Source organism: Fictibacillus enclensis (assembly GCF_001457035.1).
Lineage (GTDB): Bacteria > Bacillota > Bacilli > Bacillales > Fictibacillaceae > Fictibacillus_C > Fictibacillus_C enclensis.
Genome location: NZ_KQ758619.1, coordinates 345,875 through 403,545, shown reverse-complemented (window position 1 = coordinate 403,545; position 57,671 = coordinate 345,875). Strand labels below are relative to the sequence as shown.

The window sequence follows — 57,671 nt, the reverse complement described above, 5'->3', positions numbered from 1 at the left end:
TTCTCCCTATTTAAATGAAAAAGCGAGTGATGTCATTCTGAGAAGCAGCGGGGCTCCCGCTACCCAACGTGCCTATCAGAACTATGTGGATGGATATATCTTTGCAGCAAACCCCAGTGCAGACAGCATCTCGTTGGCCGTTGGGAAGGCTGGTGTACCTCTGGACAAAATCGCGGTTTTATCCATTGGAACCGGTGAATCGCCGACACGCTTAAAAAGAGACACCAGAGGCTGGGGAATGGTGAGCGCAGATAACATCCGTCCCGAAAACCTGGAGGATTTGCCTCCAAACTGGGGCGTCCTCTTAGACCATGCAACGGATGAACCGTTATTGCCCTTTCTTCAAGTGACCGGCAGCAGCGCCTCGTATAATGCAACCATGATCAGTGGCAATCTGCTGGGCAAACGCTTTTTTCGATTAAACCCGCGCATCCCCAGCCTCTCCCTAACCGACCCTGCCTCCGCTCCCATTGTCATCGAGATTGCGAACGAAACCAATTTGCAGCAGGTTGTTCGTTTTGTGGAGAACTATTGGGGTGTATGCAAGTAGACTGACGTTGGCGTGAAGAGAACTTGACTAAATTCTATTAGTTTTGAGGCATTTTCGTGTGAAAAAGAATGCCTTTTGGGTTATCCATGCAGATTTAATCTAAACCGTTAGTAGATAAGGATAGGCCACAACAACCTACGCTGTTCAATTATCCTGCCCGGTTGTTCTATTGACTTTTGTTTCATACACCAGCATAGAAGATTGATCGTCATCGGGAACAGCGTACATTTTTATTCCTTGTTTCGTATTTTCAAGAAATACTGGATTCCGTGTCACAACATGTCCCTGAGTTGAAAACAGAGTAATGGGCAATTCGTGAACCATATCCATTGTTCTCATATCTAGTAAAGCTAGTCCACCTAATTCATATTTATCATTGGCAGATCCTTGTTGTGGCAATTCAGTAATGCCACTGCAAATCATGCTATCTTTTCCTGCGTTTTCACAATCCTGATAATCGATGAAATGACTAGGGTTATTTGATTTGCTAAGTACTTTTCCTTTTTCATTAAACCCATAAAAGGATCTTGAACCCCAACTTACAGCTTTTAAAGTTCCATGTTTTCCATCACGAAGAATTCCACCAATGTGGTCATTTGCGCGGAACACTTCCTTAGATTTCATTGTTTGAGGATCTATCTTGTATATGATTGACTTGCTGTTTGGGCGGTATTCGGCAGCGGGAACCCAAACCGATTTACCATCATAGGCAATGCCACCTGGGTGGTATATACTGCCTTCACCAAGCTTAATATCCTTTAAAAGTTCACCTTCATTATTGAATACAAAAAGGTGGCCAATGCCTTTACCTGGTGTACGGTCATAACCTTCTTGAGGCTTATTGTATTTTACCGGTTTTTCTATGATTTCTACGGAAGACATGTAATAAACGTCTCCAACTTTCGTCATTCCTTGTGGATGATAAGTGTTAAATTTAAGATCGATTTTTCCTTTTTGTTCCCAGGTATTATCCCGTGTAAGGTCTTGAAATTTCTCAACCATTTCATTTTCTTCTTTCCCGGAATTATGAGCATCAGCGTAGACAAACGCAGTTGATAAAGTACTAATAGCAATGGTGGCTGCTATTGCAAAAATTACTTTTTTCATTATTCATCCTCCTCAGTTTATTAATATCAAGTTGTCATATTAACCTTACACAAAGGATATTAAGAAAGAGTAATTTGCTTATTTGGTATTTGTAAACATTTGCTTACAAAATACAAGAACAAATTTACCTGAGGACATGAACTTAAGCAAAACACCACTGCGATCGGACCTCCTCCATAGTCATTCAGTAATTTTTGGCGATAAAGGAAGGGATAGGGCAGCCAGCAGCTTGTGCTCGGTTGGCTTTTTTGTGTTTACTCGGGGTTCAACAAAGGGAGTTTTTTCGCCCATACAATTGCATCCAAACTAACATAAACTGAAGGATACTTGTGATCGGAATAGAAAGGAGAATTTTCTTTGGGCAAATACCGGATCATGACCTTTGATGGAGGCGGAGTTTTGGGGGCATTAAGCTTACAGCTTTTGAACCGATTGGTGAAATTAACGCCACAACTTGTTCGTAAAACGGATGTTTTCGCCGGAAATTCCATCGGTTCCTTTACCGCTCTTGCACTAGCCAGCGGAAGAACACCAAAAGAAACTTTCCGTTTTTTCAAGAAAGAAATTCTGCCGGCATTCAGTGTTTCGCGGCCAGGTGGTCCTGTTTTTAATCAGCAATTGCCATTCTCCGGCTTTATTAAAGCGATTCGGGAGTTTTTCCCGGATGACCTTCGACTTAAAGACTTAAAACCAAAAGTTGTTATTCCTTCGTTTCACTTGTACGACCCAGAGGTGGATCGGTGGAATCCTGTGCTGTTCAACAACTTCCCTGGCTCTCCCTACTTAAATGAAAAAGTGAGCGATGTTATCCTCCGGAGCAGCGGTGCACCCACGGCACAACGCGCCTACCAGAATTATGCGGATGGCTATCTCGTCGCAACAAACCCATGTACGGCCTGCATTTCGTTCGCAGTTGGTAAAGCGTGCGTCCCTTTGGACAAAATTGCGGTTTTATCCATCGGAACAGGCGAACAGCCAACACAGTTAAGAAGAGATACCAGAGGCTGGGGAATGGTCAGCGCAGATAACATCCGTCCTGAAAACCTGGAGGACCTGCCACCGAACTGGGGCGTCCTCCTGGATCATTCAACGAATGAACCGCTGCTGCCCTTTTTGCAAATTACCAGCAGCAGCTCTGCCTATTATGAATCGATGGTTAGTGAGAACCTGCTCGGCAAGCGCTTCTATCGGTTAGATCCACGCATCCCTAATTTCTCTAAAACCGATCCAACCGTCGTCCCCGCTTTGATCGAGATTGCGAATGAGACTAACTTAGAACCTGTTGTTCGATTTGTGGAGAAAAATTGGGGTTGATGTTAGGAATGTAAGGAAGCCGCCCAAATCGGGTGGCTTTTTGCTGTTTGCTTGTGGTTTACGGGGTTATTTCGTGTTAATAACAAGGCTTTTGAGTTATCAAAGCAGTTAAATAGAGTCCGCAAAACGATTTTAGCCTCATATGAGCGAATTTAGATTACTTATCCGCGAAAAGTATTAAGCGCAAACGGTTTATGGGTAGTTGGTTTCTGCTTCCTGCGATGATAATAAATGATTCTACCTATGGACATCCTACCCACTCACTTTCCCTGCAATAATTGTGGAATTTCCCCGGAAATAGTTTATTATTTCTATTTCAGCATCTCGGCGTTTGTTCTTTCATTTTTGAAAGATTAATTTCATTTTTGAAATTTATTAGTTAAAAAACAAGCCCCTTTTTAAAAAGGGGCTTGTTTAGAGGAGTTTTTGCAATATTAGTTGTGGTTCGACAAAGAATACTTTCTTATCACGTCATTTTCATAAAAACGTCCATTTATTTCGTAATCAAGTCCAGATCTACCGGAATAAACTTGTCTACTTTTTCTTTCTTGCTTACTTTTACCGCTGTTTGTACGGCTTCTGAACCGATCATGTCCGGCTTTTGGGCAACGGTTGCGGCCATTTTTCCGTCTTTGATCGCTTTTTGTGCGTCATCGGTGGCGTCAAAGCCGACGACAATTACATCTTTCAAGCCTGCAGCTTCCAACGCTTGTAGGGCGCCAAGCGCCATTTCATCGTTGTGCGCGAATACTGCATCGACGTTTTTGTTGCCTTGAAGGATGTTTTCCATAACATTCAAGCCTTTGGCACGGTCAAAGCTTGCGGTTTGCTTCGCTACAACTTTCATTCCTTTTTCATTATCAACGGCTTTATGGAATCCTTCTCCACGCTCACGGGCGGCTGAAGATCCGGAAATCCCTTCAAGCTCGACGACATTTCCTTTGCCTTTCAGTTGCTTGGCAATGTATTCGCCTGCCATTTTACCGCCTTCCACGTTATCGGAAGCGATATGGGAGACTACTTTTCCGCCTTCTGCACTACGGTCGACGGTGATGACCGGAATGCCGGCGCTGTTGGCTGATTCAATCGCTGAGGAAATGGCAGCGGAATCTGTTGGGTTCACAAGAAGTACGTCCACACCTTGCTGGATTAAATCCTCGATGTCATTGGCCTGTTTTGCAGAATCGTCCTGTGCATCCACTGACTTAAGCTGCACGCCTGCTTTTTTCGCTTCTTTTTGAGCACCTTCTTTTAGCGTAACAAAGAACGGGTTGTTGAGTGTGGAAATGGAAAGACCGATTTTCAGATCCCCTTTGCCTTTTTTCTTGCTGTCGCTCTCTGTTCCTGGCGCTTTTGTGGAGCAAGCGGTCAAGAGCAGCGCTCCAACCAGCAATAGAACAAAACTTTTAACCATAGTTTTCATCATGTATTCCTCCCTATATTTTTTAATAAGTTAAGCGGCCTTCTTGCGGTCTAGCAATACGGCGAGAAGGATGACCCCGCCCTTTACGACCTGTTGATAGAAGGATGAAACGTTTAATAGATTCAGTCCGTTGTTCAGTACACCGATGATAAGAGCACCGATCAGCGTTCCGAAAATCCATCCTCTGCCTCCTGACAAGCTTGTTCCGCCAAGTACAACTGCTGCGATCGCATCGAGTTCGTACGCAGTACCCGCTGTTGGCTGTGCGGAATTCAATCGGGATGTAAGGATGATTCCTGCAAAGGCAGAAAGCAAACCGGTCAGCGAGTAGATCATCACTTTGATGCGGTCGACTTTTATCCCGGAGAGCAGTGAAGCCTCCTCGTTGCCTCCGATGGCGTATGTTCTTCGTCCAAAGGTCGTCTTTTTCAAAAGGAACCAAAGAACAGCGAAGGATGCGAGCATCCAGATGACCGGAATCGGGATACCTGCGAAATAGCCCCGGCCCATCAACACAAAGCTCATATCATCGGACAAGCCTGTGATCGGTTTTCCATCGGTGTATACGAGGGTCAACCCGCGGAATACGGTCATGGTAGCAAGGGTTGCGATGAACGGTGCAACCTTCCCTTTCGTGATGATCAAACCATTGATAGCACCCATGACGGCGCCCGCTGCCAATCCGACAAGCATGGCGAGTATCGGATCGGTGCCGCCGGCCATCAATCCTGCCGTTATGGCTCCGGACAATGCGAGCATCGAGCCGACGGACAGGTCAATGCCTCCCGTCAGGATGACAAAGGTGAGTCCAAATGCGATCAAAGCATTAATGGACACCTGCCGCAGTACATTTAAAATATTGGCCAATGTGAAAAACTGCGGACTTAATATGGATAGAACAATTAAGATAATAGCCAGTCCGATAAGCGGACCCAGTTTCTGAAAAATGCTGATCTTTCTTGTTGATGCAGACATTCTTACATCCCTCCTGTAGCAGCGTGCATGATTTTCTCCTGATCCGCTTCCTGACGGTGCAAGATTTTGGCGATCTTCCCTTCATGAATGACGAGAATCCGGTCACTCATGCCAAGGATTTCGGGTAGCTCGGAAGATACCATAATGATCGACACTCCCTGCTCGGTCAGTTCATTCATGATCTGGTAGATTTCTTTCTTGGCGCCAACATCGACCCCGCGGGTCGGCTCATCAAGGATCAATACCTTCGGCTGATTGTTCACCCATTTACCGATGACAATCTTTTGCTGGTTTCCTCCGCTCAACGACTTGACGGTTTGTTCCCGCCCTGACGTTTTCACGTGGAGTTTCTTAATCAGCCGGTCGGTTTCTTCCTGTTCCGATCGCGCAGAAAGAATTCCATTTTTTGAGACCGCTTTCAAATTGGTGAGAGTAAAGTTTTCTCGGACAGTCATCCCGATCACCAGTCCTTTGTCTTTGCGGTCCTCTGTGACAAAAGCCAATCCTGCGGCAATCGCGTCCGCGGGTTTTGAGATGTTCAAGCGCTGACCGTCCAGATAAACGGTGCCGCTGTCCTTTTTCTTGTATCCGAAAATGGCTTCCATGATCTCGGTACGGCCAGCACCCATCAATCCGGCGACTCCAAGGATTTCTCCCTGCTTTACATCAAAATGAATGTCCTTGAAGTGTTCATTCCGCGACAGGTTTTCCACTCTGAGCCGTTCCGGTCCAATCGTGACCTGTCGTACCGGGAACCGGTCACCAAGCTCGCGGCCGACCATCATGGAGACAATTTCGTCGAAGTCCGTTTCACTTACCATTTTTGTACCGATAAAATTTCCATCCCGCAGTACAGAGATTCGGTCACAAATACGAAAGATTTCCTCCATCCGGTGGGAAATATACACAATGCCTACGCCCTGGTTTCTCAGTTTTTCAATGACTTCAAAAAGGGCTTCGATTTCACGGTCGGTCAGTGCGGCGGTCGGCTCGTCCATGATGATGCAGTCCGAGTTCGTTTCAAGCACTTTCGCAATTTCGATCATCTGCTGCTGCCCGACAGACAGCTCGCCGGCGACCGCATCGGGATCGATCTTAACTCCTAATGCCTCCAGTGCTTTCCTTGCTTGTTTTCGCATGGCACCTGTCCGTAAAATTCCGCTTTTACCGTAGGTCAGTTCTTTTCCAAGAAACAGATTTTCGGTGACGGTCAGATAAGGAATAATGTTCAGCTCCTGATGGACAACGCCGATTCCCATTTCTTCCGCTTCCTTAGGCGAGGAAAAATGAACCTCTTTTCCTTTCACCATGGCTGTTCCCTTGTCCCGCTGGTAGATGCCGGCCATAATCTTCATTAACGTTGATTTGCCAGCGCCGTTTTCTCCCATAAGGGCGTGAACCTCTCCGGGCCTCACTTCAAAATTGACATCTTTTAACACGTGTACATCTGAAAAAGATTTATAGATTCCGCTTAACTGAACAAGTGGTGTTTCATTCATCAGAAAATCACCCCCGCTTGTAAAATGATGTTGGCATAAGGTGTGGTTTCACCTGTGCGGATGACCGCTTTCGCGTTTTTCGTTAACCTTTTGAACGTTTCGTGCGGCACCATCTGCTGTTTTGCCTCAGGCACTGTGCCCAGGACTTGCTGGAGGTAGGCGCTGTTTTCCTGCAGCTCCTCAGCAAACGTGATTTCTTCTGTCTCCATGTCCTCCACGACAGCCCTCAAGGTTTCCAGAAAGCCTGGTGTGCCCATGGTCAGGGAGATGTCGATCCGTTTTACGCCGTCAGGGATCGGCAGTCCGCAGTCTGCGATCACGATGGTGTCTGTATGCCCGAGCCGTGCCAGCACAGCTGCTATCTCACTGTTCAGCATCCCGTGTTTTTTCAATTGCCTCACCTCTTTTTCATGCTGTAATTTCTATAAAAATTTATCCGTTAACAGCGATAAACTGCTCGACTTCTTCCTTAGTTGGCATGCCGGTCTGGGCACCGAGCTTGGTGGTCGAGAGGGCCGCGACCGCATTTCCATATCTGCAGGCTTCTTGTAGCGACATGCCCTGGCTCAATCCAACAGCCAGTCCGCCGTTAAATGAATCACCAGCCCCAGTCGTGTCCTTTACCTCAACTGAGTAGGAAGGAAGGTTGACTTCCTCATTGTTTTGATAAAACGTAAGGCCATCCGATCCCTTAGTTACAATGATTTTGTCCTGAATGGAGGCTTGGTCACGATCTTGAAGCAGCCGTTCCAGCTCATGTTCATTAGGGGTGATATAGTCCGTTTGCTGTAGGAGTTCTTCAGACAACTCCTCTATAGGGGCGGGATTCAGGATGACCTTTACTCCGTTTTCCTTTGCGATGCTCACCGCCTTTTGGACACTTTCCAGCGGAATTTCAAGCTGTACCAACAGAAAATCACTGCCGGCAATGGCATCCCGCTTCTTTTCCACCAACAAAGGAGTCACACTATGGTTGGCTGCAGGAACCACAATGATGCTGTTATCACCTTCTGAAACAAGGATGGTAGCCGTTCCTGTTGATCCGGAAACCTGATCTACATGGCTGACATCGACGCCCTGTTTTTTCAGATGCTCCAGCAGCTCTGTGCCAAATACATCATCACCGACACAGCCTACCATCCGGACATCAGCTCCGAGTTTTGCCGCTGCCACTGCTTGGTTGGCTCCCTTTCCTCCAGGTATCGTCCTGAATTCCTGTCCAAGGAGGGTTTCTCCCATCTTGGGCACTTTTTCCGAAAGGGTCACCAGGTCCATGTTAATACTGCCTACTACTGTGATCTTTGGCGCCATGTTCTCGTCCTCCTTTGTTGTTGTTCTGTTTTCTGGTGGATTCCCGCTCGATTAGTTCAACCTTCAGTTCGAGGAACGTGCGCTCAACAGGCTTCTTTTCAATGAGCTTTACGAGCAGATCGGTAACCGCTGTGCCCATATCGTAAATCGGCTGCGCTATGGTGGTAAGCTCTGGTGTCGTCGCTTCGGCCATGGAAATTCCGTCAAACCCGATGATGGCCAGCTCCTCAGGCACCATTTTTCCAATCCGATGAGCGGCCTTTACTGCTCCGATCGCCATCACATCGTTTGCCGCAAAAATCCCGTCAATCTCTGGATGACGCTCCAAAAGCTCCACCGTTGCCTGGATCGCGGTCTTCATCACATAGTTTCCGTCCGCTATATAGCTGGATTGGAACCAGGGCGCGCTTCCCACTTCTTCAAGGTAGCCGTCCGCCCGCTCGTTCGCGTTGTCAATATGGTGGGGGCCCCTGAGATGGGCGATGCGCTCGCAGCCAATTTCTTTTAGATAACTTGTTGCCTTTTGCGCACCTTCCTTATTTTTTACGACCACTGTTGGAATTTCCGCGGTAATCTTACGGTCAATACTTACGACAGGTATGTTCAGCTCTTTCACTTTTTCAGCTGTGAGCGTATTGGAAGCAACAATCACGCCATCCACATACTTTTGGAGAAGAATCTCCAGATAATGCTCTTCCTTCTCCACATTCTCATCAGTGTTGCAAAAGAACACATTATAGCCCTTCTTGTGAGCCGTATCCTCCACCGCTCTTGCCAGTTCGGGGAAAAACGGGTTCACAATGTCCGGTACGATCAATCCGATTGTTTTTGATGTTTTTTTATAAAGGCTTCGGGCAACCGCATTTGGCTTGTAATTCAATTGCCTGATCGCTTCGTCTACCTTTTTCTTTGTTTCATTATTTACGTATCCATTGCTGTTGAGCACCCTGGATACCGTCGCCACGGAAACCCCCGCTTGTTTGGCGACATCTCTGATGGTTGCCATACTGAACACCCCATAAAATCCAAATCGCTATGTGTAACCGGTTACATGTGTTGAAATAAATAAGCGGTTCTGATGTGTAACCGGTTACACACAGTATAATTTCTCTTTTTATAAATGTCAAAGAGAAATTTTTGGCAGTCCAGGCTAGTGGATGTACATTACTTGCGCTAAAGACCCGAATACTTGTGAGAAGGTAAATATTACTTGCGGTTCGACAAAGAATAGTTGCATATGACGTCATTTTCATAAAAAATAATCCGTTATTGATTGAACAGTTTCTATCTCGTAAAATTAATTAAATAGGGGGTGATGACAGTGAAAATACAAATCATCGGTGGGTCTGGAGCCGGAAAAAGCACGTTGGCCCAATACATTAGTGAAAAAGAAAAGATTAAATGGATCGATACCGATCAATATTTGTGGAAAGATGATACTTTTACTGAAAATCATCCGATTGAAAAGCGGTTGGACATGTATCAAAAAGACATGGAGTCTTTCAGCAGTTATGCGGTCTCCGGTTCTATCGATTCATGGTATCCGCAGGGCTTTTGCAGCCGGGAGCTCCTGGTTTTTCTTTCACTTGATGAAACCATCCGATTAAAACGGTTAAGAGATAGAGAACGCCAACGGGAAAATCGAAATAAATCATGGTGGTTTGATGAAAACAGAGAGTACACAAACGACTTTTTAGAGTGGTGCAAAACCTATTACACGGCAAAAAGTAAGAGCAGTGCAGGCACATTTGCTCAGCATACGTATCTCATGACAATATCAAAAAGCCCCGTTCTTAAGCTTGATAGTTCCCAACCTGTTGAAGAACTGTACGAAGAAATCAGAAAGGAATATAAAAGACTCTATCCATAATCTCTTCTCCTCAGGACTTTATACCCATTATTTCCAGAACGATTGACAAACTTTTATGACCATAATAAAATTATCGACAGAATTATCTGTTTATTTTTTTGTTATATTATCAAAACTTAGTTTTATATTATAAAACTAATGAAGATTTTGCCTCCCTGTCCAAACAGAAGATTGTCTCATTTTTATCATTTTGAAAGCGCTGCCAATTAAGGCGTTTTAATAAATTTAGGAGGGATAGGTATGGCTATGGAAGCAAATCTGCAAACCAAGCAGGTAAAAACGGCCAATTTGGCAAAGAAGTTTCGGTGGACGGTCGTTATCTGGCTGTTGATCGGGGGTATTATCAATTATCTTGACCGTGCGAACCTTTCGATCGCTGCCCCGCAAATGATGAAGGATCTGGGGCTGACTGCCACGGATATCGGTTTATTAGGCACTGTTTTTTCATGGAGCTATGCCCTCATGCAGCTTCCGGCGGGCTGGCTGATCGACCGGTTTGGCACGAAAAAAGTGTATACCCTGGCCTTGATTTGGTGGAGCGGAGCGACAATGCTGACAGGCGCAGTATCCAAGATGGGCACGTTCATTTTCGCCCGCGTGCTGCTCGGTGTCGGTGAAGCACCGTGCTTTCCGACGATGGCAAAGATCACGTCTTATTGGTTTCCGAAAAAGGAACGCGGGCTGGCAACAGGCATTTGGGACTCCTCCTCCAAGTGGGGCCCTGCTATTGCACCGCCTTTGCTCGTATTCATCATGGTTACGTTTGGCTGGAGAGCCCTTTTTTACATCACTGGCGTTCTTGGCATCATATTCGCCATCGGATTCTACGTCTTTTACAAAAATCCGGACCAAAGCCGCAAGCTGACCAAACAGGAATTGGACTATATCCAGTCGGATGGGGCAGGTTCTGAGCAAAGCATCCAAACCTCCAAAATTAAATGGAGAGAGCTGTTCAAATACCGGAGTGTATGGGGAATGATTCTCGGCTTTTTCTGCACCATCTGGATCTGGAACATCTTCCTTGTCTTCCTTCCCCTGTTCCTGACGAACGTTCATGGTGTTACACTAAAAGAACTGGGAATTTATGCAGGGATTCCTTGGGTAGGTGGAATCTTCGGCAACATTTTCGGAGGCTACCTGACCAAAAAGATGGTGGACAAAGAAATGGCGTCACCGATCAAGGCAAAACGCATTGCGATTAGTGTAAGTGCCATTTGTGCTGCTATCGTCGTATGCGCTGTTCCGTTTGTCGAGAGCCTTGCCATGACGATCGCTCTGCTTACCCTTGCTCTTTGCTTTATTTCAGCGATGACTGGAAGTGCATGGGCGCTGGCCGGGGACATTGCCCCGCCGTCTATGGTCGCATCTGTCGGGTCCATTCAAAACTTTGGCGGGTATTTTGGCGGCGCGTTTTCTCCTGTCATCGCCGGCCTGATCGTCGACTCTACCGGCTCCTACTCTCTGGCTTTTATTTCCGGAGGCGTTATTGCTGGCTGTGCGGCCTTGTGCTACTGGTTCATCGTGAACAAACCGATTGAAAACTAAAAAGGAGGAACATCCTTGAAACCTTATGTTTACCTGGCAAAACCTGTACCAGAAGAAGTCGAAAACTATATTGCTGAACACTGCTCCTACGATAAATGGGAAGGCTCGGAGCCGATTCCCCGCAGCGAGCTGCTGCAGAAGCTGGGACAAGCAGAAGGTCTTTTGATTACCGGGGAAAAGATCGATGATGAACTGCTTGATCATGCGCCCAACTTAAAAGTCGTGAGCAACATCTCGGTCGGCTACAACAATTTTGATACGGATGCCATGAAACGAAGGAACATCATCGGGACGAACACACCGGACGTGTTGAACGAGACCGTGGCTGACCTAGCCCTCGCGCTCATGCTGTCTGCGGCCCGCCGTGTACCTGAGCTCGACAAGCTCGTGAAGGACGGAAAATGGGAAAAGAAAAGTGATGAACCGCTGTTTGGTGTGGACGTCCACGGAAAGACGCTGGGTATCATCGGCATGGGAAGGATTGGCGAGGCGATCGGCCGCCGTGCCAAATTCGGCTTCAACATGGATATTCTGTATCACAACCGCCACAGAAAGATGGAGACAGAAAAAGAACTGGATGCATCCTATGTGTCACAGGAAGAACTTTTACAGAAGTCGGACTTTGTGCTGCTGATGGTTCCGTTTACCGAAGAAACAAAGCATCTGATGGGCAGGGAGCAGTTTGCCCAAATGAAAAAGTCAGCCATTTTTATTAATACGTCCCGTGGACAAACAGTCGACGAAGGGGCACTGACAGAAGCTCTTCAAAATGGGAAAATCCTTGCTGCCGGCCTCGACGTCTTCGACCAGGAGCCAGTTTCGCCGGATAACCCGCTGCTCGAATTGCCAAATGTGGTGACCCTTCCCCATATCGGATCGGCCACCTACCAAACGAGATTTGATATGGCCATGCTTGCCGTCGAGAATTTGGTTGCAGCCGTAACCGGCAAAGAACCGGCCTCTGTAGTAGGTGAACTAAAAGGAGTATTGAAATAAACAACAGCCAGGTCATTTTAGCGGCCTGGCTTCGTATTGCTCGGCGACCTGTATTTTCTTCTTTTTAACCTTCAGTTCTTCGTGAAGCGTATACAGCTCCTGAAGGCTGTTCCCTGGAGGGGTTTCGGACATTACGGGAAGATGGCTTCCTCCGCCAATGATACTAAAAACAATAGGATGGACCATTTAATCGTACATGGTAAATAGTGCCCAGGTCCCTTTATCAAAGGAAAAAAAGTTACTTCCTTCTCATTCCAAAATAAACCTAAAGTTGGATTTTACAGTATGATTTGTCTGCTACTGTAAAACGGTAGCGTAAAAAAATAGCGAGAGGTGATGTAGATTGATGAAGATTGTAAAAAGAATTGCAGTTTTAGTCGTCATGGGGTTCACACTAGTAGCCACACCAAGCTTGTCGTACGCTCAAATGCTGGGAAAAGGGAGCACCGGCCGGGAAGTCACCGCTCTGCAGCATACGATGAAAAACGCCGGCTATTTTCATGGCCCGGTGACTGGATACTTTGGTCCTCTTACCAAAAATTCTGTTACGAACTTCCAACAGGCAGCCGGACTTGTTCCTGATGGAGTAGCCGGTCCTAAAACACTGAGAAAATTAAACGATTTGGACATTATGGCAAGGGTGGTCAACGGAGAGGCACGCGGAGAATCCTATATTGGTAAAGTCGCAGTTGCTGCCGTGATCCTGAACCGCCTGGAAGACCGCCGTTTTCCAAAGGATGCCTACCGTGTTGTCAACCAGACAAACGCGTTTACTGCCGTTCATGACGGCCAATACAATCTATCTCCCGGCCCCGATTCATATCGTGCAGTCGTTGATGCTTTAAAAGGCTGGGATCCTACATACGGTTCCGTTTTCTATTACAATCCAAACACGGCAACCAACCAGTGGATTTTCAAACGACAAAGCGTTACACGCATTGGCAATCATATTTTTGCTAAATAATTTTTTTATAAGCTAAAGCCGATCCTCTTGATGAGGATCGGCTTTTTTGGCGTGCAATTAAAAATTTGCTGTAATAATCTTTCAATAATCCCTAGCAAACTTGTAATTTTCTGTTATATTATAAAAGATATTGAAATTAATCCGATATAAAACATGCTATGAATTTTAGCCGTTACTAATAAAGAAGAGGTTGATGAAATGGATAGTCGTTCAGCAAAGCGCAAGAAAAAGCGCTCTGGTTTAAAGATTGCGTTAATCGTTATAGGGGTAATCGTGCTTATTGCTGCAGGCGGAATTTACTATGTCTATGGTTCCGTAAAAAGCACAGCCAACAAAATGCATGAAGGTTCTGAATGGAATGGATCGGACAAGCGTAAAGGTGCGCTGACACCTGACAAAGGTGATCCCCTATCCATCCTGATTCTTGGGGTCGATGAGCGACAAGGCGACCGAGGCCGTTCGGACACATTGATTTTAGTTACAGTCAATCCAAAAACAAACAAAATGGTCATGACCAGTATCCCGCGTGATACGCGCACCGAGATTGTTGGAAAAGGCAAAGAAGACAAGATCAACCATGCATACGCATTTGGCGGAGAAAAAATGGCCATCAAGACCGTTGAAAACTTCCTTGATGTTCCGGTCGATTATTATGTAAAAGTAAACATGGAAAGCTTCCAGGGATTAGTGGATGCGCTTGGCGGAGTAACAGTCGACAACGAACGCCTGGCGTTTAAATACGACGGTTATAACTTCCCGAAAGGCGAGTTAAAGCTAAGCGGTAAAGAAGCATTGGCTTACACCCGTATGAGAAAAGAAGATCCTCAAGGCGACTTTGGCCGTAACGCCCGCCAGCGCCAAGTGATCTCAGCGATCATTAACGAAGGAGCCCAGGTTTCTTCCGTAACAAAAATGGGAGACATTCTGGACGTGATCGGTTCCAACGTCAAAACCAACTTGACCTTTGATGAAATGAAAGACATTCAGTCCAAATACAAAGGTGCCCGCAACAACGTGGATAACGTAGAGATCAAAGGAAACGGCCAAATGATCAACGGCATCTATTATCTTATCGTACCGGATGAAGAACGCACACGCATCCAGACGATGCTGAAGGAACAATTGGAGATTTCTTAATAAATTAGATGAAGAAGGCTGCCCTCCGGGGTGGTCTTTTTTTGCGTGCTGGCGAGGGTTTAGCGTTTACTCACCGTTTTCCTGTGTTCACTCACGGAAATGTTTTGCTTACTCACCATATTAAAGACTTTACTCACGGAAATTCAGATTTTACTCACCGTTTTAAACCTTTACTCACCAATCACATCGTTTTCATAAAAAGATAAGAAAACCCCACGCAGCATAATAGTCTGCATGGGGTTTCATCATCTCTCTTATTCTTCCTCTTGAAGCTCTTCACCTTCTGCGTTCACAGGCTCTTGATAAAAATAAACGCCTCTGCCCGGGCTAGTGATCGCATCCGTTTCTTTTTTCAGCTTGTAAAGGATGGTTGTCAGGTTGGCTGGTGATAAGCCATATTGCCTGTCCAGTTCACGTCTGATTTCTGAAATGGTCAGGCTCTTGCTGCTGTCTTTCAGAACATCTCTTACGGCTTGGACGTTTGAAACCTTTGGTCTTGGAGCAGCTGCAGCAGAACTGCTGCTTGATGAGGGTAATGACTCCACCACCTCTTTTTTTCCAGGAACAGCCGTCGGTGCTTCATCCTCCAGCACTCCCGTTTCTACTGCAACAGCTGCCTCTTCCCTCACCTTCACCGGTTCTTTAAATGCAGCCAACGATGACAGGCTTGGCTGGCTGTCAATTTCCCGCAGCCGATCATATATTTCATTTCTTTCTTTTTGAAGTTCTTTCAGGAAAAATCGTTCTTTTTCCTCCATCTGCTGCAAACGAAAAAGCAATGCTTCTTTTTCACTAGACAATGTAAAATCCCCCCATATTTCTATATGTATCTACTCATTCATTACTAGAGTATCACAAGATATTGAGATAAATAGTGGCTAATTGTAGCAATTTCCACAGGTAATAGGTTCCAAGTTTTCGACAATGTAATATCGAATGATGGTTTCTTTAAAATTAACGCGTCAAAAGAAGGAGATTAGTGTAAATTTATGGAACATATTCTAGGTATGGGGTACTGATTCACTGTGCCTTCATTTACCTTTTTGATCGGAGGATTTTTCCATTTTATGCTGATAAAACGCATGTTTATCACATTTGTTACATCCATCCTTGGCATCTTGCTGATGGGGGCTGTTCCGTTTGCTTTTAACGGAACATCTTTTCAATTCAGCAAGTATACGGATGGATTGAAAGAGTTGCTGAGCCAGCTGTCCCATTTGGCTGATATTACTTATCCAGCCGGGGCAGCCCAACGATCGCTTTTTCCTGATGTGTGGGAGCCTTATACCTATTCCATGACAGTGCTGTTTTCCGCGTTGTTTCTGGCTCTATTTCTAGCGATCCTGCTCAGCATTCTGATTTCCCTGCTTCCTAAACGATTGTATCAGGGAGCCAAGTCCATTCTGTTTGTGTTTGAGTCGTTTCCCGATATTTTGATTACGGTGCTGATTCAATTTTTGATCATCTGGATTTACAAAAAAACAAATGTGCTTCTTTTTGATGTAGTTGCCTTTGGAGATTCACAGCCATACACTCTCCCGATTCTCTGTTTAAGTGTGATGCCGATTATCCTTTCCCTGCGCATTCTGCTGTTTCATATGGAAGAGGAGTGGGAAGAACCGTATATCGAAAATGCAAAAAGCAAGGGACTTTCACGTCTCTATATTCTGATTCATCACATCATGCCAAACACCTTAATTCACTTTTTTCACCAGTCCAAAATGATTCTTTGGTTCATGCTTTCAAATTTGCTTGTCATTGAAATCCTGTTCAACATTCGCGGCATCACCAATTTTGTCTATCAGCACGGGTTTCCAGCTATTTTTACCGTTGCCTCCCTGCTTGTCTTCCTTCCGATGTATGCGTTTTTCGCCCTTGGATCGTGGTTTACCAACCGTTGGGCCATGCAAAGCGAGGCGGCAGCAACTGCCGCAGCTCAATCGAGCTTGAATTTGGAGCCGTTGTGGCGAGTGCTGAAGCGTTTGCTCGTTCGAATCGTACGCCCGCTGCAATATGTCGCTGCACAGCCTCTTTTTGTTGCTGGATTTTGCATCATCGGTTCCATCCTCGCGTTAAGCCTGATCCATAACTATGCGTTTGGCAACGAGATTCCACAAACTCAAGTCATATATGCCAAGGATGGATTCAATGCGCTTGGGCGCGCGCCATTTGAGCCTTCTTCCCGTTTCTGGTTTGGCACCGACCAGTTTGGATTTGAACTGCTTTATAAAATCGCATCAGGTGCCAAGTATACGATCGGACTTGCTTTCTTCATCAGCCTGGCCCGGCTTCTCCTATCCTTTGCTGGCGGCTATTTGTTCTTTATCATGAATCAAAGGGTGAAAGAATGGCTCAAAGGGCTTGTCGATTCCACCCATTATATACCGGTTGCGCTGCTTTGTTATTTTATTCTGAACGCGGTCGTTCTTTCAGAAGGTATGACGTTTTGGCAAAAAGGCACCTTTTACATTCTGATCTTGACGCTCGTTGCCGTTCCTGCGGTGTCTGTGATGATCGGTTCGGAAATGGAATTGATCAGTTACCGTGAGTTTGTCACCAGCGCGAAAGTTCTCGGAGGCAGCCGCTTTCATGTTTTTTCCAGGCATATCCTTCCGCACACGCTGCCGAAATTGTGGTTTATCTACATTCAGCAAATCATGTACGTCCTGATTTTGTTTGCCCACCTCGGGCTGCTGCAAATCTTTTTTGGCGGCACCGTTCTTGAAGAGTACACGGTCTTTGGCGGTGATCTTTTACCGAAGTCCATGTCGAATGAATGGTCCGGCCTGATTGGCTCCTACTACCGGCAAATGATGCTCCGGCCGTATCTTCTTATCATTCCTGTTCTGTTCTTTGCGGTGTCCATTTTCGGGGTCAACTTGATGCTTGAGGGGTTGAAAAGGACGATTGAGGATTTACAGTGGCAAAGAAAGAAGTACTTTCATCCTGCTTCCCTCGTGATCGTGGCTGTAGCCGTTGGGTTGTGTTTCTTTGCCGTTCACAAGTTTTCGGATGACTTCAGACAAAGAGCAAAAGCAGTCTCCGCACAGAAAGTTGAAGCGAAGGAAACAGAACGGAAGATTCCCATTGTGGAACTCGAACGTGACACGATTAGCCAATTTGCTGACGGAATGATCAATGGGGTCAGAGAGTACTATATTGGCGGACCAATGGAACGGTCGATCATTAACGGCGTTTATGGAAAGCCGATAAAAGTGAAAGATTATGAGAAACGAACGGAATATTATTACAAGGAAGACGGCTACCAAATCATTATTTCCTCCGGGTTGAGCCGGGTGATCAACCGCATGCAGGTTGAGTACGACAGCTCCCGCAAGGATATTAAAGAGGCGATGAAAATGAAGCCGATGAAAGAGACAAAAGATTCATTATCCTATCTCAAAGGACGATATCTTGTCCTTTTCACCGAAAAATCAAAGGGACACTGGTGGCTAAGCCTCCAGGATCAATATTATTTCAGGTAAAACGATGAAAACCGCACCGGATTTGACTTCCGCCGCGGTTTTTTTGATTGGAAGCGACGCTATTTATGTGTCTGCACAATTTTTTTCAATTAGGGGTATTTTATTTTCAAAAAAGGCGAGTTTATTTTTAAAAACTCTTATTTATGTTCAAAAATCACCCTTTTACTTTCAAATGGTTTATCCTGATTTGATTACGACTAAATTCGACAAACGTATCTGTTCGAACAAAAATCGGCCCAAGCTAACTCAAAAACTACTCTCTTTCAGCTCGAGCACACGATTTCATTTTCCCCTTCTTTAGGTCTTGGAAGATGGAGTGTTTCCTGCGGACCTTCCGGCCAATATCTTCCCAGATTAAAACTGTTCACAAATGCATAGGGTGATGTATCGCTGAGCGATATGGAATGTTGGTTTTGACTGGCTGCGGGACATGACTCTATAACGAACAGTGTTTATCCTTTGCCTATGGAGCAGGCTTGCCAGAACTATGGGTATATTTTGTATAAAACTACTGTCGAATTTCCGGGGAAATATGAGATGGATACAAGAGGTATCAATGGTCGGGTGTTCATTTATGTGAATGGAGAACACCCGCATAAGGAAAGATGAAAAGCAAATGGTGAATCTTTCATTCTCTTTAACCTGTAAACATGCTGGAAATACTGTAGATAACATGGGACGTGCCAATTACGGTAAAAACCTGAAGGAACCAAAAGGGATTACACAGTGGATTTGGCTTAACAATCAGTACATTTATCATTGGGGAATGTATAAATTCGAACCTGAAGTGTGTCTTGGTAATACTTCGGAAGGTAAAGGGATGTTGAATTGCCGTTATCCAAGGATTTTTAAAGGAACATTTACATCCGATTCGATTGGCGATACGTTTGTATCGCTTCCTGGCTAAACAAAGGGCAATGTTCCTGGTATATCCATATCTGGAATTTCGGTGTATCGGCCGACGATACGTTCCTCCGTGAAACATAGAAATTGATGGAGCCTCCAGCCTTAAACATTTCATCCAGCACTTCGCCTGCATCCTCCCCTCCCCTCGTATGATGCTCTCCGTCCCAATGGTGACTCCAGTATTCTATTCACATGGCTGGCGAATTAGGCTGAAATTTTTTCAGCTTTTCAAATCCTTCCTCAGATCGAGAGCCAAAGTTCACGGTCGCAAGAACATCGGGCAGAGAAGCGTTTTTCAGCATATCAGACCCATCAGATGTAAACAGCACCCCGTCAATGCCGCGATCACGCATTGCATCTCCCCAAAAAGCCATGTAGGAGGCATCCTTACCATAACCGTGATATTCATTTTCGACCTGAATACCGATGACTGGACCGCCTTTTTCAATAAAATACGGAACAAGTTTAGGAATCAGTACATCGTAATCGTTTTCCACATGCTTTAAAAAGTCAGAATGGGAGCAGCGCAGTTCCATGTTTTGTCCCGTAGCAGCGATGCAGGCAGACCGCCAAACTCCCATTCCCCTGAACTCCCCTTTTCGCGGTTCGTGCAACATTCCACGGAACGTAGGTTTCCACGGCACGGAATTCCAACCTTTTACTCACCAAACGGGTCACACATAAAACACCCCATAAAAAAGCGGGCAGCCCTGCTGAACGCTTTTTCCTCAATTTCCTTCTTCACTAGTTTCCTCATCATTTCTTAACCTTTCGCGTTCTACTTCGAGTTTGATGCTCAGATCCTCTTCTTCGTCGGAGATATAGCCTTTATGAAGGATGGATTGGATTTTGCAGTGCTGAAAGTAGACGTTGTTATTGCTGTTACTGTGCCCGATTGGGTAGCTGCACCCAATATAATCAAACAGCACCTCATCAGCTGCGATCGACATGCGGCCATAAATCATCACGGGGCGGTCAGAACCCTCGAGTGTAACAACCGTACCGATCGGCAGCGGGAATTTTTCTGTCATGGGTTGCCCTCCTTCACTTATTCTCTTCCATTTCCATCACACGTTTTCACTATGGATACGATATCTATTCTCCTTCATTCCCCGATTTTCAAGGATCTATCCATTCGTTCTTATGCAGCCATCACCCTTTTGCTATAATATGGGGAAAAAGGATACAATCGGGTGGTGAACTGAAAATGTTTAAACTATTGCTTGTAGAAGATGATACCTCGCTGTTTCATGAGATGAAAGAACGGCTCAGCCAATGGTCTTATGAGATTTACGGTATCAGTGATTTTAACTCTGTGTTTCAGGAGTATACAGACCTTAATCCCGACCTGGTGATCCTGGATATTCAACTGCCTAAATTCGACGGTTTTCATTGGTGCCGGATGATCCGCTCGCATTCTAACGTACCCATTATCTTTTTATCGTCGCGTGACCATCCATCGGATATGGTGATGTCGATGCAGTTTGGAGCGGATGATTTTGTTCAGAAGCCGTTCCATTTTGATGTGCTCATTGCCAAAATACAGGCGATTCTTCGCCGGGTGTATAACTATAATGCTGAAAAAACGGAATTCCGGACATGGGCCGGAGCGGCGGTCGATTATGACCGAAATACGGTATCCAATGACGATGGAACCGTGGAACTGACAAAAAACGAAATGTTTATCCTGAAATTGCTCATCGAACAAAAAAACAAAATTGTAAGCAGAGACCATCTGATCAACAGCCTCTGGGACGATAAGCGGTTTATCAGCGACAACACCCTTACCGTGAATGTGAATCGCTTGCGAAAAAAATTAGAGGAAATTGGCTTGGGCAGCTCTATCGAAACAAAGATCGGCCAGGGTTATATGGCTTTAGAAGAGGGCAGCTCATGATCCGCGCTTTCCTTTCCGAACGGCGCAGCTGGATTGCTGCTTACCTCGTTCTTCAGCTTGCTATTCTTTCCGTTTGCTATATCGATTCTTCCATCCCTGCCGGTTCGGTGCTTTACGTCATTTTTCTGTCACTGATACTGTTCGCCCTGTTCCTGGTCTTTCGCTATCATAAGGAAACGAAATTTTATCAGCGGCTGGAGGAACGGGAGAACGATTTTGATTTGACCAGCCTGCCGGAAGCGGAAACCCCGTTTGAAAAAATCATAGAGAACAGCCTGGTCAGCCAGAGTACATATTTAAAGGAGAAAGCAGCCTTTTATCAAGAAGAAACGGAAGAGGCAAAAGACGATTTGCTGGGATGGATCCATGAAGTGAAGACGCCGCTGACCGCTCTCCGGCTGATGATCGACCGCCTGGAGGATGAAAAGCTGAAAAACCCTTTTCTTTATGAATGGCTTCGTATTCATTATCTTCTGGACCAGCAGCTTCACCAGAAGCGCCTCCCTTTTATGGAAAATGATTTGTATGTGGAAAAAGTGGACCTGGAGGATCTTTTGTTCTCGGAAATAAAGACCCTTCAATCCTGGTGCATTCAAAAAGGGATCGGGTTTGATCTGCAGCTGGAAGAAACCGTTGTTTTAAGTGACAGCAAATGGCTCTCCTTCATTGTAAGACAGCTGCTAACGAATGCCGTCAAATACAGCATGGAGTCCGATATCGTCATTTCCACCGGTAAGCACGGCGAAAGAGCGTTTCTCCGGATTGCGGATGATGGCCGTGGTATAGATCCGAGGGACCTTCCTCGGATTTTTGACAAGGGGTTTACTTCAACAGCGCACCACGGGGATCATGCTGCTACAGGCATGGGATTGTACCTGGCAAAAAAAGCCGCTGTTTCTTTGTTGATTGAGATTGAGGTACAATCCGAGCTGGAAAAAGGAACCATATTTACGCTGTCGTTCCCCAAACCAAACGACTTCTTGAAGATTACGGGCATGTGACATCTTTGTCACATGCTTTTCCCTTTTGTTCGGCGAATCGAAGGAAGTGAGAATTCTTTCCTTTTATACTTTAGATATCAAGAAACAAAAGGAGTGCAGAACGCATGACCATATTAGAAGCCAAAAACCTACACAAAAGCTACGGCAATAAATTTAACAAACAAGAAGTGCTGAAAGGACTCGATTTCAGTTTTGATAAAGGGGAATTCGTCAGCATTATGGGACCATCCGGATCGGGAAAAACGACCCTTTTGAACGTCCTTTCTTCCATTGACCGGATCAACAGCGGCTCCGTCATGATTGAAGGCAATGAGATTACAGGGATGAAAGAAAAACAACTGGCCGAATTTCGCAAGCATCATCTCGGGTTTATCTTTCAGGAATATAACCTGCTTGATACATTGACGGTAAAAGAAAATATCCTGCTGCCATTGTCCGTGACAAAAACCTCCCCCGCCGAGGCAGATCACCGGTTCCATACAATCGCGAACGAGCTTGGCATTTATGAACTGAAGGACAAATACCCGAATGAAATTTCCGGCGGACAGAAACAGCGCACTTCCGCTGCACGGGCATTTATCCACGAGCCGAGCATCATCTTTGCCGATGAGCCGACAGGTGCACTGGATTCGAAATCGGCTTCTGACCTGCTGAACAAGCTCGCTGAGCTGAACCGGAGCCGTAACGCAACGATCATCATGGTTACCCACGACCCTGTGGCCGCCAGCTATTGCAGCCGTATCCTTTTCATCAAGGATGGGCATCTGTACACCCAGCTTCACAAAGGAAACCAGACAAGACAGGAATTTTTCAGGGATGTTATGAAAACACAAGGTGTGCTTGGCGGTGTTCAGAATGAGCATTAATCAACTGATCGTTCGCAATCTGAAAAAAAACCTGAAGAACTATTATCTCTATGTCTTTGCCCTGATTTTCAGTGCCGCCCTTTATTTCGCGTTTGTAACCCTGCAGTACGATCCATCCATGGATGAGGCAAAGGGATCGATTAAAGGTGGAGCAGCACTTAAAGCCGCTTCCGTTTTACTCATTGCCATCGTTGCCATCTTCCTTTTATATGCGAATAAGATTTTTATTAAAAGACGAAGCAAGGAAATTGGATTGTTTCAGCTGATCGGCATGACCAAAAGCAAGATTTTCCGTATTCTCACTGCTGAAAATTTCTTGCTATACTTCGGCTCAGTTCTCTTGGGCATCCTTTTCGGCTTTGCCTTTTCAAAGCTGGCCATCATGATTTTATACAAGGTTACAGGTGTTCATGCCATTGCCACCCTGCATTTCTCAGCACAGGCAATGGTCCAAACGATCATAGTCTTTGCCGTCATCTACTGCGTCATCATGTTAACGAACTTTATTTTTATCAAAAGACAGACCATTTTGTCCCTCTTCCGCGCGGTTTCATCGACAGAAAGCAAAGTAAAGAAAATCTCTGTGCTGGAAATTATCATGGGAATACTCGGTCTGGTTCTCATCATTGCGGGATATTATGTATCCTCCAAGCTATTTGGTGGTGATTTCAACAACGAAGCCAAGCTTTATCTGGCAATGATTTCGATTCTCGGGTCTGTTATTTTGGGAACCTACTTGTTCTATAAGGGATCTGTAAGGTTTGTGTTCAACCTGATCCGCAAAAAGAAAAATGGATATCTGTCTGTCAATGAGGTTCTCTCCCTGTCGTCCATCATGTTCCGGATGAAGTCGAACGCTCTTTTGCTGACGATCATTACAACCGTGTCAGCACTCGCCATTGGGCTCTTGTCATTAACCTATATTTCTTACTATTCCGCTGAAAAAACGGCCAGGAACTATGTGCCCAACCAATTTTCGTTCACCAGCACCGATGCGGCCGGCACATTCAAGAAGGAGTTAAACAAAAATAATATTAGCTTCAAGGAAACAAACATTGAAGTGCTCCACATAAATGCGGATATATCCTCCGTTATGGAGGCGAAGCTTGAAGCTTCCTCCACAGCCACAGGGCTCAATCCGAAAAACACGAGCATTTCAGTGATCAGCGATTCCAGTGTAAATGGCCAAAACCTCTCGAAAAGAGACATGTATTTGACTGGCGTGACCGATCTTCAAAAATCCTTTTTTAAGATCAAAGACTCCGGCCAAATCATATGGAAAACCAAAAAGGAGAAGATCCTGCAAAACTACATCGGCATGAAGAAGGATTCGGTCGTCTCCATCCCTTTTACACGCGGATTACCGACAGCGGTAGTGAATGATTCTGTGTTTCGCGAGCTTAAAGACGGGCTTGATCCCTCTCTTAAAACCGAACCTTCCCGTTATGTGGGGATTGATGTCACGAACGAAAATCAGCTGCAAAAAGCGGATGACCTGTTTCAGAAGCAACAGTTTAAAGCAGGCCAATTCTCAAGAGTGGAAATGCTTCAAGATCAAAAGCAGAATATGGGTCTGACGATGTTTATCGTTGGTTTCCTTGGATTGACTTTCCTGATTACATCGGGCTGTATTCTCTATTTTAAGCAGATGGATGAGAGCGAAGAGGAAAAGCCGAACTACACCATTTTAAGAAAGCTTGGGTTTACGAGAGGAGATTTGCTGAAGGGCATTCGTTTCAAGCAGCTGTTCAACTTCGGGATTCCGCTCGTATTGGGGCTGATCCACAGTTATTTTGCCGTGAAGTCCGGATGGTTCCTTTTTGGAACTGAGCTGTGGACACCCATCATCCTGGTTATGGTTCTGTACACTGCACTTTACTCCATCTTTGGAATCCTGTCGGTCGTTTATTATAAAAAAGTCATCAAAGAAGCATTATAGGAGAACCCTCCGCGCTGTACGGCACGGGGCGTTTTTCCATGCCATGATTGTAAACGCTTCCCATCAGCACCTCATGTTTACTTCACATACTTTGGAGGAATACACGCATCCGGGTCAACTCCATTTCTCCGGGAACCATTGAAACGCCGCTCATCGACTCCCTTGCCGGCACAAAGGAAGAGGAAGCCGGCAGACAGTTCCTTGAAACAAACAAAAGGAAACGACGGAATAAAAGCCGCAAGCAACGGTGCTTGCGGCTTTTTCCTGTTTCATATTTTCCCTGTTGGCCATACTGATAACAGTACAAGGAGGCAGGTGAACGTGGTGGAACGAAAAATTTTGGTGTGGAGCAGTCTGCTTTTTATGGCATTTATGCTGGGCTTGTTTATCTATTACCTTATGAAAGATGATGCCTCCCGCTGGCAGGTTGCTCTTGGCGGAATTGCAGTCAGCGCGCTGCCCCTTGGTCTGCTTTTTCTGAAAAGAAATCCCTTTCCTCTGGTTCTTATTATGGGTTACTTTCTATTTCTTTTGTGTACCACGTACCTTGGCAGCATCATGCAGTTTTATCTGAAGTTTCCGTGGTGGGATACCACCCTTCATTCCTATAAAGGAGCCTTTGTCGGCTTATGCGGCATGTCGCTTTACAAACGGTTCGTGCCCGAAAAGCTCAGGGACAGCGTATCTCCCTGGCTTTATTTTCTTTTCATTCTCTCCTTTTCATCCCTTGCCTCAGTCCTCTGGGAAATCTATGAATATACCGGAGATCTGGTAGCTACCCACACCATGCAGCTCGGCGGGAACAAAGATACCATGGGGGATCTCCTGGCCGGTGTAGCGGGTGGATTGGCTGCTGCACTATACGCCAAATGGAGAGGTCATCGCGTTTAAAATACGAGCTGTTCTTTTCTATGATTTTTTGTTGTTGCCATTGCATACTCTTTTTTGGTGTAAACGTAACCTTCCATAATTCTTCTTGAGGTCCGGACCACCTTTATCGCGTGCACTTTCTTTTCATAGAGTTTTGCCTGGGTTTCCATGACCCCGGCCGGATGGGCAAGGCGAAGGGTGCTGTTCCGGTCTGAAATCATACGGGAAACAATGGTGTTTTCCAGGTAAGCTGCCGCTGTTGTACATACCGCCCCCGTTATGGCCAATGCCCTGTGTGGCCGCTGCATGGACATCATCCGAATGACCAAATCCATTTCCTCCGCTTTCCGCTTCCGCCCGGCAAGATCCATGTAATCCTTTGGTTCTGCAACAATCGTAAGCTTTGGTACAGCGGGTGATTGATCCGTCGCCTCTTCTCTTGAACAAAATCCGCAAAGCTCAGCAGCGATTGATCGTACTTCTTCCAGTTTTGCTAATGAATCCGGGGAATAGTCATCAGGCAGTTCGATTCCGTTCAACCCCACATCCATCGCCTTGACAAAAACAAGCGGATTCGCAACGTCAACGATAGAGATACAAAAGGCACCGAACGATGTCTCAATGAAATCAATGGCATTTCCAGTAGGAAACACCCTGCCTGTCACCGATCCTTCGGCATCTTCAAATGACAGATAAATAGGAGATCCGGTTCCTGGCACCCCGGGAATCGAACAATTCCCTTCCAGTTTCACCCTTCCATCCTCTACTTCCACTTCAGAAATAATCACCTTTTTTGTATTCGTATTGTAAATCCTTACTTTTGTCACCGGTTCCCTTGCCCTCACCAATCCCTGTTCGATGGCATATGGACCAACCGCCGAAGAAATATTTCCACAGTTCCCTTTAAAATCGACCATTTTCTTGTCAATGCTCACTTGGGCAAAGGTATAATCAATGTCCACATCGGCTGCTTCTGATTTCTTTATGATGGCCACTTTACTGGTAAGTGAATTGGCGCCGCCCAACCCATCAATTTGCATGTTGTCCGGGCTTCCCATGACATCCAGCAAAAACTCTTCCCAATCTTTCCGCTGCTCTGGCATATCCTTTTCATTGAAAAATGCGCCTTTGCTTGTTCCTCCCCGCATAATGATTACCGGAACTTTTGTCATCATCATCACCTCAACTGATTTGCTCTTCTCTCTTTGAACTCATCTTAGTCCAATTCTTCCGATAAATTAAATACATATTATTTATCTAAAACCTTAAAAAATATTTATAACTAAAAACAGGAGTGATAGGATAAAAAAAAGGAGTGAGAAGAATGGACGAGAAAGACTGGACACTAATGAAAATATTGTACGAGGAAAAAAGTATTACGCGGGCAGCAGAAAAACTCTACATTTCACAGCCTGCTCTGAGCTACCGGCTAAGGCATCTCGAAGAATCCTTTGATACCCGATTGTTCTATAAACGAAAAAGAGGAATTGAATTTACTGCAGAGGGAGAATATCTCGCCAAATATGCAGAGCAAATGATTGAAGAACTGCAGAGGACAAAAGATCACATTTCAAATATCGGACAAGCGGTTAAAGGAACACTTCGAATCGGTGTATCGAGTAATTTTGCGCAATACCGCCTTCCCGATATTCTTAAACGATTTTCTAAAATCTATCCCGATGTTCAATTTAAGGTCAATACCGGCTGGAGCACGAAAATTATGAGTCTGCTGGATGCTTCCAGTATCCACGTTGGCGTGTTAAGAGGAGATTACCATTGGCGGGGAGATAAATTTTTGCTGACAAAAGAAAGGCTATGTCTGATCTCTAGATCTGAAGTCAATTTGGAAAACCTGCCAGAATTGCCGCTGATCCACTATAAAACCGATACATCGCTCGATAATTTAATCACCGCATGGTGGCATGATAACTTTGCCAGCCCGCCTTCTGTCGCCATGGAAGTGGACCGCCAGGAAACCTGCAAGGAGATGGTGAAGCACGGGCTCGGATTCGGTATTGTCCCTGAAATCTGCCTGCAGCCTTCAGACAACCTTTTTGTTAAAGGGCTTTCGTATAAAAATAACGAACCTGTCCTTCGTGACACCTGGCTGATGTATCATCCCGATTCTCTCAACCTGGCTGTTGCCAAAGCATTTATTGATTTTTTGAATCAAGAACCATCAACTGCCTTGTAGCGCGTCTAACCAGCATAGTTACGTTATAAATATTTTTTATTAAATTGATAAAAAAATATATATTTAACTTATTCATTGACGTGTATTATTCTTGAACAAACATGTTAGACGCTTTTTAAATCGTCAGTTTTGAAAGCGTATACAGAAATGAGGAGGTTTTCGTACTATGCTGGCTATTCTTGGTATTATCATGATTGTGGTGTTTACGTATTTGATCATGGCAAAACGTTTATCACCGATCGCCTCTCTTACTCTTGTTCCTGTCGTCTTTGCTGTTCTTGGCGGATTTGGAGGGAAGCTGGGCACGATGATTATGGACGGACTGAAGCTCGTCGCACCATCTGCTGCTTTGCTGCTCTTTGCCATTTTGTTTTTCGGTATTTTAATTGATGCCGGCTTGTTTGATCCACTCGTAGAAAAGATCCTTAAGATTGTTAAAGGAGATCCTGTAAAAATTGCCATGGGAACAGCCATTCTTTCCTTACTGGTGGCGTTGGACGGTGACGGAACCACCACTTATATGATCGCTGTTTCCGCATTGCTTCCCCTTTATATCCGCATTGGGATGAATCCATTGATTCTGGCTACCGTATCCATGCTTTCGCTCAGCATCATGAGTGGAATGACCCCTTGGGGCGGTCCTGCCACACGGGCCATCGCCGTTATGGGGCTGGATGCTTCCGAATTTTTCATTCCCCTGCTGCCAACCATGATCGGAGGCGCGTTATGGGTCGTTTTTACAGGGTATCTTCTCGGAAAAAGAGAACGACGCCGGATTGGAATTGCCGATCTGAAGCATAAAAAGGTAGATCCTGAGATCCTTTCACAATTGGCCGCTGCCCAGGAAACCATGTCTGCAGATGGTGATTCTGCAAGCTTCAAACGCCCGCATCTCCGCTATTTCAACTTATTACTTGTCATTGCTGTAATGACCGTTTTAGTAATGGGCTTACTTCCGGCCCCAGCCTTATTTTTAGTCGGCTTTATTATGGCGCTGATGATCAACTATCCGAATCTAGATCTTCAAAAGGAACGAATCGCAGCGCATGCGAACAATGCACTCACCGTTGTACTGCTTGTGTTTGCTGCAGGTGTGTTCGCCGGTATATTATCAGGTACTAAAATGGTGGATGCGATTGCACAGGCTCTCATTTCCATCATTCCGGACTCGGCTGGACCGCTGTTCCCGGCGATCGTGGCCATTACCAGCATGCCGTTTACCTTTGTTCTTTCCAACGATGCCTATTACTTCGGCGTGCTCCCGATTCTTGCAGAGGCGGCTTCCGCTTACGGGGTCAGTCCCATTGAAATTGCAAGGGCTTCCATTATGGGGCAACCGGTCCATTTAATGAGCCCGCTGGTGGCTTCCACCTTCCTGCTTGTCAGTATGGTCAATGTCGATATTAGTGCGTTTCAGCGTTTTGCGTACAAATGGGCCATTTTGACCGCGTTGGTTATCACATGTCTCGCTCTGCTTACGGGAGCGTTAACCCTGCTCTGACTTCGCATTTGTTACTTTTCCGCCTCCTTTGGGTAAAACTGTAATAAGCCTAAAGGAGGTGGAAACATGTGGATTGCCGCAATGTGGGGGGCCATATCCGGTTCAGCAGTGCTGCTGGGTGCAATTGCCGCCATAGCCTTCCCAATCAAAAAACGAGTGATAGGATTTATCATGTCGTTTGGTACAGGGGTGTTGATTGGTGCAGCTACATATGAATTACTCGGAGAGTCTGTCCGGTCGGGAGGTTTGCTCCCAACAGGGTCTGGCTTTTTGGTGGGCGCCATCATGTTCACCCTTCTGGATTTTTTTATCTCTCGAAAAGGAGGCCATCAGCGGAAGAGATCGGCCGGACAAAATGATGCCTCGAAAAGCAGTTCCGGCCTCGCGATTTTTATCGGAACCGTGATGGACGCCATTCCCGAATCGATTATGATCGGTGCCAGCCTTATCGAAAACAACAATGTCAGCTGGCTGCTGGTCATCGCCATTTTTATCAGTAATATCCCAGAGGGCTTGTCGAGTACGTCAGGGATGCTGAAAAGCAATATGAGCAAACAAAAAATTATGATTCTTTGGTTATCTGTTCTCTTCATCTCTACTTTAAGTGCGTGGGGCGGCTATTTCTTTTTGGAAAATGCTTCAGAGGAAGTCATGGCCATCATTGCCTCTTTTGCAGCAGGCGGTATTATCACCATGGTCGGTTCAACCATGATGCCCGAAGCCTTTGAAGAAGGAGGATCCATTGTCGGGCTGGTCGCCGCCATCGGATTGTTGGTTTCGCTTATCTTGACGACAATATAACAAAAAACAAGCCCTCTTCTGACTTCTGTCAACAAAAGAGGGCTTGTCTTTTATATCTTTTTGAATTAATGACTTTCTGCATGCCGGCCGCTGAACTTGCCGATCACAACGACAAGCACGGCGAGCAGAAGCGGTACAACGAGATGAAGATTGAAATCGATGTTTTCGAGATAATGCCCGACAGCCTTGTCCTTCAGCATCATTTCGCCAGCGGTATAGCCGAGCAATGCCGCTCCGAGAATGATGATGATGGGAAATCGTGTCATGATCTTCATGAGCAGCTGGCTTCCCCAAATGATTAATGGAATACTGATGATGAGACCAAGAATGATCAGCACGATATTTCCGTTGGCTGCCCCCGCAACGGCCACAATGTTGTCCAAACTCATGACAAGGTCCGCTATAATAATGGTTTTAATTGCCCCGGAAAGACTGGAGTTCGCTTCAATATCGCCCTCTTCTTCCCCTTTTAAAAGCTTAATGGCAATCCACAACAACAGCAGTCCGCCGACAAAGTTTAAAAAAGGAATCTTCAATAAATAAACCGCAACAAACGTTAATACCACTCTTAAAAATACCGCTCCGAACGTACCGAAGAAAATGGCCTTGTTTCTGTGCCGCTCTTCTAAATTCCGGCAGGCAAGCGCGATAACCACTGCATTATCCCCGCTCAGCACAATATTTATAAGAAGGATTTCTAAAAGATTGACCAATAAATTATCCATGAAACCACCTTGTCTATGTTAAATAGTTCACTCTAATATTACATTATAATAGTTTACCACTATTTTTTCTATATCCTAACTATTTTGTTCATAAAAACTATTGAATAGAAAAAAGAGCGCTCCCGCTCTATTCAGGAACGCTTCACGAACTTATTTTTTCTTTTTGAAAAACCGGTGGAAAGGGCATTTGGATACCGCCGTATCGTCATCACGCAAAAAATATTGCTTCCATTCATAATTATCTTCATTTCCGTACGTTTTCAAATCGTTATGAATATCAATCGAATCATATTTTTTCAGGCGGTCACGAATCCGTTGTTTGATTTTAGAAGCCCTGGACGGAGATGAATTGAATCTCTCGAGAACCCACCTTGGGGTAATGGCCAGGATAAAACAGGGAAAATACCTGCTGTGGCGGTTAACATGTGCCGGTGTGCCGCAATACATAAAGTACTGCTCCTCATGAAAACAAAACTCCCACAGATGTTCATGCGGGTCGTTCGGTATATGGGCCGGCCATTCACTCGTGTCCCGTTGGGCCAAACCCGCCAGCTGGCTCCAAAACAGCTGTTCATACTCCTCCACCTTCATGCTTTCCGCCATTTCCCCCGGTGTTTCATAAAACACGATAAGGGACGTATAATCTCCGCAGTCCTTTGCACATTCTGTATATTCCTTCAGCAGCGCCGCCAAAGCCTCCACCGAGGACGTGTGGCCGGGGTTTCCGGCAAATCCAAAACGAAATTGGCCGAGAGACTCACCAATCGTTGCTGGAATACACGGAAACGGACGTGTCGCCGATCTCAGAATTTACGTTTTGGCCCCTCACCACAAATGAAAATTCTCTCATATCGAATCACCCTTATCCCTTCGATACTGCTATTAATTCCACAAAAAATCATTAATACCTTTTGACATTGTGGCTGAATTCCTAAGGAGCTTTTACATGCTGACAATAACAATCTATAACGCATCCCCGTCTGGATGTCATAGGTTATACGATGTTAATTAAAGCAAAAAGTGTTTTCATCTGTAAAAACACTTGCGTACACAAAAGTGTTTTTAAAATCGTTTACAATCATACATTACCAAGATGGTTTATTGATTTATATAAGTAATTTATTATTGTGAGTTTGAAGCTCCAAAACCATTGATTGTTTAATACATTCAGGATGCTGTGACCCATAATTATTATTATGTTATTGTTTTTTCTGAATCATTAGTAAGTCCTAAAAATGACCTGCATTTGACCTTTTAATGACGTTTTTAGTAACTTACTTTTAAGGTATATTGTACTTAAGAAAAACGCTAAATATCTGGAGGTGCTGAAAATAAATACTTTAGGACTGAAAATTAAAAACTAAGAGAGGAGCGAGGATGGACTCAAAACCATTTAGCTTCTACTGTAGGGAAGAGTTTAAAGACCATTCAACGAATTGAAAAAGGGAGTGAACCATCCCCTGACACTCTTATGGCAATATCAGAGGCTTTTGATATGAAAGTAAGTGATTTAATCAAGGAAGAGGAGAAGCAGAAGAAAAGAAAGGAGAAAGACGAACAAATTTTCTTAACACATCTAATTAATGGCCACCAAGCACTTAAAGTACTTGGCGGGTCTTATGGATGGGAATACGATTATGATCATATTGAAGACAAAAAAGCTGTTGAAGCAATTAGGACATTCATTGAAGTCGCTAGTGACATAATGGATATATACGATATGTTTGAAATTAGCGAGAAAATGGATACGGAAGAGACGCTTGACGATCTAATAAAAGATTTAAATAAATATAATTTATATGTATTCGGGACAAAAATGACAAGAAAAATCCGTGATGCACAGGGGGTAGTGGACTTGCCCATTTGCTCAATCCGGATAGTAAAAGGTAATAACCCTGAAATTGTACAAGTTCCTTTATCATAAATGTTCGAAATAACGAAAGGTTATCTCGTCACTGCGTTTTTTATGAGCTATAATGGGGTTAGCACCAAAAAAACACTCTTCTGGGGAGAAAAGTGTTCTGAAGGGTGGTGATTGCATGCTAGATGCAAACACAGTTATTGCTGTTTGTTCGCTCCTTACTGTTACGCTGGGAATCGTTCAAATAAGCAATAATAGTACTAAAAAGTAATTTTTTCTTGAAGCGTTTCAGTGTTGCACCACTGAGACGCTTTTTTATAATTTATTATTTCGCTTTTATCTAACAAAAGTGTAGCATATAAGGCTACAAATTGAAACAAAGTCAAAAAAAAAGCTACAATCAGTAACATTTACCCTTAAGAAGCTCCTGTATTTCCAAAAATAAAGCAAGTTAGTTAACATAATCGTAGTTTTCGGAATCAAAAAGAACCGATCTTTTCTAGTAGATCGGTTTTTGCTCTTCAACTATCGCATCCGTTAGTTCAATAAGAGGTATTTAAAGAAGGGGCAACGCCTCCACGTTGCCCTTGCTTTACTAACCTTTTCTTATTTTTAACATCGAGTTAGCATTTGTCTGAAATTCATATGGTACATTCACTTCTTCTACTGTGCAGCCATTGTTATTCAGATAACTTATAAATTTATCTAAATACTCATATCTTTTTCCCTCTAAATCAACTAATGGGAAGACACGAATTTCCTGTTTCGTAACCCTCAATAACTCATTTATCGTTTCGATGTGAAATTGATAATTTAATCTATCCGCATACATAAATAGAAAATGTGCAGAGAGAAGAATATCAAATTCTTCATTCTTAAATGGTAAAGCAGGTAAGGTAACGGGAATATATCTTTTGCTGGATTCCCTCATATCTTTGGCACAATATTGTAAGGCACTTAAACGATGGCTTCTAAGACCTTCTATATCTTTGAAATAATCCCATTTATAATTATTTTGGGCTTTTTGCATATGTTCCATCGCGTGTTCAATATCCTGGTGCCCTTTATTTTTTAGGTCTTGACCCGAATGGTAATAGGCAATATCGCAGGCTGTTACATCTAAACCCGATTTGTTACCAACAGCAGTAAAGGAACAAGCTCCTGCTGGGCAATCGAGTATTTTCTTTCCTTGTAGTTCTTCCTCGGAAAGTGAGAACATTTTTAAATATTCTTCAAAGGTTCTCCCAATAAAAACAATTCGTTCTAAATCTAACTTTGTACTCTTCTGCTCAACTCTACTCAACTAAACTCACCTCTTCCAAAAAGATTACATTCATATTATCACGACCATTGGTAATGCTAACCTTTTTTTGCTTTTCTTGTTCTGCTAACCTGCCCCTTTAGTTCAATATAAGGTTCGAATCAAACAATCAAGTTGGTAGTTCCCGGAAGCAAGTAAACAAGCAAAACCCTGAATTTCGCCAAATGAGCCGAAATTTAGGGTTTTTGTTTGTTGGGAATGGAGGGAAAAACAGATGCCTCATACAAAAAAACATTTATTATGTATTGTCAGTTGCCACAAAAAAACCTGATCTCCAATAAGAAGATCAGGTTTTTTTATTACACGTTACTTGTTGTTATTATTACGGGCTTCTCCGCCCTTTTTTCCGATTTCCTCGTAAAATTCCTTATCATGATTTTTAGAGGTGGCCTCTCCACCCTTTTCACCAATTTCTTGGTAAAACTCTTTATCATGATTTTTAGCTGTAGCTTCTCCGCCTTTTCTTCCGGCTTCTTCCCTGCTCATACCATCTCGATTATTCTTAGCCATGTTTATTCATCTCCCTTTCTAAAATGCTCAAGTTTGATCTTGGCTATAGTAAAGCAGTTCCCTTCTGCTGCACTCTTAAACCTCCACGACTAAATTACCAAAAACAACCTTGACTGAGAAGGTGTGGTTTTAGCTATTTTAGTAAGGTCATGGGGTCAAAGGGATTGCCGTTCTTTCCTTCACAATAACTTCAACAATTAACCACAAATTTGAGTAGCTCTACTAATTTTCCGCCAAATATCTGGAATAATTTCGTTTGTTAACTTATTGTAATCCGGACCAGCCACAACTACAACTTCGTAAAATCGATATTGATCAATTCTTAAATGCATAATAACAACTGTATGATCATCAGGCGTTAAGCAGGTAACTGCGCGGGGATGATTAATTACATTTAAATATTTATTAGGATAATACCTTAACTCCGTTGCTATGCACTCCTTGTGTCGCGCAATGTCTGAATAACTGTTTATAAGTTCTCTATAATTGACCGATGGATGAGCCAATAATTTTCCTCCTCAGAAATATTTTTTAAAATAGACTAATTTTTCCAATAATTAAATTTATTCATACTACGAGTAATTGTTACTCTGAAGAAATGTTTACCGTTGACTATTGCGGCGTTTCGTTCTTCTCCCGCTGATCCGGAGCGAATACAAGTAAAAAAAGAGCAGCTGAACGCCGCTCCCTAGTTAAAGTGATTCCTTTTCACACTGATTTCAACACCATTAACAGGCACCAAAATTCAGCCCCACCTTAGTATTGGAAATCAACCTATTTCTATATATTTTTTCTCCTAGTTATTAGTACAAACCTTCAGCCAATTTCTGAATAAATTATAAAATGAACAGTTTTTTTCTACTAAAACTGATTTTTATATAACAAAAAAAATAGAAAAGGAGTAGTTTGAAAATTGCCAATTTACACAGTGAATGTTTATGGGATTTTTACGCGCGGAGTAGCATCTGGAAGTACAGTAGCTCAGCGTCGTGCTAGGTTAGAAGATGATGTCAGAAGAGCAAATGAGATTTGGAGATTAAATGATGAAAACAGGATTAATTTTGTAATAGCAGGACGATTTACAAGTAATAGAACGGTTAACGCTACTAATATGAGAAGTGATGAGGCAATTATGGATGGCTCTGACCCTATCACAATTATCAACCAGGTCAGAAATAGGACCAATAATGCCATTGGCATTTATGTCATTTATCTAAGTGGAAATGGATTTTCGAATAATGCAGACAGTGTTGGCGGTGCAGCGCCCATTTCATTTGAAGTTGATGAAAATGGCCAATTTAACTACCAATTTATTGGACATGTAGCACTTACGGATGCAGCGCTTAATTCGGATCTCTTTGCCCATGAAGTTGGCCATGCTTTATTTGCCCGTTATATAAGAGATCCACAAAACAATCAAATCATATACAATGATGATGATCCAACCGGTCCTTACACAGAAATAGATCCAAATACTGGCGACTTAATAGATGTTGAGCCTTATCATAGTCGTTTTACCGATAATATCATGTATCCGATAATATTTGGAACCAATAGAAATATAACAGCAGCCCAATTAGAACTTGCAGGTACTAGTAATATTGCATTGCAATAAATGCAATATCCAAAATCCAAATCAAAACGAAAACGCATTTTTTCCTAAAAAATAAGAAAGGAAGAAGATATTCACATGCCTCCGAAAAAACATAAATCATCACATTATCATAAAACTGACCAAAAGAAGAGTAAAAATGATCACAAAAAACCCATTTTTGAAACTGTCATTCGTAATGATGTTAAACCTATGAAAGATAGATACGAAGGGACAAAACCGCCAAAAACGTTTTATAGAGACTGATATCCACATCCCCTTGCTTCTCCTTAACTTTGCAGTGCAAAACTTTCAATAGCGGGGATTCTCCCCACACCCCAACCCTCGGCGCGCCGTCTCCCAAACGCAAGGGTTTGGAAGGTTATAAAAGGGTTCCGGAGAGAGTGAATAGTCAACTCCTTAAATTCCCATTGACTATTGCGGCGTTTCGTTCTTCTCCTGCTGATTCGGAGCGCATAAAAAAAGAACAGCTGAATGCCGCTCTTTATATCGTTCATATTTTGAAGGGTATATCTTAGGCTCATAAAACCCGCTCTTTTTGTTTTTATATATCCTTCTAATGCAATTCTTGGATAAGGTAAAACGTTCAATATAGGCTGATTCTGGGGCTCTCTTATCCCCTGACTTCGTCAAGGGATAAATCGAACATGTCTCATGGTAGCGCTTTGCGGATAGCACAGATGCCACATACAAAAAACCATTTATTATGTCTTGTCATGTTGCCATAAAAAAACCTGATCTCCAATAAGAAGATCCGGTTTTTTTATTACACGTTACTTGTTGTTATTATTACGGGCTTCTCCGCCCTTTTTTCCGATTTCCTCGTAAAATTCCTTATCATGATTTTTAGAGGTGGCCTCTCCACCCTTTTCACCAATTTCTTGGTAAAACTCTTTATCATGATTTTTAGCTGTAGCTTCTCCGCCTTTTCTTCCGGCTTCTTCCCTGCTCATACCATCTCGATTATTCTTAGCCATGTTTATTCATCTCCCTTTCTAAAATGCTCAAGTTTGATCTTGGCTATAGTAAAGCAGTTCCCTTCTGCTGCACTCTTAAACCTCCACGACTAAATTACCAAAAACACCCTTGACTGAGAAGGTGTGGTTTTAGCTATTTTAGTAAGGTCATAGGGTCAAAGGGATTGTAACCGTTCCTCTACCGGAGCGGTTTTTTCTTTAAAGCTAAAGGTTTCCCCGCCGCGTATGCCCCCGTTAGCGACTATTTCCATTGATTAATCTTTTCTTGTAAGGGTACAATTGTTTTATATTAAACCTAAATTGAGGGAGCGCTATGGAGAACTTAATGATTAACCTTATGGAAAAACATCATGATGAGATGTTCGAAAACTGGGTAGAGGAATTAGCCAGGGCTATTCAACAAGAAGAGAAATTAACACCAAACTACGCAGCTCCAATAACAAAAGAGCTCTTTGATATTACGTTTAACAGCTTAATAAATATGGATATGGAAAATCGTGCAGATCTTAGACAGTTTTATTTAAAAATTTTACTGTACAACGGGTCTCCGAATTTCATTACACAATCTATTCAAGCTTTCCGCCGTGTGGTTTTAAAAACATTAATACAGGAAGATTTAACAAAGGAACAAGTGCTGTTGGTCTATAATCGCATTGACCGTTGGTTTGATCCAGTGATCACTCATGTGGTGAATGACTGTACTCATACATGGGAAAGTACTTTTTCTCAGCAACAGGAAGCCTTAAAGGAAATGACGGCACCATTCATCCAGTTATTTGATGGTTTAGCAGTAATGCCGTTAGTTGGTAATATAAGCGAAGATCGTGCAGAGATTATAATGAATAACCTTTTACAAGGAATTAATGAATACAAAACAAAAACCGTTTTTTTGGACATTACAGGCGTCCCTATTGTCGATACGTTTATAGCCCAATCGATAATTAAGGCCATTCAAGCAGCAAAGCTTCTCGGAGCTGAATGTATAATTGTTGGTACACGACCCGAAACTGCACAGACTATTGTTCATCTGGGAATCGATTTATCAGAAATCAATAAATTCAGTTCCCTTGGTAAGGGTTTGATCTATGCAATTAAAAAGTTGAATCTTTCATTCGATTAAGTATTTTATAACGGCCCCTTTTAAAGGGGTCTTTTTTCGTAGAAGACGACTATTTCATTAATAAGGATTATTTATCCAAAATAATAGACCGTTCCTTCTTAACTAAGAAACGGTTAAACTCCCTTTCAAACGTTAGTTGCTACTGCTACTGCTACTACTTTCATCTTCATCATCATCATCTCGGACTAATACAAAGTCACCATGACGGAAGAAAATAGTCGGTTCAGCATCTTCAAGTGAACTTCCATCACTTGAAAATCCACCAGTTACGCTTACTTCAATTTCATCTGCAGTTAGTTCGACGTCCCCGCTAATGGTAACGATTAAAACCAGTGGATCGGTGGTTGCCTTTGCATTTGCTGTTACTTCCCCGTCATCTAGTGGCGGTGGTACAGTTGCGATTTGGTATGACCTTAAAACTAAACTTCGTCTTAAAATTCTTACTGGGTCAGTAGGAGCCAAAGGGGTTATCGGGTCATTAGGAAGAACGGGGTCAGATGGGTAACGTCGTGCTGTTGCTAAACTTTGGTCAATACGCACATTTGCATCTAAAGTTCGATTGCTTAGATTGGCTAAAGACACAAACAAATGAGTAATTGGATTGCCATTACATGTAGAGTCTGGGATTAAAAACGGTCCCGTACGTAAAATCGCCATCAAAACACCTCCTTTCAATGATAAATTAATATAGTAAATGCGAAAGGTCGGCGATTTGAAAGGGACAAGTTACTGAGTTAAATAAATATATTTTTTCTTAATTGTATTCATCCCTTCTTCATCTAACCTGCCCCGTTAGTTGAAGAAGAAAATCAGCAGTATTCTTTAACAGAGCTTTGTCATTAAAAGTTGTCGTTACCCATAAAGACCCGAAGCCAATAACGAAACCTCTATCGATCATTCAGACGTGATCATTGGGAGAAATCCCTGAACTCATGAATTTATTCCTCACCCCGGGGACGAAAAGGCTTGGCGCTAAACACGCCGGGCCTTTTTCGTTGTAAATGTAATCAAACGTTTACATTCTTCCCCCATACAGAAAAGAAGAAAAAAGCGAAACCTATTAAAGGTCAAGACTAGACCCCTTGACCCAAACCCATAAGCTATAACGATAGTAAAAAGGGCTTTGGCGCTCCACACGCTAAAGCCATTTTACTGTACATATAAAGGTGAACCCCATTTCACAAAGAATTAAAACGAATGAGTATAAATGAATTGAATTGCTTATTAAGGAGCTTTTAGACCAACTAACCAAGCCAGGACAAACTGTAGCAGCGATAGCGAAACAGATAGAGGGCATAGGGGAAAAACGATTAAAAAAGGCTTTAAATCAGGCGGGTTATCAATTCCGGAACCAAGCTCCTAAAGGATGGTTTTTTGCAGGAGAAGGAGCAGAACCGCTTGATAAAAGCATTTTTGACTACACAACCCTTGCACCACAAACAAATAAACCACGGATGAGCAAAAATGTGAAATTGAATTCACATGAAATTCATGCTATTGAAAAAGACGTGCAAGGAAATGTTGTTTTAATCATACTGGCTGATAGTTGCGAAAATTTCTATGAAGAGCTAAAACGTTATTGCAATTAAAACAACCGAAACTCCAATACATAATTCAAAAAAGTAAGCCGATTCCCTTTATAGAGAATCGGCTTTTTTGCTTCCGAAAACTACAATTATGTTAACTACTCTATTTTTTCAGTCTCCCTCTTTCGGTCCCGGACCTTGCCACCAACCCAGCCAAGCAAAACAAAATTGTCCCTTCGATATACCACGGTAAACTTTGAAGCCACTCGCCAATAGATGCCACTACTATGCTCCCCTTAATTGAAAAGTATGGTAAAAATCCCTAATAGCATGGTGATTCATAGTCCTATAAACAGATGATACCCGTATAAAAAAACACTGTCATTATAAATAGCGAAAGCAAAAAAACTGGTTTGCCTAAAGCGAATCAGTTTTTTGCTCCCTGAAATGCCGAATAGCCCTGGCATTAGTGATATGAACAGATAATAAAATAACATCAAAAAAACAGCCTCAAAAAAATATGGGGCGGTTTTTTTATGGACATGGCACGCTTACTTACTTCGAAGTAGAACAGACACAAAGCTGGAGCAGTGTAATAAAATAAACTATTCATTTGAAAATACCTAAATAGTAAAGGGTGGGGGATTTGGTAACAAACTATACTTTATTTTGTTTGGATTTTTTTTGTGGATCTGAAGTATATAGCCTGGAGCATATACACAAAGAAGAAATGAAAAACCTGCTGCGTCAGATCTATAATAATCCTAATACGTTAGGTTGGGTAACAGACAAAATTCATTCTGTTCGAATCCGTGTAGAGTAAATCCTCTGTTGCCTGGTGCTGTTTTTTTCTCTCCACTGTAGGCGGAAATCGTTGTTCAGAAAGTAATGACTATCGATTCGCCAGTGTTTGAACTCTTGGCTATACCCAGCACATTCCTCCCAATACTGTAGAGTTTATCCTTCTCTCAAACTCATCGATTGCCCGTTCTTGCCAAGACGCTAGTTTCTCTCTCCTGATTGTATCGCTGTCATATAACATGCGCCCCACTCCCTGCAAACCATTCGTACTAGTATTCCTGGTGGGCCAGTCGGGTGAATGTCCAGATGCATCATCATTGTTCGAGCAGTTAACGTTAATAGAATAAAGAGAGACAGTTGCTAAAAGGGAATAAAAGTCGGGCTTTTTGGGAAAAGAACGGCATGGAGGTGTCGAGTGTGAAAACAATTATTTTTGACTTTGATGGTACAGTAGCCAATACGCTGCCGGTGAATTATCATTCCTTTCAAACCGTTTTTAAGAAATATGATGATAAAGATTTTACAGACGAAGAAATTAAAGAAATGTTCGGGCCAGTGGAACCGGTGATCATCCAGGATCATCTGGAGCATTCTGACAAGGAAAGCGCCATCGAGACGTTTTATCAAACATATGAAGATAAGCATTCAGATCTGGTGGACGCCAATTCCGAAATGGATGACCTGCTTCGTTCCTTAAAGGATAAAGGCTTGAAGCTTGGAATTATGACTGGAAAAAGCCGTCGCAGTCTGGACATCTCCCTGGAGAAACTCGGGATGAGCGATTTGTTTGATGTGATTATGACCGGGGATGATGTCAGTGAACCAAAGCCCCATCCCGAAGGCGTGTTAAAAGCGATTGATCAGCTTGGCGTTTCAAAGGAAGACGTCATGTTCCTTGGTGACAGCGACTCTGACATTGAAGCCGGACAGCGAGCCGGGGTACGAACCGTCGGTGTACACTGGCTCCCCGAGGTGCAAACGAAAGAATTCAGCCACGAACCCCATCAAACCTTTGAAAATATCAGTGATTTTGTGGATTTTTTGGAAGGAGCACAAACTCGTTGAGGTAAAAAAGCGTTCTGCAGTGAGGCAGAGCGCTTTTTTTCTGTTTTTTGGAGACTGAAATGCTGAATACTGGCCGAAATGAATGACTTACTGGCCAAATCGTCCTTATATAAACTGATATCTCTTTTAAACAACCTGATCAAGGTATATGTCCAAGCATAATCTTCCTGTCCGCATAAACTGCCAGAAACACGTAACGTGTAGCACCTAAATACTATATGGAGGAAGATATATGCGTAAAAGATACAGGAACTGCAGATGCTGTCATTGCCGGGAAAGCAGCAGTAGCAGCAGCTCCAGCTATGAAAGCAAATGTCCTTGTCTCGAAAGTAGCACTCTCCAGGCAGAGAGCAGTCTGCCCCGCTTTGAAAGCAGCCCTCACTTCGAAAGCAGCACGCCCAACGTAAAACTTAGCAGCTGCCATCACAAGAAGAGCAGCTTTCATTATTCAGAGAGCAGCAGCTGCGATTGCCAGAAGAGCCACCACGTAATGCATGAGAGCAGCTCTTGCCCGGAAAGCAGTCATCACTCTGAGAGCAGTTCCTATTGTCCTGATCCGAAAAGCAGCAGCTCCAGATCAAGCTCAAGTTCTAGTTCTAGAAGGTCAAGTTCAAGTTCTAGAAGGTCAAGTTCAAGCTCCAGTTCCAGCCCGCAGCAGGAGAGCAGCAGCTCCAGTTCAAGTCCGCAACCGCCGATGGATTTGTGCAGAATTCCAGGGCCGATTGTAGATTTCTTACCTGTTCCAATCGGGTTCTCTTACTTTCTTGCAGAATCAACGACACGACAGGTGATCGCTCCCAATGTGGTTACACCCGTTGATTACACCAACGTGATCTACAATCGGATGAATGAATATAATGCATTCGGTTCACAATTTACAGCTACCCGTGCAGGTGTATATAAATTTTGCGCCCAAACAAAAGTACGCGGCACAACAGCTGCGACAAGAGGCAACGTTACTTTAGGTCTAATGGTAAACAATTCAGTGGTTACTTCCCTGTCTGTAGCAGGACTACAGGGCACAGCCTGTGTTGATGCAAACGGTTGTGCGACCAGCTTGAACTTAAGCGCTGGAGACGTGGTGCGTGTAGTGGTGTTTTCCACCACCAACCAGAGCATTATCATCGAAAGCGGCTATTTCGAGGGTGCCCGCACAAGCTAATTTCGAACGAAAAGCGTTTCTGACCCTGTCAGAAGCGCCCTTTTTTTGAAATGAGATTTACCTCGGAAACCGAGCCAAAGCCCGATTATGTAAACGAAATTATCACCAACAGAAATTCAAAAGAGCCTCTCCGCGCCCAAAACGCAGAAAGGCTCATCTTTATTCTGCACTCCGGCAAGCGGGAATTAGTTGCTTCCTCCTTTAGAGGAGCTTCAGTCCCTTCTGTGTTCATTGATCGGATAGACGATGGTATTCAATAGTGCACCGATAACGATGATCATTGCTGACAGGTAAAACCAAAGCATAAGTACCACAATACCGCCAAGCTGCCCATAGAGCGCCGAATAGTTATTTCCTCTGACATAAGCCGCAAAGCCCATGGATACGAGCTGCCAGCCGATCATGGAAAAAAAGGCGCCCGGCAATACTTTTGAAATGTGCAATTTCACATTTGGCGCGAAATAATAAAGTCCAATGAAGAAAAGAAGCAAAAACAGGCTTCCAATCCCCCACTGCAGAAAAATCCATAATTTATGATAGCCATCCAACGTAAATACGTCATTCAGATAATGCCTCATCAATTCTTCAATAATCGGAACAAATACCGAGAACAAAATCACAATCATAAAACCGATGGTGAGAACAATTCCCTCCACGATCTGTTTGAAAAAACTTTCTTTTACTTCAATGGCATATGCATCGTTCATGACACGCTTGATGCACTGAAACCCCATTGATGAAAGCCACAATGTAATAATTAAGCTGAACGACAATAAGTTTCCCTGTTGATGGGTTACCGTATAGGTCAGGGTTCTCTCGATTAATAAATACGTATTCTCTGGCGCATACGGTTTGGCAAGCTCCAGGATGTTTTCTTCCTTAATCGGCAGGTAGGCCAACAAGGAATAAATGACCAGCAGGAATGGGAATACGGACATTAAAAAGTAATAGGCCATCTGAGCAGACAAATCATAGACTCGTAGTGCGAAAAATCGATTAGCAAGTTTTTTTAGAATTGCAGTAGCTGTCATATGAGCCTCCTTTCATAAGGCCGGCAGGACATTCAGCAATTATACAAAGATTATAGATAAGTTCGATTTAATTGCAATGGAAGACAAATCCAGTTGGTGGACATGGTATTAACAACTATGTGCCTGGCGCCTCGTTTAGAAGCTCTTTTTTAAAGAGGCAGGTTCAATAGCTAGACGGATAACTGCTTAAAGCTAACGTTAGTCTATCATTTTCATAAAAATCCGGAAGACACAAAAAAAGCTACGCTGTCCCACAACCAAACAGCGAAGCTCTTTCCTTCTATTGACTCTCGTGCACTTCATGGGCGGCGCGGATGGCCGATTCTATCGATCCCTGCATCCAGCCGTGGGCCATAGTCGCGTGCTCTCCGGCAAAGTGAAGCCTTCCTTCCGGCATTGAAACTACATCTCCGAATTCTTTTTCCTGGTAGGGTTTAAACATCGTGAAAGCTCCCCCAGCGTATGGATTGTTGGTCCAGGAAAAGGAGGCTCCGGTCATGTATTGATCAAATACCTGCGGGCCATGCAATACAGAGAGACATTTTAGCGTTTCTGCCACTCGTGTTCGGCTTGGCAGAGCGCTCCAAAGATTCGAGTCATCCTCCCATGTATAGCTTCCGAGCACAACTCCCGACTGAGTCCCGGCTGGATAATGGCTGGGATAATAGGTGAAACGGGAGGCGAGATCGGTTACCGCTTTACCGCCATGCAGACCCTCCCTTTCCCAGAAACGATTTTTAAATTGAATGCCCACCTTGGTGCAAGGAACGTAATGAAGTTCCCTGATGGCTCTTCGTTTTGAATAGGATAATGACCGTTCGGGCTCAATCTGAACAAAGTTAAGCACGGAAAATGGTATGGTTATGATGGCACGGTCAGCCTCAAATTCTTCCGTCGCCCTACTGGCCGGGTTTTCGGTATATAGCGTTACCTTTTTCGGATGATTCATAATACGGGTCAGCCGTTTTCCAAAAAGCAGCCGATTCCCGAGATGAGGAACAAACGCGTTGGGCAGTTGGTCATTCCCACCTGTAATTTCATAAAACCGCAGATTTGGCCGGATAAAAATGAGCAGGATGTCACGGAAGGTTTCTAGAAAAGAAAGCTCTGGAAAACCTTCAAGAGAAATCAGCACCTTAATTTTATCCACAGCTCCCGCTGATAACGACCGGCCAAACGGATTGTTCTTCAAAAAGGCATCAACCGAATAATTTTCATAAAGCTGGATCACGATCGGCCAGTTCTTTGATGGGTTTTGGTTCACGTAATCAACAAGCGGCCCAATGGCATACCGCATCAAATCCTCTGCCGTTTTTCCCCGTTCGTGCGGGGCAACAGGAAAACCGAGCAGCTCCGGATTTTGATCGTATTCAGCGGACCTCGCTCTTCGGCCATTCACATAAAACAAATCCTCCGGCAAACGGTTCACAAAGCGGTTATAAGGAAGATTGAAGCGGTGAATATATTCAAAGACCAGTTTGTGGGTGTCAGGGATCCGCATGGCGCCTGCCTCAAAATGGTGACCCTCCGTAAATGGAGTTCTGACAGAGTAAATTCTCCCCCCAACACGCTGTGATGCCTCCAGGATTTTGACATCGTGCCCGGCATCCATCAGGAGCGTACCCGCAACCAAGCCCGCAATACCGGCTCCTGCGATCACAATTTTTTTCGGTTTCGCAGCCGGCGGCAGCCCGTTCCGAATGGTGTTAAGCATCTCGCTTTCCTTTAAGAGCCTTCTTTCCCCCATGATTGAACCTCCAACCTGTAAAACCTTCCCCCACTATATGCAGTCAACTGTAATAAAATTAATTTTATCAGCCAATCAATTGGGAAGGGAGGTTCACCTGTTGGAGTATTTTTAAATACCAAAAAAAATTTCTCGGGAATTCACATTTTTCTTATTAAAAACTTTGTTGACTATTAGCCACAATACTATTTTAGTATAAAAAGAGGAGTTGGCTTCTTTACAGGAGAAATCAATAAGTCAACAAACGATTTCTTTCCTCATTTAAGCTGGCATCACTACTTCCCTCACTGCCTGTATCGCTGTAGTATATGCAATAACGTGGACAACATTAAGGGATACTGCAATGCTTCACGTAAGAGTCCTATTCGATTGGAGGAAGAATTAATGGTGATTGAAAAACAGCTTTATATGTACTTGCTCGACCATTCTCATCAGATGGCTGATGAATGGCTAAAAGGGCGGGACGAACAGCAACATTCACGCTATTCCATCGATGCCCCAAAAGAAGTTCAAGATAAACTCCGTATGCAGCATATTCAATTCACCAACATGCTTGCCGAGTGCGTTCTCTACGAATATAACCCCTTTAAGTGGGCAAAGGAGCTGGCGCATGAGCGCGAAAATGAAGGTGTTTCCTTGTTGCAGATCATACAGAATTTCAAGCGCTGCCGTGAAGTTTGCTGGCAGTTTATTGAAGAGTTTGCGCGCATCCATCACCATGTGGAAGTCACCCATATCAGCACATGGAGCTTTAATCTCAACTGCGCCTTTGATATTATTATTGAAGTCTTTGTCGATCATTATCATTATGCAGACCAGGAAGAGATCAATCAACGACTGTTTGTGGCCCAACTGGGTGTTCCCATCATTCCGATCAATGAAAAGATCGGTGTGCTTCCGCTGATCGGTGATATTGACTCGATACGGATGAACGTCATTCAGGAGCAAACGTTGACGAAAGCTCTTTCCCTAAAATTAACCTATTTAATTATTGATCTATCGGGTGTATATACGTTGGATTCCAATGTCGCAGAGGAATTGTTTACTGTAATCGAACAGCTTTCCCTCGTCGGAATCAGAGCCATCATTACTGGTATCCGCCCGGAGATTGCAATGACGAGTATTCAGCTGGGACTGGATTTTTCAAAAATCATAAAGTTTGGCAATTTACAAATGGCGCTGGCACATCTTTTTGAACCGAAGAAAAAGGTAAGAATATAGAGTTCCACAAACTCTCCCCCTCATGAATGTAGCCTCTTTATCAATTTCTTAATTCAAACTGGCGTATGTTTTGCGTTTCACCCTTTACACCTTCCACCCTTTCTCATGAATATAATACTTTAATAGTTTTGTATAATTTTCACCATACCGGTGATGAAGATCAGAAGCAAAATCGTGCTCAATTTGCTGCATAATCAGATCATGGTAAAAGTTATTTTTCAGCATTTCAATGACAGCTGGATGGTCGGTTTCCACAGATGACGGTTTCAGTGTACCCCCAAAGCTTCCAATAAAGGCCGTTTTTGAATCAGACAGCAATGAAAATTTCCGTTCATCTGTATGCCATTGGTCCTCCAGCTGACGAACGATGACATGCTCAAGCGCAATATCAGTTTCCCCGATGGAAATAAGCACTACCGTCACACCTCTCATTTCGGCTTCAAGCAAGTTTTCTGCAACCCACGACAAATCTTCCGCCCAGATTTCAGCAACAATCACCTGTTCGGTGTTTGCGATGACCCGCTGGATCGCCAGGTCCAGTCCTTTGTTGCCCTTCCAGTTGTAAAAAGCAGGGGCCGGACGCGGAGGGGTCTTTAGTTCCTCGATCAACGCTTTCGACGTCTGTTCAAATTGGGATTGAAACAGGCGCACCAGTTCCTCGATCGGTACAGCGTTATAGCGGACAGTCTCTCCCTCCATACTACGGCATGCCCCTTTTTCTGTTAGTGATCTTAGAGCGGAATATACATTTGCCCTCGACACCGCAACTCTCTTTGCCACTTCATACCCCGTAAGGTCAGGTTCTTCATGCAAGGTGATGTAGCACCTTGATTCCAGCTCTGTCATGCCAAGCTTTTTTAATTGTTCAATCATGTCGTCCCTCCATCGTCTTAGACAGTTATTTACAGCACTCCTAAACAGGAGTATCTTTATATACTCCTTTATTTTAATTCAATTTTTGCCTGAGTTCTACTTTCTAAGTGGACATTTTTTCGACAAATTAAAACGTTTTATGGGAGAAAAAAACGGATAAAAGAGAATACACACTCTTTCTGTGAGTTATTTGATTTTTTCCATAAAGGTGCTAAAATAAAAAATGGAAGGAAGATATGATGCTTCTTTCTCAAAAAGGATGAATATGTATGGAAGTAAAAGCACAGCAATCCAAGCTGGCGAACAATCTCGGAAAGCTATTGAGAGATAATTTCGGCAAAGGGCCGGAAGCGATCCACGTGACGATTTACGAACCTTACGTAGTCGTTTATGTCAGTGGCTTTATCTCGCCGATGGAACAAGTATTGCTTAATCAGAATGAAGAAATGCGGGTAATGACAACCAGAGAACTTTTAATGAAATCACTTGAACCTGAGATTACAGGACAAATAAAAGGTGTTACAGACATCGAAATACAGCATTTGTATTATGATTGGAACCTTGAGCATCAATCTGGCATTTTCGTAGGGGTATGCCTCGATGACCTTCAAGCAGACTTAACGGAAGGCGAACCCTATGAGGGAAAACAGGAGCTTCATGACCGGATTATAAAAATGAGCAAGCTCGCCCAAAAGGAACCAGAACGAATTACTTCATATAAATTAAGCCCCCGAACACTTGTCGTGGTACGGGAAGGAATTTTGGTGGCAATCGAGCGGCAGCTGATTTCATTGGGTTTTGACGATACATTGCGCATCTCCAAACGCCCTTTGGAAAAAGGCCTTATGCTTCAGAATGATGACCATGATGAGGTTTTGAATGCGGAGATCCTTGATATCTTTGTCGATTGGGATTTTGAGAAGGATAACAGCATTATTACACTTATCTTAAAACCAAAAAGTTAGTGCGGCAGTAATGAATTGGACACACTGTGCCAGTCATGAGCCGGAAAGTAAAGGGTTACCCTTTTCTTTTCGGCTCTTTTTTTGCTGAAAAGATAAAAATACTCTACAAACGGGTACATTAGTGGAGAGAGATTTTATCTAACTGCACCCCTTGTAAGTTCACTAAAAGGAGTTTTGTCGATATGGCTGACAAACACGAGATTTCGATGTTTATGAAAGAGCTTCGTCGATTGCTTCATGATTACAAGACATGTAATAAAGAATTTTTCAAAAAGAAAATCAGCGACGATATCCTGCTGTTAAGTTCGGTCATTTACGAAAATCAAATCGTGCGCTACGAAAAAAGAATGATGAAAAAGGTCAAAACGTATGAACAGACCAAGGAAATGGGACAAACTTGATTGATGTGAAGGCCGTTGGTTATCAAACGTTTTTCTTTAACAAATTAAAAGTTTTGCCCAGGAAAGGAAGGGAAATTCATATTCCAGACGAATACTATAATAGAGATGAATTCCGAAGATGTCCGTTTGTAAAAATAGTTAAGATTAAGTCACATTAAAGAATCAGGTGGAGACATCTATGGAGCAAGCGAATGTTGAAAAAGAACTCAGTAGTTATATTGGCCGTATACTCAGAAACCATTTTGGAAGAGGTCCTGGTACTGTGTTTGTGACTGTGGCCGACCCGTTTATTACTGTCTACTTTACAAACTTTCTTTCACCAACAGAGCGCTCTCTGCTTCATTCGGAACAAGCCGAGCTCGTAGAAAAAATAAGAGATCGGCTAATGGATTCGCTAAGCGCAGAAATCGTGGGCTATTTGGAATCCAAAGTCGAAATTGACATTCTGGACTTTTATTATGACTGGAATCTAACAACGAAAACCGGTATGTTTGTAGCCGTCAGCAAGGTGTTTGATCCTGCGGTAAGCGCCCATTCTTTTGACAATCAGACGGCGTTTCACAAAGAGATTGAACGGATTAGTCTGGCTGCGGAGAAGGTTCCGGGTCTTGTAAACTCCTACTTGGTTAATCCCCGGACTTTGGTGGTCATAAGGGATAACATTCTAGTCAATATTGAAAAAGAAATTATCGCTCATGGTGGACATGAAATGCTAAGAATCGCTAAGAGGAGTTTGGAAAAAAGGTTATTCGGCACCCGCCTGCCACAGCTGGAAAAACTGCTGAACGCAAAAGTCCTCGATATATTGATCGATTGGAATTTCGGCCGGGATTCAAGCAGTGCACTATTTATATTGGAACCAATTGCATAACAGGCAGCAACAAGCTAGGCATGGAACTAGATGTGAGCCAAAAAGAAAGGCAAAGGTTGCCTTCTTTTTGGCTTTTTTTAGTAATAAATGTTTTACATAAGGGGTTGATCGCTTGTTTTATACCTGCATCATTGAAACATCAGCTTTCGAAAAAAAAGGTGTTTGCCATGCTTAAAACAGCTATCATCGTCGATATACATACTGAAAAGGATATCGTGGCTGCGCGGAAGCAAGTAAAACAACTGGCACAAACCTTACATTTCTCTTCGATAAACCAGGTCCGGATTTCTACTGCGGTTTCAGAACTGGCCAGAAATATATATTTGTATGCAGGTAAGGGAACGATAAGTTTTGAAACCTATTTGGATGAAAACAAAATCGGGATTAAGCTCACCGCAACCGACCAGGGGCCGGGGATTCAGTCTGTCCGTAAAGTTCTTGAAGACGGCTATTCCACATCTGGCGGGCTCGGTATGGGACTTCCCGGTGTGAAGCGCCTGATGGATGAGTTTGTGATCGACTCAGGTCTTGGGATAGGTACAACGATTATTGCTGTTAAATGGGTATAATCGGGCTGCATTTTTTTTAAGCTTCTTCTTTGTTCACGAAATGTTTTTCTTTTATTGACAAATGTTTGTCATTTGTTTCGTCTCAGTTGACTACAGGCTCCTTATACCCCATGATGTCAAGTGTGAGTATATATTACTAAAGGAGCTTTTCTCCATGGATAAAGCCTTTAAAACAATGGCCGTCTTTACAAGTGTTATCATGTTTTTATTAATGATCGCCGGTACTCTTGTCACGGACACCGACTCCGGAATGGGTTGCGGCAGTGACTGGCCGTTATGTAATGGTAAATTTATTCCTGAATATACCGTAGCCACGATGATTGAATATACGCATCGTTTGATTACCGGGTTTGCAGGAATTGTTGTTATTATCTTTTCGATCTGGGCGTGGCGCCGTTACCGCGGCAATCGCGAAGTAAAGGGTCTTGCCATTCTTGGTATCAGCTTTATTGTCGTTGAATCGCTAATTGGAGCAGCTGCGGTACTTTGGCCGCAATCAGCAGAAGTACTCGCTCTTCATTTTGGATTTTCGCTTCTGGCCTTTACAGGCGTTGTTCTTTTGAGTGTGTTTGTTGTCCAAAAGGACCGCTCGCATTTGCTGATCAAACAATCGGTATCCAAGCGCTTTAAGTGGTTCGCCTGGGTGACCGTAGCTTATGCGTATCTGGATATCTATTCGGGAGCGTATTTGCGGCATGTCAAAGCAAGTCTCGCCTGTACCGATTTTCCCGGCTGCTATCCCGGCAACTTCTTGCCGTTTGCGGGACTACCTGGTATCCATTATCTTCACCGGGTCGCCGCTGTTGTCTTGCTCGCGCTTGTGCTCGGACTCTTTATCTATTCCATCCGGCATTTGAAACACGGCCGGCCCGATATCTTTAACGCTTCCCTTCTCGCATTGATTTTGACCCTCTTGCAAGGAGTAAGCGGTGTGGCTGTCGTATTGAGCCGCCTGAATATCTTTGCCACTCTGTCTCACTCGGCATTGATCACCATCCTTTTTGCGGTGCTGTTCTATATTGCCTTGCAGACAACCAAAAGGCCGGAATAATAAATTAGAAAAAACCAGGAGCACCTGATTGGCGCTCCTGGTTTTTTTGGTTGGTGGGTGGAGGAAGTGGGACGCTAGTTTACCATAATGAGAGCCTCTATCGCTGTCAACCCCGCTTAATTGCCCCAGATACAGCAAAAAAACAGCTCTTCAGCTGTTTTTTTACTCGTTATCCGATTTTTTCATAAATCCTGAGCGCTTCTTCCACTACGTTCCTGTGAATGCCGGTCTTTTCCACAATCCTGCTGGCCCATTCTTCAAGCAATCCTGCCGGCGACTCCAGGATGATTCCGTCATCGGTGCGAAAAAAGCTTTGCCAGTCGTTCATCTCCCAATGGGCGCTTTTGCCGTGGCGGATCACCCGGCATTCCACGTGCGGGAATGATTTGATATGCTTTTGCGAGTAATCGGCAGCTTCCCATAAAACGTCCTCATCAATCGGGCCGGTGTCAAATACCTGTTTCGATACTTTGCCGTTTGGCCGCAGGTAGTGTACTTCAATCTCATTACCGCTTATTAAAAACGTTCTGATTTCTGCAGCCGGGAAAAACCCTCTGTGCCACTTCTCATCAGGACTCTCCGCATCCAACGGGATGGGGGAGAGCCACTGATCGCCGAGGTCACAGAGATAGCGGCGGCCCTCTTCATCCAGGGCAATCACTGCCACATGAGCCGCATCTGTCATTAATCCGCGTCCGATTCCGTAAGCCTTAATTCCCGCTTCCTTCAGATCATGGAGCAGCCACAGCGCTAGATCAAAGCAGTTCCCGGTCATGCCATACTGCTCATGATGCTCTTTCATGAGTGATACTTCCCGCTGCTTTTGCCTGTCCATATGTTGGGTACACCACGCTTTGGTCAGGTTTTCCATTGGAAAATCATCAAATCTCCGCCATACGGCAAGGAGTTCTTCAGGTACATTCATCGCGCTCAGCTCCTGGGCTGCTTATTTCACATGCAAGAACTTTACGCAAACCGGATAAGGTACAGCCACGTCGGATTGGATCAAGGTCAATTTGCCGGTGCTTTCATCTCTTGAAAAAAGAACGAGATTGCCGGACTCCTGATTGGACGCGACAATAAATTTTTGGGATGGATCGATTTCAAAGTCACGCGGCCAGTTGCCTTCTGTAGAGGTATGTTCAACAAACGTCAGTTTTCCTGAATCTGAATCGGCATTGAACACGGCGATGCTGTTATGTCCGCGGTTCCCAGCATACACGAAATGGCCGTCTTTGCTCACATGGATCGCACTTCCCTGGTTGTTTTCCGTAAAGCTTTCCGGGATCGTAGAAATGCTCTGTAACACGGAAAAGCTGCCATTCTCTGCATTGTAGGAAAGCACGATTACTTCCGAACTGAACTCGGTCATCAGGTATGCCATTTTTCCGTTGGGATGGAACTCCAGGTGGCGGGGACCGCTTCCCGGTTTGATTGACAAACTGTTTACTTCCTCAAGCTCGCCATTTTTCAGTTGATATGTGATCAGCTTGTCGATGCCAAGATCGACCACCGCTACAAACCTTTCATCAGGGGTAAAGCCGGCATAGTGGGTATGCGGTTTTTCCTGTCTTTCATCCGGTCCCGAGCCTTCATGGTGGATGACAGATGAAGCCTGGCGCACACCGCCTTCTGCATCATCTACCGCAAACCGCTCAACCGTTCCTTTATGATAATTCGCGGTCAGCACATTGCGGTTTTCACGGTCCACACTGACATGGCAAGGAGATGCTCCTTCTGTCAGCTGGCTGCGCAAGTGAGAAAGCCCTCTGGATTCATTGGTAATTTCATAGGCTGCCACTCCGCCCATGTCCCCGTCTTTTCTTACGGCATACAAGTACTTGTTGTCCTCTGAAATGGTTAAATATGTAGGGTTCCCGAGCTGTGCGGCTACCTTGATATCTATAATTTCCTGTGCTTCCGTATCCAGGGTAAATGAATAAATTCCTTCACTGTCGCCTTTTGTATAGGTTCCGATATATCCTGCATACTTTGTCATGAATAATTCCCCTTTCTTCTATCCTATTTCTTTGATTTTACCACACGGCATCATTCCTAAGCCCATGAGAACCCTTAGTGTTTACATAAAATAAACAAGGTATTCGCGATGAATACCTTGTTTATTTCACTTATTCGACCGCTTCTTCCGCTGTCCAGGTTGCTTTTGTCAGAGCTTTTTCGAGCTGTTTGACAGTTTTTGCGAAGGCAGCGGGATCATTAGCCTCCTGGGCTTCCACCAATGCAGGCAATGGCTGTGCTGCATAGCCCGTTGTAAGACCCGGTGCGTAAATCTGGTGCTTGAACCAGCTTCTGGAGGCAAGCCCCTGCGGATTGATCAGGTCTCGCTCCTGCTGGATAAGGGCTTTATTCAGCTGCTTAAGCTGCTTTGGTTTCACTTTATCCCCGGCAAGCAAGTCCTGGCTGTACGTTTCCAGGTTCTTGGATGCTTCTTCCCATGCTTGTGCCTTCGCTTTTACATGGCTCATATCGACGCCAAGTGTTCCATCCTTCTCCACGTCTGCCAAAAGTTTTTGTACGGATTGAGCATACTCGGAGTACTGTAACGGAAGCACTTGTGAATTGGCAAGGCGAAGCGCCATGAGACCGGTAAAGCGGCCAGCTGCTGCCTGGTGTTTATAGCCAGGGTCAAACAGCCGTTCCACAGAATCGGTATTGTCATATGCGCTGTGATACAAACCGCCGGCCACACCAAAACCGATATCAGCAGAAGGAACACCAAGATGCTGAAGGAAGGCCGTGTAGTCGGATCCGCTGCCCAACTTGTCAATCTCCTGTTCTTCTCCATTATTGCGAACAAGCATATCGTCGTAAACGGACAAACCGGAGCGAGGCTCGGTCACATTTTTCGCGACATCATAAATGAGGTCATTCAGCGATGGAACGGCTCCGGCACCAAAGAACTGTCCGGCAATGCCATCCATGTTGATGTAGGCAACCGCGTTTTTGATCAAGTCCTTTTGATGCTGCTCCGCATATTCCGTAGAACCGAGCAGGCCGTACTCTTCACCATCCCAGCCGGCCAATACGATGGTGCGGTCAGGGCGCCACCCTTGTTCATAGAGCTTTCCAAGCGAACGTGCGGTTTCCATGATCGTCGCCCAGCTGGAGATGTTATCGCTCGCTCCATACGTCCATGTGTCTCTGTGGCCGCCAATCACGATTTTTTCATTCGGATACTTGGCTCCTTTAAACGTTACCGTGATGTCGTTAATCGGTTTTGTTTCATACTCGATATCCAGGTTGATGCGGGCTTTGGAGGCTGCGCTGCCAAGATGGTATTTAAACGGAAGGCCACCCTGCCAATCTTTCGGCGCTTCCTTTCCTCCCATTGCCTGAAGCAATCCTTTTGCCTCACCGTAAGAGATCGGTGTGGTTGGTATTCTTGGGAGTGAATCCGCGTTTTTGGCTTTGATCCGCTTGACTCCGGCAACTGAGGCTTTGCCTGGTGTCAGCGGATCACCGGGATAATTATAAATGTAGAGAATGCTGCCCCGCTGGATGGCATCGCTCGGACGCCATGGACCATCAGGATATACCGGGCCTTTTACATAGCCATCGTCTTTCGGGTCAGAGTAAATCAGCACCCCTTTTGCGCCGTTCTGTGAGGCGAGGTCGGGTTTTACACCGCGAAAGTTTTTACCATAACGGACAATAACAATCTTGTCTTTCACAGACACGCCCTGCATTTTCAATGTTTCAAAGTCTTCTGGCGTTCCATAGTTGGCATACACCAGCTCCCCTTCCACATTTCCTGAAGGAGAGTACGCATTGTAGCCCTCGACGACTTCGTTTTTAAACGGGGTGTTCTTTTTCAAATTTTCCATGACGTTCAGTTTTCGTTCAAATGGTGCGGTCTGGGTGACGGAAACGCTGTTGGGGTGGGAGAGGTAAACATCGTAGGTCTGAACTTTCGGGTCTAAGCCTGCTTTCCGTAATTGGTTAAGCGCATATTTGACACCGGCATCATTGCCTTTTGTTCCGACAAGTGCCGGACGCTTACTGAGGGCTCTGCTGTACGTTTTGATCTTATTTTCCTTGATTCCATTCTTGAGCTTTTCCTCGAACTGCAGCTGCTTTTCGTACGTACCTTTTGCAAATCCTGTCAGATCCTGTTGCTTCGTTTCAGCGCTGGTCTGAGTAAATGGCAAGGCACCGGATGCCAGAAGGGCAAGCGCCATACTGCCTGCCATGTACTTCGTCCTAGAAAGCCTGGATTTTTCACGTTTTCCCAATCATAAAACCTCCCTCGCTTTTTGACTATATTAGTAGAAGTCTGTAAATTCAGTCAATTTATTACGTTCCATTTGGAGGAAAATGAATCTTTTGTCTTGCGTTCCTTTTGCAGGGCTACTGAGTGACCTATTTTCGGCACGTGTCAAAAGGAGGATGATCATTTTCTGAAAATTTCGTGTTATATAATCTCACATGTTCGTTGAAGTCCGTCCGTGTTCCCCGTATAGTTCGGAGTAACATGTATAGGGTTCTTCATTTAACGTAAGAACAAAATTTGCCCTCTAGGGTTCCGGTTTTTATAAAAACGTCTGGACCGAGAGAGGGCGTACAGCATCTGCTGTATACACGGAGGGATAAAAGCCCGGGAGACTTTTTTAAAAGTGCTCCCGGGTTTTTTGTTTTTTTTAACCAAAATGGAAATGAGGGAGCATAACATGAACGGAAAACCAACGTTGGCAAAATCGCTGAAATTGCATCAGGTTGTTTTTATGGGACTGGCCTGGATGACTCCAATGATCTTTTTTACGGTTTATGGTGTAGCCTATCAGGCTGCGCACGGCTTGCTGGCTGCTGCTTATGTAACGGCATTTGTCGCCATTTTCTTCACGGCCTACAGCTACAGCCGGATGGTCAAGGCCTATCCGATTTCTGGTTCTGCGTACACCTACACGAAAAAGTCCATTCATCCGCATGCCGGATTTCTTGTGGGATGGGCCCTGCTGATGGATTATATTTTTTCTCCGATTATTGCGATTCTCACCTTTGGGATTTTTATGCATACCGAATTTCCGTCCATTCCAACCGCCGTCTGGATTATTCTGATGAATGTTGTGCTCGTTCTGGTGAATATCATCGGAATTAAATCCGTAGCCCGCATCAGCGGAATATCTGTAATGGTCCAGATCGGCTTTATTCTTGTTTTTTGTGTGCTGATCGGCAAGGATCTTCTGACGGGTGGTACGGGTTCCCCTGCTGTTTTCTCGCTCGCTCCGTTCTTTGGCCCGGAGGTTTCCTTTGGTGCTGTCTTTTCCGGCGCCGCCCTCATCTGCTTTTGCTTTCTTGGATTTGATGCGGTTACCACCATGTCGGAAGAAACGATCGATGCCAGGAAGACGGTCCCTAAAGCTATCTTTCTCATCGTTTTGATCGCTGCTTCTATGTATATCGCAATCTCTTATCTGAGCGAAATCGCCTACCCCCACTTCACCTTTGCCAACCCGGACAATGCCGCCTACCATCTTGTAAAACTTGTCGGCGGAAATCTGCTCAGCGCTTTTTTCATCACCGTTCTTATTGTCGCAACCTTTACGCAGGGCATTTCGTCTGTCACAAGTGTCAGCCGCTTTCTGTACGCACTTGGCCAGGAATCAATTCTGCCGAAAACATGGTTTACTTCGTTGCATCCGAAGTATCAAACACCGGTAACTACCATTCTCGTAGTTGGCGTGATTTCAATGGCCGCCCTGTTTATTAATTTGGACAGCGCCGTCATGTTTGTCAGCTTTGGGGCGTTAACGGCCTTCACCTTTGTTAATTTATCGGTGATTTTCCACTATTACATTAAGCTGAAAAAACGTTCACCGAAGGAAACCTTCCTGTATTTAATCTTCCCGTTAACAGGAGCCGGCTTTATCGGCTGGCTGCTTACCCTGCTTAACCCCTTTACATTGGGTGTCGGAATTGCCTGGGTCATCCTCGGCTTCATCTACCTCTTTGCGAAAAATGAGTGGAGCAAGGCAAAAAAAGGGCAGCCGGAAAGTTCAAAAAACGAAGGAGCCTTCGCGGCAAGAAAAAGTATGTAAGAAAATCTAACACGTTTATTGTTTTCGGACTTTTTTGAACGTTATACTGTATTCA

52 protein-coding genes, 5 pseudogenes and 1 riboswitch (1 of these 58 cut by a window edge) are annotated in these 57,671 nt (G+C 44.1%); of the genes and pseudogenes, 32 read left to right on the top strand and 25 right to left on the bottom strand.

Annotated elements, in window-relative coordinates:
* Window positions 1-550, top strand: partial view of a patatin-like phospholipase family protein gene (locus AS030_RS17265; protein ID WP_061973902.1) — the 3' portion only. 416 nt of this gene lie to the left of the window's left edge; 550 of the gene's 966 nt are visible here — the last part of the coding sequence; the start codon falls outside the window, past its left edge; its stop codon occupies window positions 548-550.
* Window positions 551-694: 144 nt separating this feature from the next.
* Here the strand turns inward: AS030_RS17265 and AS030_RS17260 are convergent, their stop codons facing one another.
* On the bottom strand, window positions 695-1,657 hold the full coding sequence (locus AS030_RS17260; RefSeq protein ID WP_061973900.1) for a DUF6454 family protein: 963 nt from the start codon (window positions 1,655-1,657) through the stop codon (window positions 695-697).
* A gap of 357 nt (window positions 1,658-2,014) precedes the next feature.
* Here AS030_RS17260 and AS030_RS17255 point away from each other — a divergent pair, with 357 nt between their 5' ends.
* Entirely contained in the window at window positions 2,015-2,971 is a 957-nt protein-coding gene (locus AS030_RS17255; RefSeq protein ID WP_061973898.1) for a patatin-like phospholipase family protein, read from the top strand.
* Window positions 2,972-3,464: 493 nt separating this feature from the next.
* On the opposite strand, the gene rbsB is transcribed toward AS030_RS17255, so the two are convergent.
* Genes rbsB through AS030_RS17225 form a run of 6 tightly spaced genes read right to left on the bottom strand, consistent with a single transcriptional unit; the run spans window position 3,465 to window position 9,185 of the window.
* A complete protein-coding gene (gene rbsB / locus AS030_RS17250; RefSeq protein WP_061973895.1) occupies window positions 3,465-4,394 on the bottom strand; it encodes a ribose ABC transporter substrate-binding protein RbsB in 930 nt (309 codons plus the stop codon).
* Window positions 4,395-4,424: 30 nt separating this feature from the next.
* Window positions 4,425-5,369 carry an ABC transporter permease subunit gene (locus AS030_RS17245; protein WP_061973893.1) on the bottom strand — a complete coding sequence of 315 codons (945 nt, stop codon included), beginning with the start codon at window positions 5,367-5,369 and terminating at the stop codon, window positions 4,425-4,427.
* Window positions 5,370-5,371: 2 nt separating this feature from the next.
* Entirely contained in the window at window positions 5,372-6,868 is a 1,497-nt protein-coding gene (locus AS030_RS17240; protein WP_061973891.1) for a sugar ABC transporter ATP-binding protein, read from the bottom strand.
* Window positions 6,868-7,260, bottom strand: a complete 393-nt coding sequence (gene rbsD, locus AS030_RS17235) for a D-ribose pyranase (RefSeq protein WP_061973889.1) — start codon at window positions 7,258-7,260, stop codon at window positions 6,868-6,870. The genes AS030_RS17240 and rbsD overlap by 1 nt, the downstream gene beginning before the upstream one ends.
* 40 nt (window positions 7,261-7,300) lie before the next feature.
* The gene (rbsK, locus tag AS030_RS17230; RefSeq protein WP_061973887.1) at window positions 7,301-8,179 is read right to left on the bottom strand and encodes a ribokinase; all 879 of its coding nucleotides are present in this window, start codon (window positions 8,177-8,179) and stop codon (window positions 7,301-7,303) included.
* On the bottom strand, window positions 8,145-9,185 hold the full coding sequence (locus AS030_RS17225) for a LacI family DNA-binding transcriptional regulator (protein WP_061973885.1): 1,041 nt from the start codon (window positions 9,183-9,185) through the stop codon (window positions 8,145-8,147). Before AS030_RS17225 ends, rbsK begins: the two co-directional genes overlap by 35 nt.
* 315 nt (window positions 9,186-9,500) lie before the next feature.
* Between AS030_RS17225 and AS030_RS17220 the strand changes: the two genes are divergently transcribed.
* From AS030_RS17220 to AS030_RS17200, 5 genes are all read left to right on the top strand, one after another.
* Window positions 9,501-10,049, top strand: a complete 549-nt coding sequence (locus tag AS030_RS17220; RefSeq protein WP_061973883.1) for an AAA family ATPase — start codon at window positions 9,501-9,503, stop codon at window positions 10,047-10,049.
* Window positions 10,050-10,289: 240 nt separating this feature from the next.
* On the top strand, window positions 10,290-11,594 hold the full coding sequence (locus AS030_RS17215) for an MFS transporter (RefSeq protein WP_240482381.1): 1,305 nt from the start codon (window positions 10,290-10,292) through the stop codon (window positions 11,592-11,594).
* A gap of 15 nt (window positions 11,595-11,609) precedes the next feature.
* Window positions 11,610-12,590, top strand: a complete 981-nt coding sequence (locus AS030_RS17210; RefSeq protein ID WP_061973881.1) for a 2-hydroxyacid dehydrogenase — start codon at window positions 11,610-11,612, stop codon at window positions 12,588-12,590.
* A 346-nt stretch (window positions 12,591-12,936) separates the two neighbouring features.
* Window positions 12,937-13,554, top strand: a complete 618-nt coding sequence (locus AS030_RS17205; RefSeq protein WP_061973879.1) for a cell wall hydrolase — start codon at window positions 12,937-12,939, stop codon at window positions 13,552-13,554.
* Between the two features lie 198 nt (window positions 13,555-13,752).
* Window positions 13,753-14,691: an LCP family glycopolymer transferase gene (locus AS030_RS17200; RefSeq protein WP_061973877.1), complete on the top strand. Its 939-nt coding sequence runs from the start codon at window positions 13,753-13,755 to the stop codon at window positions 14,689-14,691.
* A 254-nt stretch (window positions 14,692-14,945) separates the two neighbouring features.
* Here the strand turns inward: AS030_RS17200 and AS030_RS17195 are convergent, their stop codons facing one another.
* Window positions 14,946-15,491, bottom strand: coding sequence for a Rok-like winged helix domain-containing protein (locus AS030_RS17195; RefSeq protein ID WP_061973875.1), 546 nt, complete (start codon window positions 15,489-15,491; stop codon window positions 14,946-14,948).
* Window positions 15,492-15,758: 267 nt separating this feature from the next.
* On the opposite strand from AS030_RS17195, the gene AS030_RS17190 reads away from it, so the two are divergent.
* The gene (locus AS030_RS17190; RefSeq protein WP_141687114.1) at window positions 15,759-18,176 is read left to right on the top strand and encodes an ABC transporter permease subunit; all 2,418 of its coding nucleotides are present in this window, start codon (window positions 15,759-15,761) and stop codon (window positions 18,174-18,176) included.
* A 263-nt stretch (window positions 18,177-18,439) separates the two neighbouring features.
* Here AS030_RS17190 and AS030_RS24705 read toward each other — a convergent pair.
* Window positions 18,440-18,547: pseudogene (locus tag AS030_RS24705) on the bottom strand (hypothetical protein); the annotation flags it as partial.
* 209 nt (window positions 18,548-18,756) lie between these two features.
* Between AS030_RS24705 and AS030_RS17185 the strand changes: the two are divergent.
* Window positions 18,757-19,083 carry a hypothetical protein gene (locus tag AS030_RS17185; protein ID WP_061973870.1) on the top strand — a complete coding sequence of 109 codons (327 nt, stop codon included), beginning with the start codon at window positions 18,757-18,759 and terminating at the stop codon, window positions 19,081-19,083.
* 187 nt (window positions 19,084-19,270) lie between these two features.
* On the opposite strand, the gene AS030_RS17180 is transcribed toward AS030_RS17185, so the two are convergent.
* Together AS030_RS17180 and AS030_RS17175 are read right to left on the bottom strand one after the other, a co-directional pair.
* Window positions 19,271-19,663, bottom strand: coding sequence for a beta-galactosidase (locus AS030_RS17180; protein WP_061973868.1), 393 nt, complete (start codon window positions 19,661-19,663; stop codon window positions 19,271-19,273).
* Between the two features lie 147 nt (window positions 19,664-19,810).
* On the bottom strand, window positions 19,811-20,113 hold the full coding sequence (locus AS030_RS17175) for a DUF4176 domain-containing protein (protein ID WP_061973866.1): 303 nt from the start codon (window positions 20,111-20,113) through the stop codon (window positions 19,811-19,813).
* Window positions 20,114-20,289: 176 nt separating this feature from the next.
* Between AS030_RS17175 and AS030_RS17170 the strand changes: the two genes are divergently transcribed.
* The 6 genes and pseudogenes from AS030_RS17170 (at window position 20,290) to AS030_RS17150 (ending at window position 25,676) form a co-directional block, all read left to right on the top strand.
* Window positions 20,290-20,979 (top strand): response regulator transcription factor, encoded by a 690-nt coding sequence (locus AS030_RS17170; protein WP_061973863.1) that lies wholly within the window; start codon window positions 20,290-20,292, stop codon window positions 20,977-20,979.
* Window positions 20,976-21,980, top strand: coding sequence for a sensor histidine kinase (locus AS030_RS17165; protein ID WP_061973861.1), 1,005 nt, complete (start codon window positions 20,976-20,978; stop codon window positions 21,978-21,980). The genes AS030_RS17170 and AS030_RS17165 overlap by 4 nt, the downstream gene beginning before the upstream one ends.
* Window positions 21,981-22,084: 104 nt before the next feature.
* A complete protein-coding gene (locus AS030_RS17160) occupies window positions 22,085-22,846 on the top strand; it encodes an ABC transporter ATP-binding protein (protein ID WP_061973860.1) in 762 nt (253 codons plus the stop codon).
* Complete coding sequence (locus AS030_RS17155) at window positions 22,836-24,785, top strand: ABC transporter permease (RefSeq protein WP_061973858.1); 1,950 nt, start codon at window positions 22,836-22,838, stop codon at window positions 24,783-24,785. Before AS030_RS17160 ends, AS030_RS17155 begins: the two co-directional genes overlap by 11 nt.
* Window positions 24,786-24,892: 107 nt before the next feature.
* Window positions 24,893-25,000 (top strand): annotated as a pseudogene (locus AS030_RS23750) (SDR family oxidoreductase); the annotation flags it as partial.
* Window positions 24,987-25,676, top strand: a complete 690-nt coding sequence (locus AS030_RS17150; RefSeq protein ID WP_240482380.1) for a DUF2238 domain-containing protein — start codon at window positions 24,987-24,989, stop codon at window positions 25,674-25,676. The pseudogene AS030_RS23750 and the gene AS030_RS17150, both read left to right, overlap by 14 nt.
* On the opposite strand, the gene AS030_RS17145 is transcribed toward AS030_RS17150, so the two are convergent.
* Window positions 25,673-26,827, bottom strand: coding sequence for a 2-methylaconitate cis-trans isomerase PrpF family protein (locus AS030_RS17145; protein WP_061973855.1), 1,155 nt, complete (start codon window positions 26,825-26,827; stop codon window positions 25,673-25,675). The two genes, AS030_RS17150 and AS030_RS17145, sit on opposite strands and share 4 nt — an antisense overlap.
* Window positions 26,828-26,979: 152 nt before the next feature.
* Here AS030_RS17145 and AS030_RS17140 point away from each other — a divergent pair, with 152 nt between their 5' ends.
* The 3 genes from AS030_RS17140 to AS030_RS17130 all read left to right on the top strand — a co-directional run bounded on the left by AS030_RS17140 (window position 26,980) and on the right by AS030_RS17130 (window position 30,151).
* On the top strand, window positions 26,980-27,849 hold the full coding sequence (locus tag AS030_RS17140; protein ID WP_061973853.1) for a LysR family transcriptional regulator: 870 nt from the start codon (window positions 26,980-26,982) through the stop codon (window positions 27,847-27,849).
* 166 nt (window positions 27,850-28,015) lie between these two features.
* The gene (locus AS030_RS17135) at window positions 28,016-29,350 is read left to right on the top strand and encodes a CitMHS family transporter (protein ID WP_061973851.1); all 1,335 of its coding nucleotides are present in this window, start codon (window positions 28,016-28,018) and stop codon (window positions 29,348-29,350) included.
* A 66-nt stretch (window positions 29,351-29,416) separates the two neighbouring features.
* Window positions 29,417-30,151: a ZIP family metal transporter gene (locus AS030_RS17130; RefSeq protein ID WP_061973849.1), complete on the top strand. Its 735-nt coding sequence runs from the start codon at window positions 29,417-29,419 to the stop codon at window positions 30,149-30,151.
* A 65-nt stretch (window positions 30,152-30,216) separates the two neighbouring features.
* Here the strand turns inward: AS030_RS17130 and AS030_RS17125 are convergent, their stop codons facing one another.
* Window positions 30,217-30,876 carry a TerC family protein gene (locus AS030_RS17125; protein ID WP_061973847.1) on the bottom strand — a complete coding sequence of 220 codons (660 nt, stop codon included), beginning with the start codon at window positions 30,874-30,876 and terminating at the stop codon, window positions 30,217-30,219.
* A 150-nt stretch (window positions 30,877-31,026) separates the two neighbouring features.
* Window positions 31,027-31,683, bottom strand: coding sequence for a YqcI/YcgG family protein (locus tag AS030_RS17120; RefSeq protein ID WP_061973845.1), 657 nt, complete (start codon window positions 31,681-31,683; stop codon window positions 31,027-31,029).
* Between the two features lie 562 nt (window positions 31,684-32,245).
* On the opposite strand from AS030_RS17120, the pseudogene AS030_RS17115 reads away from it, so the two are divergent.
* Window positions 32,246-32,800, top strand: a pseudogene (locus AS030_RS17115) (helix-turn-helix domain-containing protein); the annotation flags it as partial.
* Window positions 32,801-33,332: 532 nt separating this feature from the next.
* On the opposite strand, the gene AS030_RS17110 reads toward AS030_RS17115, so the two are convergent.
* The 3 genes and pseudogenes from AS030_RS17110 to AS030_RS17100 form a co-directional block, all read right to left on the bottom strand.
* Entirely contained in the window at window positions 33,333-34,040 is a 708-nt protein-coding gene (locus tag AS030_RS17110; RefSeq protein WP_061973840.1) for a hypothetical protein, read from the bottom strand.
* A gap of 330 nt (window positions 34,041-34,370) precedes the next feature.
* Window positions 34,371-34,568 (bottom strand): annotated as a pseudogene (locus AS030_RS17105) (KGG domain-containing protein); the annotation flags it as partial.
* 197 nt (window positions 34,569-34,765) lie between these two features.
* A complete protein-coding gene (locus tag AS030_RS17100; RefSeq protein ID WP_061973838.1) occupies window positions 34,766-35,074 on the bottom strand; it encodes a hypothetical protein in 309 nt (102 codons plus the stop codon).
* Between the two features lie 407 nt (window positions 35,075-35,481).
* Here AS030_RS17100 and AS030_RS17095 point away from each other — a divergent pair, with 407 nt between their 5' ends.
* On the top strand, window positions 35,482-36,183 hold the full coding sequence (locus tag AS030_RS17095; protein ID WP_061973836.1) for a hypothetical protein: 702 nt from the start codon (window positions 35,482-35,484) through the stop codon (window positions 36,181-36,183).
* A 776-nt stretch (window positions 36,184-36,959) separates the two neighbouring features.
* On the opposite strand, the pseudogene AS030_RS17085 reads toward AS030_RS17095, so the two are convergent.
* Window positions 36,960-37,157 (bottom strand): annotated as a pseudogene (locus AS030_RS17085) (KGG domain-containing protein); the annotation flags it as partial.
* Window positions 37,158-37,482: 325 nt separating this feature from the next.
* Here AS030_RS17085 and AS030_RS17080 point away from each other — a divergent pair.
* A complete protein-coding gene (locus AS030_RS17080; RefSeq protein WP_061973830.1) occupies window positions 37,483-38,277 on the top strand; it encodes an STAS domain-containing protein in 795 nt (264 codons plus the stop codon).
* Window positions 38,278-38,409: 132 nt separating this feature from the next.
* Here the strand turns inward: AS030_RS17080 and AS030_RS17075 are convergent, their stop codons facing one another.
* Complete coding sequence (locus AS030_RS17075; protein ID WP_061973828.1) at window positions 38,410-38,934, bottom strand: hypothetical protein; 525 nt, start codon at window positions 38,932-38,934, stop codon at window positions 38,410-38,412.
* 560 nt (window positions 38,935-39,494) lie between these two features.
* Here AS030_RS17075 and AS030_RS17070 point away from each other — a divergent pair.
* From AS030_RS17070 to AS030_RS17055, 4 genes are all read left to right on the top strand, one after another.
* Window positions 39,495-39,866 (top strand): hypothetical protein, encoded by a 372-nt coding sequence (locus AS030_RS17070; protein WP_061973826.1) that lies wholly within the window; start codon window positions 39,495-39,497, stop codon window positions 39,864-39,866.
* Between the two features lie 1,155 nt (window positions 39,867-41,021).
* Window positions 41,022-41,669 (top strand): HAD family hydrolase, encoded by a 648-nt coding sequence (locus AS030_RS17065; RefSeq protein ID WP_061973823.1) that lies wholly within the window; start codon window positions 41,022-41,024, stop codon window positions 41,667-41,669.
* 218 nt (window positions 41,670-41,887) lie between these two features.
* Window positions 41,888-42,076 carry a hypothetical protein gene (locus tag AS030_RS23745; RefSeq protein WP_129479045.1) on the top strand — a complete coding sequence of 63 codons (189 nt, stop codon included), beginning with the start codon at window positions 41,888-41,890 and terminating at the stop codon, window positions 42,074-42,076.
* Between the two features lie 287 nt (window positions 42,077-42,363).
* On the top strand, window positions 42,364-42,831 hold the full coding sequence (locus tag AS030_RS17055; protein ID WP_061973820.1) for a C1q-like domain-containing protein: 468 nt from the start codon (window positions 42,364-42,366) through the stop codon (window positions 42,829-42,831).
* A 212-nt stretch (window positions 42,832-43,043) separates the two neighbouring features.
* On the opposite strand, the gene AS030_RS17050 is transcribed toward AS030_RS17055, so the two are convergent.
* Window positions 43,044-43,862, bottom strand: a complete 819-nt coding sequence (locus tag AS030_RS17050) for a YihY/virulence factor BrkB family protein (RefSeq protein WP_061973818.1) — start codon at window positions 43,860-43,862, stop codon at window positions 43,044-43,046.
* 280 nt (window positions 43,863-44,142) lie between these two features.
* Window positions 44,143-45,609 carry a flavin monoamine oxidase family protein gene (locus AS030_RS17045; RefSeq protein WP_061973816.1) on the bottom strand — a complete coding sequence of 489 codons (1,467 nt, stop codon included), beginning with the start codon at window positions 45,607-45,609 and terminating at the stop codon, window positions 44,143-44,145.
* 384 nt (window positions 45,610-45,993) lie between these two features.
* Here AS030_RS17045 and AS030_RS17040 point away from each other — a divergent pair, with 384 nt between their 5' ends.
* Complete coding sequence (locus tag AS030_RS17040) at window positions 45,994-46,830, top strand: STAS domain-containing protein (RefSeq protein WP_061973814.1); 837 nt, start codon at window positions 45,994-45,996, stop codon at window positions 46,828-46,830.
* Between the two features lie 84 nt (window positions 46,831-46,914).
* On the opposite strand, the gene AS030_RS17035 is transcribed toward AS030_RS17040, so the two are convergent.
* The gene (locus AS030_RS17035; RefSeq protein ID WP_061973812.1) at window positions 46,915-47,703 is read right to left on the bottom strand and encodes a TrmB family transcriptional regulator; all 789 of its coding nucleotides are present in this window, start codon (window positions 47,701-47,703) and stop codon (window positions 46,915-46,917) included.
* Between the two features lie 269 nt (window positions 47,704-47,972).
* Here AS030_RS17035 and AS030_RS17030 point away from each other — a divergent pair, with 269 nt between their 5' ends.
* The 5 genes from AS030_RS17030 to AS030_RS17010 all read left to right on the top strand — a co-directional run bounded on the left by AS030_RS17030 (window position 47,973) and on the right by AS030_RS17010 (window position 51,560).
* Entirely contained in the window at window positions 47,973-48,668 is a 696-nt protein-coding gene (locus AS030_RS17030) for a Na-translocating system protein MpsC family protein (protein ID WP_061973811.1), read from the top strand.
* Between the two features lie 182 nt (window positions 48,669-48,850).
* Window positions 48,851-49,069 (top strand): hypothetical protein, encoded by a 219-nt coding sequence (locus tag AS030_RS17025; RefSeq protein ID WP_061973809.1) that lies wholly within the window; start codon window positions 48,851-48,853, stop codon window positions 49,067-49,069.
* A 178-nt stretch (window positions 49,070-49,247) separates the two neighbouring features.
* A complete protein-coding gene (locus tag AS030_RS17020) occupies window positions 49,248-49,940 on the top strand; it encodes a Na-translocating system protein MpsC family protein (protein WP_061973806.1) in 693 nt (230 codons plus the stop codon).
* Between the two features lie 167 nt (window positions 49,941-50,107).
* The gene (locus tag AS030_RS17015) at window positions 50,108-50,509 is read left to right on the top strand and encodes an anti-sigma regulatory factor (RefSeq protein ID WP_061974190.1); all 402 of its coding nucleotides are present in this window, start codon (window positions 50,108-50,110) and stop codon (window positions 50,507-50,509) included.
* Between the two features lie 154 nt (window positions 50,510-50,663).
* Complete coding sequence (locus tag AS030_RS17010; protein ID WP_061973804.1) at window positions 50,664-51,560, top strand: COX15/CtaA family protein; 897 nt, start codon at window positions 50,664-50,666, stop codon at window positions 51,558-51,560.
* A gap of 169 nt (window positions 51,561-51,729) precedes the next feature.
* Here AS030_RS17010 and AS030_RS17005 read toward each other — a convergent pair whose 3' ends face one another.
* From AS030_RS17005 to AS030_RS16995, 3 genes are all read right to left on the bottom strand, one after another.
* Window positions 51,730-52,485 carry a hypothetical protein gene (locus tag AS030_RS17005; protein ID WP_061973802.1) on the bottom strand — a complete coding sequence of 252 codons (756 nt, stop codon included), beginning with the start codon at window positions 52,483-52,485 and terminating at the stop codon, window positions 51,730-51,732.
* Between the two features lie 21 nt (window positions 52,486-52,506).
* The gene (locus AS030_RS17000) at window positions 52,507-53,559 is read right to left on the bottom strand and encodes a lactonase family protein (protein ID WP_061973800.1); all 1,053 of its coding nucleotides are present in this window, start codon (window positions 53,557-53,559) and stop codon (window positions 52,507-52,509) included.
* A gap of 130 nt (window positions 53,560-53,689) precedes the next feature.
* Window positions 53,690-55,813 carry a M28 family metallopeptidase gene (locus AS030_RS16995; protein WP_240482379.1) on the bottom strand — a complete coding sequence of 708 codons (2,124 nt, stop codon included), beginning with the start codon at window positions 55,811-55,813 and terminating at the stop codon, window positions 53,690-53,692.
* Between the two features lie 271 nt (window positions 55,814-56,084).
* Window positions 56,085-56,184, top strand: a riboswitch (guanidine-I (ykkC/yxkD leader).
* 64 nt (window positions 56,185-56,248) lie between these two features.
* On the opposite strand from AS030_RS16995, the gene AS030_RS16990 reads away from it, so the two are divergent.
* Complete coding sequence (locus tag AS030_RS16990; protein ID WP_061974188.1) at window positions 56,249-57,616, top strand: APC family permease; 1,368 nt, start codon at window positions 56,249-56,251, stop codon at window positions 57,614-57,616.
* The last annotated feature ends 55 nt before the right edge of the window (window positions 57,617-57,671 follow it).

What these genes read in the sequence shown, in the direction of transcription:
- AS030_RS17260 (WP_061973900.1), bottom strand. Translation starts at nt 1,657, where the DNA reads ATGAAAAAAGTAATTTTTGCAATAGCAGCCACCATTGCTATTAGTACT.
- rbsB (WP_061973895.1), bottom strand. Translation starts at nt 4,394, where the DNA reads ATGAAAACTATGGTTAAAAGTTTTGTTCTATTGCTGGTTGGAGCGCTG.
- AS030_RS17245 (WP_061973893.1), bottom strand. Translation starts at nt 5,369, where the DNA reads ATGTCTGCATCAACAAGAAAGATCAGCATTTTTCAGAAACTGGGTCCG.
- AS030_RS17240 (WP_061973891.1), bottom strand. Translation starts at nt 6,868, where the DNA reads ATGAATGAAACACCACTTGTTCAGTTAAGCGGAATCTATAAATCTTTT.
- rbsK (WP_061973887.1), bottom strand. Translation starts at nt 8,179, where the DNA reads ATGGCGCCAAAGATCACAGTAGTAGGCAGTATTAACATGGACCTGGTG.
- AS030_RS17225 (WP_061973885.1), bottom strand. Translation starts at nt 9,185, where the DNA reads ATGGCAACCATCAGAGATGTCGCCAAACAAGCGGGGGTTTCCGTGGCG.
- AS030_RS17215 (WP_240482381.1), top strand. Translation starts at nt 10,290, where the DNA reads ATGGCTATGGAAGCAAATCTGCAAACCAAGCAGGTAAAAACGGCCAAT.
- AS030_RS17205 (WP_061973879.1), top strand. Translation starts at nt 12,937, where the DNA reads ATGAAGATTGTAAAAAGAATTGCAGTTTTAGTCGTCATGGGGTTCACA.
- AS030_RS17200 (WP_061973877.1), top strand. Translation starts at nt 13,753, where the DNA reads ATGGATAGTCGTTCAGCAAAGCGCAAGAAAAAGCGCTCTGGTTTAAAG.
- AS030_RS17190 (WP_141687114.1), top strand. Translation starts at nt 15,759, where the DNA reads ATGCTGATAAAACGCATGTTTATCACATTTGTTACATCCATCCTTGGC.
- AS030_RS17185 (WP_061973870.1), top strand. Translation starts at nt 18,757, where the DNA reads ATGGAGAACACCCGCATAAGGAAAGATGAAAAGCAAATGGTGAATCTT.
- AS030_RS17180 (WP_061973868.1), bottom strand. Translation starts at nt 19,663, where the DNA reads ATGGGAGTTTGGCGGTCTGCCTGCATCGCTGCTACGGGACAAAACATG.
- AS030_RS17175 (WP_061973866.1), bottom strand. Translation starts at nt 20,113, where the DNA reads ATGACAGAAAAATTCCCGCTGCCGATCGGTACGGTTGTTACACTCGAG.
- AS030_RS17170 (WP_061973863.1), top strand. Translation starts at nt 20,290, where the DNA reads ATGTTTAAACTATTGCTTGTAGAAGATGATACCTCGCTGTTTCATGAG.
- AS030_RS17165 (WP_061973861.1), top strand. Translation starts at nt 20,976, where the DNA reads ATGATCCGCGCTTTCCTTTCCGAACGGCGCAGCTGGATTGCTGCTTAC.
- AS030_RS17160 (WP_061973860.1), top strand. Translation starts at nt 22,085, where the DNA reads ATGACCATATTAGAAGCCAAAAACCTACACAAAAGCTACGGCAATAAA.
- AS030_RS17155 (WP_061973858.1), top strand. Translation starts at nt 22,836, where the DNA reads ATGAGCATTAATCAACTGATCGTTCGCAATCTGAAAAAAAACCTGAAG.
- AS030_RS17145 (WP_061973855.1), bottom strand. Translation starts at nt 26,827, where the DNA reads ATGACAAAAGTTCCGGTAATCATTATGCGGGGAGGAACAAGCAAAGGC.
- AS030_RS17140 (WP_061973853.1), top strand. Translation starts at nt 26,980, where the DNA reads ATGGACGAGAAAGACTGGACACTAATGAAAATATTGTACGAGGAAAAA.
- AS030_RS17135 (WP_061973851.1), top strand. Translation starts at nt 28,016, where the DNA reads ATGCTGGCTATTCTTGGTATTATCATGATTGTGGTGTTTACGTATTTG.
- AS030_RS17130 (WP_061973849.1), top strand. Translation starts at nt 29,417, where the DNA reads ATGTGGATTGCCGCAATGTGGGGGGCCATATCCGGTTCAGCAGTGCTG.
- AS030_RS17125 (WP_061973847.1), bottom strand. Translation starts at nt 30,876, where the DNA reads ATGGATAATTTATTGGTCAATCTTTTAGAAATCCTTCTTATAAATATT.
- AS030_RS17080 (WP_061973830.1), top strand. Translation starts at nt 37,483, where the DNA reads ATGATTAACCTTATGGAAAAACATCATGATGAGATGTTCGAAAACTGG.
- AS030_RS17075 (WP_061973828.1), bottom strand. Translation starts at nt 38,934, where the DNA reads ATGGCGATTTTACGTACGGGACCGTTTTTAATCCCAGACTCTACATGT.
- AS030_RS23745 (WP_129479045.1), top strand. Translation starts at nt 41,888, where the DNA reads ATGGAGGAAGATATATGCGTAAAAGATACAGGAACTGCAGATGCTGTC.
- AS030_RS17055 (WP_061973820.1), top strand. Translation starts at nt 42,364, where the DNA reads ATGGATTTGTGCAGAATTCCAGGGCCGATTGTAGATTTCTTACCTGTT.
- AS030_RS17050 (WP_061973818.1), bottom strand. Translation starts at nt 43,862, where the DNA reads ATGACAGCTACTGCAATTCTAAAAAAACTTGCTAATCGATTTTTCGCA.
- AS030_RS17045 (WP_061973816.1), bottom strand. Translation starts at nt 45,609, where the DNA reads ATGGGGGAAAGAAGGCTCTTAAAGGAAAGCGAGATGCTTAACACCATT.
- AS030_RS17040 (WP_061973814.1), top strand. Translation starts at nt 45,994, where the DNA reads ATGGTGATTGAAAAACAGCTTTATATGTACTTGCTCGACCATTCTCAT.
- AS030_RS17035 (WP_061973812.1), bottom strand. Translation starts at nt 47,703, where the DNA reads ATGATTGAACAATTAAAAAAGCTTGGCATGACAGAGCTGGAATCAAGG.
- AS030_RS17030 (WP_061973811.1), top strand. Translation starts at nt 47,973, where the DNA reads ATGGAAGTAAAAGCACAGCAATCCAAGCTGGCGAACAATCTCGGAAAG.
- AS030_RS17025 (WP_061973809.1), top strand. Translation starts at nt 48,851, where the DNA reads ATGGCTGACAAACACGAGATTTCGATGTTTATGAAAGAGCTTCGTCGA.
- AS030_RS17020 (WP_061973806.1), top strand. Translation starts at nt 49,248, where the DNA reads ATGGAGCAAGCGAATGTTGAAAAAGAACTCAGTAGTTATATTGGCCGT.
- AS030_RS17015 (WP_061974190.1), top strand. Translation starts at nt 50,108, where the DNA reads ATGCTTAAAACAGCTATCATCGTCGATATACATACTGAAAAGGATATC.
- AS030_RS17010 (WP_061973804.1), top strand. Translation starts at nt 50,664, where the DNA reads ATGGATAAAGCCTTTAAAACAATGGCCGTCTTTACAAGTGTTATCATG.
- AS030_RS17005 (WP_061973802.1), bottom strand. Translation starts at nt 52,485, where the DNA reads ATGAATGTACCTGAAGAACTCCTTGCCGTATGGCGGAGATTTGATGAT.
- AS030_RS17000 (WP_061973800.1), bottom strand. Translation starts at nt 53,559, where the DNA reads ATGACAAAGTATGCAGGATATATCGGAACCTATACAAAAGGCGACAGT.
- AS030_RS16990 (WP_061974188.1), top strand. Translation starts at nt 56,249, where the DNA reads ATGAACGGAAAACCAACGTTGGCAAAATCGCTGAAATTGCATCAGGTT.